At 78.0% G+C, this 43,439-nt stretch carries 45 protein-coding genes and 1 other RNA gene; 40 read left to right on the top strand and 6 right to left on the bottom strand.

Annotation, left to right across the window (positions count from 1 at the left end; genetic code table 11):
• The coding region (locus ACRYR7_RS08480; RefSeq protein WP_432571639.1) for an FtsK/SpoIIIE domain-containing protein at positions 1–2,819 on the bottom strand (2,819 nt) is incomplete at its 3' end.
• Between the two features lie 169 nt (positions 2,820–2,988).
• Here ACRYR7_RS08480 and ACRYR7_RS08475 point away from each other — a divergent pair.
• From ACRYR7_RS08475 to ACRYR7_RS08385, 19 genes are all read left to right on the top strand, one after another.
• Positions 2,989–4,230, top strand: coding sequence for a CpaF family protein (locus ACRYR7_RS08475; RefSeq protein WP_432571638.1), 1,242 nt, complete (start codon positions 2,989–2,991; stop codon positions 4,228–4,230).
• 1 nt (position 4,231) lies between these two features.
• On the top strand, positions 4,232–5,095 hold the full coding sequence (locus tag ACRYR7_RS08470; protein WP_432571637.1) for a type II secretion system F family protein: 864 nt from the start codon (positions 4,232–4,234) through the stop codon (positions 5,093–5,095).
• Entirely contained in the window at positions 5,092–5,982 is an 891-nt protein-coding gene (locus tag ACRYR7_RS08465; RefSeq protein ID WP_432571636.1) for a type II secretion system F family protein, read from the top strand. The genes ACRYR7_RS08470 and ACRYR7_RS08465 overlap by 4 nt, the downstream gene beginning before the upstream one ends.
• A gap of 47 nt (positions 5,983–6,029) precedes the next feature.
• Positions 6,030–6,281, top strand: a complete 252-nt coding sequence (locus tag ACRYR7_RS08460) for a hypothetical protein (RefSeq protein ID WP_432571635.1) — start codon at positions 6,030–6,032, stop codon at positions 6,279–6,281.
• A gap of 10 nt (positions 6,282–6,291) precedes the next feature.
• Complete coding sequence (locus tag ACRYR7_RS08455) at positions 6,292–6,789, top strand: TadE/TadG family type IV pilus assembly protein (RefSeq protein WP_432571634.1); 498 nt, start codon at positions 6,292–6,294, stop codon at positions 6,787–6,789.
• Positions 6,786–7,226, top strand: coding sequence for a pilus assembly protein (locus ACRYR7_RS08450; protein WP_432571633.1), 441 nt, complete (start codon positions 6,786–6,788; stop codon positions 7,224–7,226). The genes ACRYR7_RS08455 and ACRYR7_RS08450 overlap by 4 nt, the downstream gene beginning before the upstream one ends.
• The gene (locus tag ACRYR7_RS08445; RefSeq protein WP_432571632.1) at positions 7,223–7,705 is read left to right on the top strand and encodes a pilus assembly protein TadG-related protein; all 483 of its coding nucleotides are present in this window, start codon (positions 7,223–7,225) and stop codon (positions 7,703–7,705) included. Before ACRYR7_RS08450 ends, ACRYR7_RS08445 begins: the two co-directional genes overlap by 4 nt.
• Before the next feature lie 202 nt (positions 7,706–7,907).
• Positions 7,908–8,810 (top strand): ABC transporter ATP-binding protein, encoded by a 903-nt coding sequence (locus ACRYR7_RS08440; RefSeq protein ID WP_432571631.1) that lies wholly within the window; start codon positions 7,908–7,910, stop codon positions 8,808–8,810.
• Positions 8,807–9,607, top strand: coding sequence for an ABC transporter permease (locus ACRYR7_RS08435; RefSeq protein WP_432571630.1), 801 nt, complete (start codon positions 8,807–8,809; stop codon positions 9,605–9,607). The genes ACRYR7_RS08440 and ACRYR7_RS08435 overlap by 4 nt, the downstream gene beginning before the upstream one ends.
• Before the next feature lie 43 nt (positions 9,608–9,650).
• Entirely contained in the window at positions 9,651–10,340 is a 690-nt protein-coding gene (locus tag ACRYR7_RS08430) for an SDR family NAD(P)-dependent oxidoreductase (protein WP_432571629.1), read from the top strand.
• 56 nt (positions 10,341–10,396) lie between these two features.
• Positions 10,397–11,518 (top strand): peptide chain release factor 2, encoded by a 1,122-nt coding sequence (gene prfB, locus ACRYR7_RS08425; RefSeq protein ID WP_432571628.1) that lies wholly within the window; start codon positions 10,397–10,399, stop codon positions 11,516–11,518.
• A 128-nt stretch (positions 11,519–11,646) separates the two neighbouring features.
• Positions 11,647–12,336 carry a cell division ATP-binding protein FtsE gene (gene ftsE / locus ACRYR7_RS08420; protein ID WP_432571627.1) on the top strand — a complete coding sequence of 230 codons (690 nt, stop codon included), beginning with the start codon at positions 11,647–11,649 and terminating at the stop codon, positions 12,334–12,336.
• The gene (gene ftsX, locus ACRYR7_RS08415; RefSeq protein ID WP_432571626.1) at positions 12,336–13,241 is read left to right on the top strand and encodes a permease-like cell division protein FtsX; all 906 of its coding nucleotides are present in this window, start codon (positions 12,336–12,338) and stop codon (positions 13,239–13,241) included. The genes ftsE and ftsX overlap by 1 nt, the downstream gene beginning before the upstream one ends.
• 104 nt (positions 13,242–13,345) lie before the next feature.
• The gene (gene smpB / locus ACRYR7_RS08410) at positions 13,346–13,819 is read left to right on the top strand and encodes an SsrA-binding protein SmpB (protein ID WP_166610954.1); all 474 of its coding nucleotides are present in this window, start codon (positions 13,346–13,348) and stop codon (positions 13,817–13,819) included.
• A complete protein-coding gene (locus tag ACRYR7_RS08405; protein ID WP_432571625.1) occupies positions 13,816–15,636 on the top strand; it encodes a DUF2207 domain-containing protein in 1,821 nt (606 codons plus the stop codon). Before smpB ends, ACRYR7_RS08405 begins: the two co-directional genes overlap by 4 nt.
• A gap of 98 nt (positions 15,637–15,734) precedes the next feature.
• Positions 15,735–16,100, top strand: a transfer-messenger RNA (tmRNA) gene (gene ssrA, locus ACRYR7_RS08400).
• 153 nt (positions 16,101–16,253) lie between these two features.
• A complete protein-coding gene (locus ACRYR7_RS08395; RefSeq protein ID WP_432571624.1) occupies positions 16,254–17,018 on the top strand; it encodes an ABC transporter ATP-binding protein in 765 nt (254 codons plus the stop codon).
• Complete coding sequence (locus ACRYR7_RS08390) at positions 17,015–18,370, top strand: FtsX-like permease family protein (protein ID WP_432571623.1); 1,356 nt, start codon at positions 17,015–17,017, stop codon at positions 18,368–18,370. The genes ACRYR7_RS08395 and ACRYR7_RS08390 overlap by 4 nt, the downstream gene beginning before the upstream one ends.
• Positions 18,371–18,585: 215 nt before the next feature.
• Positions 18,586–19,425 carry a GGDEF domain-containing protein gene (locus ACRYR7_RS08385; RefSeq protein ID WP_432571622.1) on the top strand — a complete coding sequence of 280 codons (840 nt, stop codon included), beginning with the start codon at positions 18,586–18,588 and terminating at the stop codon, positions 19,423–19,425.
• Between the two features lie 32 nt (positions 19,426–19,457).
• Here ACRYR7_RS08385 and ACRYR7_RS08380 read toward each other — a convergent pair whose 3' ends face one another.
• Complete coding sequence (locus tag ACRYR7_RS08380; RefSeq protein ID WP_432571621.1) at positions 19,458–19,769, bottom strand: hypothetical protein; 312 nt, start codon at positions 19,767–19,769, stop codon at positions 19,458–19,460.
• Between the two features lie 80 nt (positions 19,770–19,849).
• Between ACRYR7_RS08380 and ACRYR7_RS08375 the strand changes: the two genes are divergently transcribed.
• The 8 genes from ACRYR7_RS08375 (at position 19,850) to ACRYR7_RS08340 (ending at position 27,288) form a co-directional block, all read left to right on the top strand.
• Complete coding sequence (locus ACRYR7_RS08375; protein ID WP_432571620.1) at positions 19,850–20,959, top strand: NADH:flavin oxidoreductase/NADH oxidase; 1,110 nt, start codon at positions 19,850–19,852, stop codon at positions 20,957–20,959.
• 152 nt (positions 20,960–21,111) lie between these two features.
• Positions 21,112–21,696, top strand: coding sequence for a YqgE/AlgH family protein (locus ACRYR7_RS08370; protein WP_432571619.1), 585 nt, complete (start codon positions 21,112–21,114; stop codon positions 21,694–21,696).
• Between the two features lie 79 nt (positions 21,697–21,775).
• Positions 21,776–22,090: a DUF3039 domain-containing protein gene (locus ACRYR7_RS08365; RefSeq protein WP_432571618.1), complete on the top strand. Its 315-nt coding sequence runs from the start codon at positions 21,776–21,778 to the stop codon at positions 22,088–22,090.
• A complete protein-coding gene (locus ACRYR7_RS08360) occupies positions 22,090–23,559 on the top strand; it encodes an MFS transporter (RefSeq protein ID WP_432571617.1) in 1,470 nt (489 codons plus the stop codon). The genes ACRYR7_RS08365 and ACRYR7_RS08360 overlap by 1 nt, the downstream gene beginning before the upstream one ends.
• Positions 23,556–25,388, top strand: a complete 1,833-nt coding sequence (locus tag ACRYR7_RS08355) for a DEAD/DEAH box helicase (protein ID WP_432571616.1) — start codon at positions 23,556–23,558, stop codon at positions 25,386–25,388. The genes ACRYR7_RS08360 and ACRYR7_RS08355 overlap by 4 nt, the downstream gene beginning before the upstream one ends.
• Before the next feature lie 86 nt (positions 25,389–25,474).
• On the top strand, positions 25,475–25,933 hold the full coding sequence (locus ACRYR7_RS08350) for an SRPBCC family protein (protein WP_432571615.1): 459 nt from the start codon (positions 25,475–25,477) through the stop codon (positions 25,931–25,933).
• 97 nt (positions 25,934–26,030) lie between these two features.
• Positions 26,031–26,483, top strand: a complete 453-nt coding sequence (locus ACRYR7_RS08345) for a tellurite resistance TerB family protein (protein ID WP_432571614.1) — start codon at positions 26,031–26,033, stop codon at positions 26,481–26,483.
• Between the two features lie 46 nt (positions 26,484–26,529).
• Positions 26,530–27,288 (top strand): RDD family protein, encoded by a 759-nt coding sequence (locus ACRYR7_RS08340; protein ID WP_432571613.1) that lies wholly within the window; start codon positions 26,530–26,532, stop codon positions 27,286–27,288.
• A gap of 82 nt (positions 27,289–27,370) precedes the next feature.
• Here the strand turns inward: ACRYR7_RS08340 and ACRYR7_RS08335 are convergent, their stop codons facing one another.
• The 3 genes from ACRYR7_RS08335 to ACRYR7_RS08325 all read right to left on the bottom strand — a co-directional run bounded on the left by ACRYR7_RS08335 (position 27,371) and on the right by ACRYR7_RS08325 (position 30,035).
• Complete coding sequence (locus ACRYR7_RS08335; protein WP_432571612.1) at positions 27,371–28,039, bottom strand: NADPH-dependent F420 reductase; 669 nt, start codon at positions 28,037–28,039, stop codon at positions 27,371–27,373.
• A 134-nt stretch (positions 28,040–28,173) separates the two neighbouring features.
• Complete coding sequence (locus ACRYR7_RS08330; protein ID WP_432571611.1) at positions 28,174–28,773, bottom strand: nicotinamidase; 600 nt, start codon at positions 28,771–28,773, stop codon at positions 28,174–28,176.
• Positions 28,770–30,035: a nicotinate phosphoribosyltransferase gene (locus tag ACRYR7_RS08325; protein ID WP_432571642.1), complete on the bottom strand. Its 1,266-nt coding sequence runs from the start codon at positions 30,033–30,035 to the stop codon at positions 28,770–28,772. The genes ACRYR7_RS08330 and ACRYR7_RS08325 overlap by 4 nt, the downstream gene beginning before the upstream one ends.
• 213 nt (positions 30,036–30,248) lie before the next feature.
• Between ACRYR7_RS08325 and clpS the strand changes: the two genes are divergently transcribed.
• From clpS to ACRYR7_RS08265, 12 genes are all read left to right on the top strand, one after another.
• Positions 30,249–30,551: an ATP-dependent Clp protease adapter ClpS gene (gene clpS / locus ACRYR7_RS08320; protein WP_323132352.1), complete on the top strand. Its 303-nt coding sequence runs from the start codon at positions 30,249–30,251 to the stop codon at positions 30,549–30,551.
• 26 nt (positions 30,552–30,577) lie between these two features.
• On the top strand, positions 30,578–31,162 hold the full coding sequence (locus ACRYR7_RS08315; RefSeq protein WP_432571610.1) for a DUF2017 domain-containing protein: 585 nt from the start codon (positions 30,578–30,580) through the stop codon (positions 31,160–31,162).
• A 26-nt stretch (positions 31,163–31,188) separates the two neighbouring features.
• Positions 31,189–32,070, top strand: coding sequence for a glutamate racemase (gene murI, locus ACRYR7_RS08310; protein WP_432571609.1), 882 nt, complete (start codon positions 31,189–31,191; stop codon positions 32,068–32,070).
• The gene (rph, locus tag ACRYR7_RS08305) at positions 32,067–32,840 is read left to right on the top strand and encodes a ribonuclease PH (protein WP_432571608.1); all 774 of its coding nucleotides are present in this window, start codon (positions 32,067–32,069) and stop codon (positions 32,838–32,840) included. The genes murI and rph overlap by 4 nt, the downstream gene beginning before the upstream one ends.
• Positions 32,837–33,490 (top strand): RdgB/HAM1 family non-canonical purine NTP pyrophosphatase, encoded by a 654-nt coding sequence (gene rdgB / locus ACRYR7_RS08300; protein WP_432571607.1) that lies wholly within the window; start codon positions 32,837–32,839, stop codon positions 33,488–33,490. Before rph ends, rdgB begins: the two co-directional genes overlap by 4 nt.
• The gene (locus tag ACRYR7_RS08295) at positions 33,487–35,073 is read left to right on the top strand and encodes a molybdopterin-dependent oxidoreductase (RefSeq protein ID WP_432571606.1); all 1,587 of its coding nucleotides are present in this window, start codon (positions 33,487–33,489) and stop codon (positions 35,071–35,073) included. The genes rdgB and ACRYR7_RS08295 overlap by 4 nt, the downstream gene beginning before the upstream one ends.
• A gap of 224 nt (positions 35,074–35,297) precedes the next feature.
• A complete protein-coding gene (locus tag ACRYR7_RS08290; RefSeq protein ID WP_432571605.1) occupies positions 35,298–35,735 on the top strand; it encodes a hypothetical protein in 438 nt (145 codons plus the stop codon).
• A gap of 475 nt (positions 35,736–36,210) precedes the next feature.
• A complete protein-coding gene (locus ACRYR7_RS08285) occupies positions 36,211–36,882 on the top strand; it encodes a fasciclin domain-containing protein (protein ID WP_432571604.1) in 672 nt (223 codons plus the stop codon).
• A 94-nt stretch (positions 36,883–36,976) separates the two neighbouring features.
• Positions 36,977–37,558, top strand: coding sequence for an ECF RNA polymerase sigma factor SigK (sigK, locus tag ACRYR7_RS08280; protein ID WP_432571603.1), 582 nt, complete (start codon positions 36,977–36,979; stop codon positions 37,556–37,558).
• Positions 37,555–38,373, top strand: a complete 819-nt coding sequence (locus ACRYR7_RS08275) for an anti-sigma factor (RefSeq protein ID WP_432571602.1) — start codon at positions 37,555–37,557, stop codon at positions 38,371–38,373. Before sigK ends, ACRYR7_RS08275 begins: the two co-directional genes overlap by 4 nt.
• A 124-nt stretch (positions 38,374–38,497) precedes the next feature.
• Positions 38,498–38,782 (top strand): DUF1490 family protein, encoded by a 285-nt coding sequence (locus ACRYR7_RS08270; protein WP_432571601.1) that lies wholly within the window; start codon positions 38,498–38,500, stop codon positions 38,780–38,782.
• A gap of 43 nt (positions 38,783–38,825) precedes the next feature.
• Entirely contained in the window at positions 38,826–41,021 is a 2,196-nt protein-coding gene (locus ACRYR7_RS08265) for a heavy metal translocating P-type ATPase (protein WP_432571641.1), read from the top strand.
• Here the strand turns inward: ACRYR7_RS08265 and ACRYR7_RS08260 are convergent.
• Complete coding sequence (locus tag ACRYR7_RS08260; RefSeq protein WP_432571600.1) at positions 40,951–42,192, bottom strand: YibE/F family protein; 1,242 nt, start codon at positions 42,190–42,192, stop codon at positions 40,951–40,953. The two genes, ACRYR7_RS08265 and ACRYR7_RS08260, sit on opposite strands and share 71 nt — an antisense overlap.
• A gap of 203 nt (positions 42,193–42,395) precedes the next feature.
• Between ACRYR7_RS08260 and ACRYR7_RS08255 the strand changes: the two genes are divergently transcribed.
• Entirely contained in the window at positions 42,396–43,328 is a 933-nt protein-coding gene (locus ACRYR7_RS08255) for an ATP-grasp domain-containing protein (RefSeq protein WP_432571640.1), read from the top strand.
• Positions 43,329–43,439 lie beyond the last annotated feature (111 nt).

Below are 43,439 nucleotides of genomic sequence, written 5' to 3'. Positions count from 1 at the left end.
GGGCCCCCAGCGCCGCGGGGGCTCCCGGGGGCCCCACGGGCACCCGCGCGGGCCCCCCCGGGGGCCAGCACCCGCACGCCGTCCGCCGCACCGCCCGCGCTGTCGCCCGCGTCGACGCCCTCGAGCACGGCGGTCTGGAAGGTCTCCAGGCCCCGCGAGCCGCGCCGCAGCACCGCCCGGCCGGGGGTGGTGTCGCTGATGGCCGCCGGGGACGCGTCGCCCACGACGTCCTCGGCGTCGGCGCGGTCCTGCACCCGCAGCGCGATGCGGGCGTTGGTGTTCGCGCGGATCTCCGGGCTGACCACGCCGGCGGGGCGCTGGGTGGCCAGCACCAGGTGCAGGCCCAGCGAGCGGCCCACCGCCGCCAGGCGCACCAGGCCGTCGACGAAGCCGGGCAGCTCCTGCGCGAGCACGCGGAACTCGTCGACGACGACCACCAGGCGCGGCACGGCCGCCGCGGCGGGCGAGCCCGCCGGCAGGTGCGCCACGTCCGCCGCGCCCGCGGCGCGCAGGACGCCCTCGCGGCGGCGCACCTCCGCGCGCAGGCTGCGCAGCACCCGCTGCGCCAGGTGCTCGTCGAGGTCGGTGACCAGCCCGTCCACGTGCGGCAGGCCCGCGCAGCCGGCGAACGCCGCACCGCCCTTGTAGTCGACGAGCACGAAGCGCACGGCGTCCGGCGGCGCCTGCAGCGCCAGGCTCAGCACCAGCGCCCGCAGCAGCACCGACTTGCCCGAGCCGGTGGTCCCGGCGACCAGGACGTGCGGGCCGTCCGCGACGAGGTCCAGCCGGCAGGGCCCGGCGGCCGTGGCGCCCAGCACCGCGACCGCGCCCGGGGCGCGGTCGCCCCAGGCGGCCGCCAGCGCCGCCGGCCGCGGTGCGGCCGTCCCCGGCAGGCCCAGCAGCGGCAGCAGCGCCACCCGCGCGGGCACCCCGGCCCCGCCGCCGGCGGGCGCGGCGTCGCGCACCGGCGCCAGCGCCCGCGCCAGCTGCCGCGCCCACCCCGCCGCCGCCCCGTCGGCCGCCACCGCCACCGCCGCGCCCCCGGCGTGCAGCACGGCGTCCCCGGAGCCGTCCGCCGCCAGCTCCAGCACGCTCGCGCACTCCGCGGGCAGCCGCGTGCGGTCGGTGTCCAGGCAGAGCACGTGCACGCCCTCGGCGGTGCCCGAGCGCAGCACGCGCGCCAGGTCCGCGTCGGTGCGCAGGTCGGCCGCGCCGTCGACGAGCAGCACCAGGGCGCGCGGCTCGCCACCGCTCCCACCGCCCCCGGGGCCCCCGGCGGCGCCGCGGGCGCCGCGGGCGCGGGCGCGGCGCTCCACCTCCGCGGCGAGGACGGGCAGCGGCTGCGCCGCGGGCAGGGCGTGCGGCAGCAGCTCCACCCAGCCCCACGCCCCCGCCGGGCCGGTCACCGCCAGGCCCAGCTCCTCGGGGCCGTGCCAGGCGGCCAGCTGCCCGAGCAGCTGGCGCGCCACCGCCGTGACGAGCTCGCGCGGGCCGGCCACGCCCAGCGGGCCGCGGCGCAGGTCGGCGGTCACGGGGACGTCGTCCAGCTCGGAGCCGGGGGCCGGGTCGGCGGCGGCGGGCGCCGAGCCGGACGCGGGGCCGGTCGCCGGGCCGGACGAGGGGCCGGGCGCGGCGTCGGGGTCGTCCTCGCGCACGGTGCTGCCGGTGGCCCGCACCCGCCCCAGGCCCACCCGCACCACGAGGGCGTCGGGGGCGCTGCGGGTGCGCTCGTACAGGCGGCTGCCGCGGCCGGCGGCCTGGGCGAGCACCTCGGCCGGTCCGGGCGCCTCCTCGTGGCGCCGGCGGTGCTCGGCGGCCAGGGCGGCGGCGTGCCGGGCGCCGACCCGCTCGCGGGCCGCGTCGCACGCGGCCCGCGCCCGGAGCCCCTCGGCGGCCGCCCGACGGCGCTGGGACCACCACTGCCCGCCCACGAGCACGGGGGAGGCCAGGCCCAGCAGCAGCGACAGCGGGGACCACACCAGCGCCACCACCACCGACACGGCCAGCGGCACGAGCAGCGCCAGCCACGGCACGCCCGGCACCTCGCGCTCGGGCGCCGGGCGCGGCCAGCGCAGCACCGCCCCCTCGGCGCCGGCGCCCGCCGCGCGCAGGCGGGGCGCGCGGTTGAGCAGCAGGTGCCCGCACCCGTCGGGGCGCGCGTCGGCGGGCTCCACCGGCGGCGGCGCCACCTGCAGGACGCTGGAGCCCACCAGCACCCGGTCACCGGCGCGCAGCTCCACCGCACCGACCACGGGCTCGCGGGCCCCGGCCACCAGCAGCGCCGTGCCGTTGAGGGAGCCGGCGTCGCGCACCGCCACGGACCCGTCGGCCGCGACGTCGAGCACCGCGTGGGTGCGCGAGACGCCCGGGTCCGCCAGGGGCACCGCGCAGCGGTCCGGGCCGCCGGCGCGCCCGACCGCGCAGGCGCCGGCCGGCAGCGCGAACCGCCCGCCCGCGTCCGGGCCGGCCACCACCGCCACGACCACCGCGGCGGCACCCCCGGGCGCACCCCCGTGGGCACCCCCGGGGACGGGGGCGCCCGCCGGCGGGGGAGGACCGGCGGGTGCCCCGGCCCCCGCGCCCCGCGCACCGGCGGGCGCGGCGCCGACGTCTACGACGGCGCCCTGCAGCAGCGGCGGGACCCCCAGCACCGCGTCGGCCACCTCCAGGCCGCCGGCGCGCGGCGGGCCCGGCCAGGGACCAGTCAGCTCCTCCAGGCGGGCGCGCGCCCGCGCCAGCGCGGTGCCCGCGGGTGCCTCCACGAGCACGTCGGTGCCCGCCGGGTCACCGACGCCGACGAGGGTCAACCGCAGGCGCACCCCGGCAGGGTGCCCGCCGCGCGGGCCCCGCGGCGCTCCACCCACAGGCCGCACCGCCCGCGGGGGTTGTCCACATCCCCCGGACGCCCGCGGCGCGCCCCGCCTACGGTGACCGCGCCGCGGAGGGGTTCCGCGCGCTCCGCGGGTACCGGGTGAGGGGGTGGTGGGTGTGGACGCCGTGCGGCTGGTCGAGGACGAGGTGCGCCGGGAACTGCGCCGCCGCATCTCCGCCGGGGGTTTCCGGGCCACGCCCGAGCAGTTGCGCGCCCTCGTCGACGAGGCCGTCACCGGGTACGACCTGCGCTCGCTGGACGGTTCCCTGCCGTTCCTCGCCGACCGCCGGGAGGCGGTGCGCGAGGTCGTCGCCGCGGTGTCCGGGTACGGGCCGCTGCAGCGGTACTTCGACGACCCCGAGGTCGAGGAGATCTGGATCAACGAACCCGGCAAGGTGTTCGTGGCCCGCGGCGGCGTGGCGGAGCTGACCACCACGATCCTGGAGGAGGACGCCGTCGCGGAACTGGTGGAGCGGATGCTCGCCAGCACCGGCCGGCGCGTGGACCTGTCCAGCCCGTTCGTGGACGCCTCGCTGCCGGACGGCTCGCGCCTGCACGTGGTGATCCCGGACATCACCCGCCGGCACTGGGCGGTGAACGTGCGCCGCTTCGTCGCGCGCGCCCACCGGCTGGAGGACCTGGTGGCGCTGGGTTCGCTGTCCGCGCAGGCCGCGCGGTTCCTGGGCGCGGCCGTCGCCTCGGGCCTGAACCTGCTGGTCTCGGGGGCGACGCAGGCGGGGAAGACGACGCTGCTGAACTGCCTGCTCGCCGCCGTCCCGGCGCAGCAGCGCGTCGTCACCTGCGAGGAGGTCTTCGAGCTGCAGGTCGCCGCCCGCGACGTGGTGGCCATGCAGTGCCGCCAGCCGAACCTGGAGGGCCGCGGCGAGGTCCCGCTGCGGCGCCTGGTGAAGGAGGCGCTGCGCATGCGCCCGGACCGCCTCGTCGTCGGCGAGGTGCGCCAGGAGGAGAGCCTGGACCTGCTGGTGGCGCTGAACTCCGGCCTGCCCGGGGCGGCGACGATCCACGCGAACTCCGCCGCCGGTGCGGTGGCGAAGATGTGCACGCTGCCGCTGCTGGCCGGGCAGAACGTCACCAGCGGTTTCGTGGTGCCCGCGGTGGCGTCCTCTATCGACCTGGTCGTGCACACCGCGCTGGGCGCTGACGGCCGCCGGCGGGTGGAGGAGGTCCTGGCCGTCACCGGCCGCGTGGAGGGCGGCGTGGTGGAGACCGCGCCGCTGTTCCGCCGCGCCCCCGGCCCGGACGCGGACCTGGTGCGCGAGCAGGGCTGGCCCCCGCACCGCGAGCGCTTCGCCCGCGCGGGTTTCGACCTGACGGCGCTGCTGTCGGGGCGGGGCTGAGGTGGGCGGTTCGGGCGGGCTGCTGGCGGGTGCGCTGCTGGGGGCCGGGACGTTCTGCGTGTGGTCCTCCTGCTGGGAGCGCGGCCCGCGCGCGCCGCGCGCGCCGCGGCGGGTGCTGCGCCGCCTGCTGGACGCGGCCGGGTTCGCCGACGTGCCGGTGCCGGTGCTGCTGCTGGTGTGCGCGGCCGCCGCCGCGGCGGGGCTGCTGCTGGTGCCGGCGCTGACCGGCGCGGTGGTGCTGGCGGTGCCGGCCGCGGCCGCCGGGGCGCTGTCCCCGTTCGCGGCGCTGCGCGCGCGGGCCCGGCGCCGGCGCGCCGAGCGGTCGCGGGAGTGGCCCGACGTCGTCGACGCCCTGACCGCCTCGGTGCGGGCGGGCGCCGCGCTGCCGGACGCGGTGTGCGCGCTGGCGGTGCGCGGCCCGCAGCGGCTGCGCCCGGCGTTCGCGGGTTTCGCCGCCGGGTACCGCGCCAGCGGCGCGTTCGACGCGGAACTGGCGCACCTGCGCGAGCAGCTCGCCGACCCGGTGTTCGACCGGCTGGCCGCCGTGCTGCGCATGACGCGGCAGGTCGGCGGCAGCGACCTGGGCGGCACGCTGCGCACGCTGTCGGCGTACCTGCGCGAGGACCAGCGCGCCCGCGCGGAACTGCTGGCGCGGCAGAGCTGGACGGTCTCGGCCGCGCGCCTGGCGGCGGCCGCGCCGTGGCTGGTGCTGGCGCTGCTCGCCACCCGGCCCGGTTCCCTGGAGGCGTACGACACCCCCGCCGGCGCGGCCGTGCTGGGCGGCGGGGCGCTGGCCACGGTGCTGTCGTACCGGGTGATGGTGCGCCTGGGCCGGCTGCCCGAACCGCGGCGGGTGCTGCGGTGACGCCGTCGGCGACCGGTGCGCTGCTGGGCCTGGCCGGCGGCACGGGGGTGCTGCTGGTGCTGGCGGGCGCGCCGTGGCGGCGCACCCCGTCGCTGGAGGCACGCATCGCCCCGTACCTCTCGCGCCCGGCGCGGCCCGGCTGGCGCTCCGCGGCGCGCGCGGCGCTGGACGCCGCGGCCGGCGCCTGCGGGGCGCTGCTGGGGTCCTCGGCGGTGGTGCGCTCGCGCCTGGACGTGCTGGACCCGGCCCGCGAGGTCGCCCAGCACCGCGCCGACCAGGTGCTGTGGGCGCTGGCCGGCGCGGGCGCCGGGGCGCTGCTGTGGTGGCTGGCGGTGCTGCGCGGTGCGCCCTCGGCGGTGGGCGCGGTGGCGATGGTCCTCACCGGCGCCCTCGCCGGGGCCCTGCTGCGCGACGCGCTCCTGGCGCGGGCGGTGCAGCGCCGCCGCGAGGAGGTCGCCGAGGACCTGCCGGCCGTGGCCGAGCTGCTGGCGCTGTCGGTGGGCGCCGGCGAGGGCGTGGCCGCGGCCCTGGAGCGGGTGGCCGCCGGCGGTGGCGCGCTGCCGGCGGAGCTGCGCCGGGCGCTGGCCGACGCGGCCGCCGGCGTGCCGCTGCTGGAGGCGCTGGCGGCGACGTCGGACCGCCTGGGCGTGCCGGCGCTGTCCCGCTTCACCGAGGGCCTGGCGGTGGCGGTGGAGACGGGCAGCCCGCTGGCCGGGGTGCTGCGCGCGCAGGCCGCCGACGCCCGCGAGGCCGGCCGGCGCCGGCTGCTGGAGGAGGGCGGGCGCCGCGAGGTGCGGATGCTCGTGCCCGTCGTGTTCGGGGTGCTGCCGGTGACGGTGGTGTTCGCCCTGTTCCCCGGCCTGGCCCAGCTGCGCCTGGGGCCCTGAGGCCCCCGCTGCTCTCGAAACCCCTTCCCGAGGACCTGAGGAGAACCGTGTCCGAGAACCGTTCCCGCCGTCGTGCCCCGCTGCGCGCCTCGCGCCTGCTGCGCCGTGCGCTGCGCCCCGGGTCGCGCCCCGGGTCGCGCCCCGGGTCGCGCACCGGCGACGACCGCGGCGACGTGCCCGGCTGGGTGCTGGTCACCCTGATGACCGCCGGGCTCGTGGTCGCGCTGTGGGCCGTGGCCGGCCCGCGGCTGCAGCAGGTGTTCACGCAGTCGATGGACGCCGTCGTCGGGCAGCTGTGAGCGGGCGCTGGTGAACCGGGCCGCCGTGGACCGGGCCGCCGTGGACCGGGCCGCCGTGGACCGGGCCGCCGTGGACCGGGCCGCCGTGGACCGGGCCGCCGTGGACCGGGCGCTCGCGGGCCCGCCCGCGCGCCGCGGCGACGAGGGCTCGGCCGTCGCGGAGTTCGCGGCGGTGGCCGGGGTGCTGGCGCTGCTGTTCGCCGCGGTGCTGCAGCTGGCGGTGGTGCAGCACGTGCGGGCCACCGCCACCGACTGCGCCGGGGCCGGCGCCCGGTACGGCGCGCTGGCCGGCAGCTCGCCGGAGCTGGGCGCGCAGCGCACCTGCGAGCTGCTGGCGGCCTCGCTGTCCGCCCGGTACGCCGGCGACGTCGCGGCCGCGGTGGTGGGCTCGCCGGCCGGGCCGGTGGTGGAGGTGCGGGTGCGCGCGCCGCTGCCGGTGGCGGGGCTGCTGGGCCCGGCGCGGGTGCTGGTGGTGCGCGGGCACGCCGCGCTGGAGGGGGCCTCGTGAGGCGGGGGAGCGGGCGGCGCGACGAGGGCAGCGCCGCGGTGGAGCTGCTGGCCGTCGGGGTGCTGCTGCTGGTGCCGCTGGCGTACCTGGTGCTGGCGCTGGGCCGGGTGCAGGCGGCCGCGTTCGCCGCGGAGGCCGGCGCGCGCGAGGCCTCGCGGGTGCTGGCCACCACGAGCGGGGACGGGCCGGCCGCGGCGCGCGCGCAGGCGGCGGTCGCGCTGGCGCTGGCCGACCAGGGGTTCGCCGCCGGGCCCGGCGCGCTGGTGCTGGAGTGCGCGGCGCGCCCGTGCCGCACCCCGCAGGCGCCGGTGGCGGCGACGGTGCGGGTGCGCGTGCCGCTGCCGCTGGTGCCCTCCTTCGCGCGCGCGGCGGTGCCGGTGGAGGTGCCGGTGCAGGTGCGCCGCGTCGCGGTGGCCGACCGGTTCGCGCCGACGTGACGGGTCGGCGCGGGGGCCGGTGGCGTCGCAGCGGGGAGCGCGGCGACGAGGGGCGCATCGCGCTGCTGTCGCTGGGGTTCGCGCTGGTGGCGCTGGTGCTGGTGCTGCTCGTGGTGTCGGCCTCGGCGGTGCACCTGCAGCGGGTGCGCCTGTTCGCCCTGGCCGACGCCGCGGCCGCCGACGCCGCCGACGCCCTGGACGAGGGGGCGTACTACGGCGGCGGCGGGGGCCTGGTGGACGGGGCGGTGCCGCTGTCGGACGCCTCGGTGCGCGCGAGCGCACAGCGGTACCTGGGCGCGGCCGGCGCGGACCTGCCGGGGGTGCGGGTGGCGGCGGGCACGGGCAGCCCGGACGGGCGCACGGCGGTGGTGGTGCTCAGCGCGCCGGTGGTGCCGCCGTTCGCGGCGCTGGTGCCGGGGCGCTTCGCCGGCGGGGTGGAGCTGCGGGCGAGCAGCCGGGCGGTGGCGCGGCTGCGCTGAGGCGCCCGGCCGTGCACCGCGGCCGGGCGGAGCAGGTCGGGGCGGAGCAGGGCCGGGCGGAGCAGGTCGGGGCGGAGCGGGCCGGGGCGGGGAACCTCGGCGACGCGCCGCGCGCAGCCTCGTGCCCGGCGGCGCGGGTGGGCACAGTGGGCCCCAGGCCGAGCGCCCCGCCGAACGCCGCCGCCCCACCCTGGAGACCCCCGTGAGCGCACCACCCGTGGTCGAGGTCGACCGCGTCACCCGCACGTTCGGCGACGTCGTCGCCCTCGACGGCGTGAGCCTGACCGTCCGCCCGGGGGAGGCGGTGGGGGTCCTGGGGCCCAACGGCGCGGGCAAGTCCACGCTGCTGTCGCTGCTGGCGGGGCTGCGCCGCCCCGACCGCGGCACCGTGCGCCTGGCCGGCGGCGACCCGCGCGAGGCGCACGTGCGCGCGCGCCTGGGCGTCACCCCGCAGGCCACCGGCCTGCCGCAGACCCTGAAGGTGGGGGAGGTCGTCGACTTCGTCGCCGGGCACCACCGCGACCCGCTGCCGCGCGCGGAGGTGCTGGAGCGCTTCGAGCTGTCCGACCTGCGCGGGCGGCAGTGCGGGGGCCTGTCCGGCGGGCAGCAGCGGCGCCTGGCGGTGGCGCTGGCCTTCGTCGGCCGCCCCGACGTCGTGCTGCTCGACGAGCCGACCACCGGCCTGGACGTGCCCGCGCGGCACGCGCTGTGGGCGGCGGTGCGCGGGTTCGTCGCCGAGGGCGGCACGCTGCTGCTGACCAGCCACTACCTGGAGGAGGTGGAGGCGCTGGCGCAGCGGGTCGTCGTCGTCGACCGCGGCCGGGTGCTGGCCGAGGGCACCGTGGCGGAGGTGCGCGGGCGCACCGCGCTGCGCCGGGTGCGCTTCAGCGCCCCGCCCGGCGCGCTGCCGGCGCCGCTGACCGCCGGGGCCGAAGTCGTCGCCGACGGGCGCGGGGGCCGCTGGGAGCTGCTGGTGCCCGACGCGGACGCGTTCGTGCGCGCCCTGGTCACCTCCGGTGCCGCCTTCCGGGACCTGGAGGTGGCCACCGCCTCCCTGGAGGAGGCCTTCCTGGCCCTGACCGGCGAGCGGGGGGCCGCCGCGTGAGCACCCCCGCCACGACCCCCGCCGCCCGCGGCGGTGGGCGCCGCCCCGCCGGGGCGCTGCGCCTGACGTGGCTGCACACCCGCTACCAGGTGACCGAGACGCTGCGGGTGCCGGTCGTCGTGGTGAGCACCGCGGTCTTCCCCGCGCTGATCCTGGCGGTGTTCGTCGTGCCGCAGGCGGGCGGCGCGGGGCCGGCGGCGGCCACGGGGGCGGTGGCGCAGCTGGCGGTGTTCTCCGCGATGAGCGTGTCGCTGTTCACCCACGGCGCCGGCACCGCCGAGGACCGCGCCCTGCCGTGGGACGCGCACCTGCGCACCCTGCCGGTGGGCGCCGGGCCGCGCTTCGCCGCGCGGGTGCTCACGGGCGCCTTCTTCACCGTCCTGGGGCTGGTGCCGCTGCTGGTGCTGGCTGCGCTGGTCACCGACGCCACCACCACGCCGCTGCGCTTCCTGGCCGGCCTGGGCGGGCTGCTCCTGGCGGGCCTGCCGCTGCTGGCGCTGGGCCTGGCGGTGGGGTACTCGGTGCCGGCCAAGGCGGCGCTGGCGCTGGCGCAGGTGCTGCTGCTGCCGCTCGCCTTCGCCGGCGGGCTGTTCCTACCGCCGGAGGTCATGCCGGGCTGGCTGGCCTCGATCTCCACGTGGACGCCCACGCGCGCCGGGCGCGACGTCGTGGTGGGCGCGGCCACCGGCACCGGCGTGCCGGGCACCGCGCTGCCGGTGCTGCTGGGCTGGACGCTCGTGCTGGGCGCGGTGGCGGTGCGGGCGATCCGCCGCGACCAGGGGCGGCGCTTCCGCTGACGCCCGGGTGCGCGCGCGGCCCGCGCGTGCCACCCTCCGCGCTGTGACGGACCTCGACGGCGCGCGCGTCCTGCTCACCGGTGCCGGCGGCGGCCTGGGCCGCCCGATCGCCGCGCGCCTGGCCGCGGCCGGTGCCCGGCTCGTCGTCAGCGGCCGCGACCGGGCCCGCCTGGAGGGCCTGCCCGGCCACCCGGTGACCGCCGACCTGCGCCTGCCCGACGGCCCCGGCGCCCTGGTGGACGCGGCGGTGGCGCACCTGGGCGGCCTGGACGGCCTGGTGCACGCCGCCGGCGTGGTGGCCTTCGGCCCGCTGGAGGAGGCCGACGACGACCTGCTCGACGAGCTGTTCCTGGCCGACGCCCTGGGGCCGGTGCGGCTGCTGCGCGCGGCCGTGCCGCACCTGCGCTCCGCGGCGCGCGAGCGCCCCGGCGCCTTCGTCGCGGTGGTCTCGGCGGTGGTGGCCGAGCAGCCGGTGGCCGGCATGGCCGCCTACAGCGCCGCCAAGGCAGCGCTGAGCGCCTTCGCCGGCGCCGCGGGCAAGGAGCTGCGCCGCGAGGGGGTGCGGGTGCTGGACGTGCGCCCGCCGCACACCGAGACGGGCCTGGCGGGCCGGCCGGTGGCGGGCACCGCGCCGCGCCTGCCCGCCGGGCTGGACCCCGACGCCGTCGCGGAGCGGGTGGTGCGGGCGATCGTCGACGACGAGCGGGACCTGCCCGCGCGCGCCTTCGGCTGAGCGCGGGGCCCGCGCGCGCACCGCCGCTCCACCGCGCGCGCGTAAGCTCGTCCGTCGTGGCCACCGACTTCCCCGCCGAGATCTCCGCCCTCCGCCAGACGTACGCGTCGATCCGGGAGGTGTCGGACCTCGATGCGCTGCGCAAGGAGCTGGCGGAGCTGAACGACCAGGCCGCCGCCCCCGACCTGTGGGACGACGCCGAGCACGCCCAGTCGGTCACCAGCCGGTTGTCCACCCTGCAGGCGGAGCTGGAGCGCATCGAGCGGATGGGCTCGCGCATCGACGACCTGGAGGTCCTGGTCGAGCTGGCGGAGTCCGAGGACGACGCCGACTCCCTGGCCGAGGCCGAGCGCGAGCTGGTCGCCGTCAAGAAGCAGCTCGACGAGCTGGAGGTGCGCACGCTGCTGTCGGGGGAGTACGACGGGCGCGAGGCGCTGGTGACGATCCGCTCCGAGGCCGGTGGCGTGGACGCCGCGGACTTCGCCGAGATGCTCATGCGCATGTACCTGCGCTGGGCCGAGCGCAAGGGCTACAAGACGGAGGTCTACGACACCTCCTACGCCGAGGAGGCGGGCATCAAGTCCGCCACCTTCAAGGTCGCCGCCCCGTACGCCTACGGCACCCTCAGCGTGGAGCAGGGCACCCACCGCCTGGTGCGCATCTCCCCGTTCGACAACCAGGGCCGGCGCCAGACGTCCTTCGCGGGCGTGGAGGTGCTGCCCGTGGTGGCCGAGACCGACCACATCGAGGTCCCGGAGAACGAGGTGCGCGTGGACGTGTACCGCTCCTCCGGCCCCGGCGGGCAGTCGGTCAACACCACCGACTCCGCGGTGCGCCTGACCCACATCCCCACCGGCATCGTGGTGACCTGCCAGAACGAGAAGTCGCAGCTGCAGAACAAGGCCGCGGCGATGCGCGTGCTGCAGGCGAAGCTGCTGGAGAAGGCCCGCCAGGACCGCCAGGCCGAGCTGGACGCCCTCAAGGGCGACGACTCCGGCTCCTGGGGCAACCAGATGCGCTCCTACGTGCTGCAGCCGTACCGCATGGTCAAGGACCTGCGCACGAACCACGAGGTCGGCAACGCCGACGCCGTCTTCGACGGCGACATCGACGCGTTCCTGGAGTCCGGCATCCGCTGGCGCCGCCAGGGCGAGCGCGCCGCCGGCGCCGCGAGCTGACCGCCCGCGCCGGGCCCGGACCCGCCCGGACGGGGGGCGGCGCTCACCGAGCGTGCCCGCACGTAGAGTGGACGACGGCCGGAGCACGCCCCGCACCACCCCGTCCCCGAGACCGGCCGCCCCCGCGAGTGATCACCTTCGAGCACGTCAGCAAGGTCTACGGCGAGGGGCACCGCCCCGCGCTGGCCGAGGTCACCCTGCAGATCGACAAGGGCGACTTCGTCTTCCTCGTGGGGCCCTCCGGGTCCGGCAAGTCCACCTTCCTGCGGCTGGTGCTCAAGGAGGAGAAGGCGTCCTCGGGCACCGTGCAGGTCGCCGGGCGCGACGTGGGGCGCATGCGCAGCTGGAAGGTGCCGGCCCTGCGCCGCCAGATCGGCGTGGTCTTCCAGGACTTCCGCCTGCTGGCGGACAAGACCGTCTTCGAGAACGTCGCCTTCGCCCTGCAGGTGCTGGGCAAGCCGCGGCACCTCATCGCGCAGTCGGTGCCGGAGACGCTGTCGCTGGTGGGCCTGGGCGGCAAGGAGAAGCGCCGCCCGCACGAGCTCTCCGGCGGTGAGCAGCAGCGGGTGGCGATCGCCCGCGCGTTCGTCAACCGCCCGGCGCTGCTGCTGGCCGACGAGCCCACCGGCAACCTCGACCCGGAGACCAGCGTCGGCATCATGAAGCTGCTGGACCGCATCAACCGCACGGGGACCACCATCGTCATGGCCACGCACGACGACGACATCGTCGACCAGATGCGCAAGCGCGTCGTGGAGCTGCGCGACGGCCGCGTCGTGCGCGACGAGGACCGCGGCGTGTACGGGTCGGCCCGCTGATGCGCGCCGGCTTCGTCCTGCGGGAGATGGGCGCCGGGCTGCGGCGCAACTTCACCATGACCGTCGCGGTGGTCCTGGTGACCATGGTCTCGCTGTTCTTCTTCGGCCTGGGGCTGCTCGTGCAGCAGCAGGTCTCCATCCTCAAGGGCGACTGGTACGACCGCGTGCAGGTCTCGGTCTTCCTGTGCGGGCCGGTGAGCACCCAGGAGGACTGCCCGACGGGGGCGGTCACCGCCGCGCAGCGCGACGCCCTGCGCGGGCAGCTGGAGGCCTCCCCGCTGGTGGACCGGGTGTTCTACGAGTCCCAGCAGGACGCCTACGACAACTTCCTCGAGCAGTTCGACGACGCGATCACCGAGAACGTCACGCCCGACCAGCTGCCGGAGTCCTTCCGCGTGCGCCTGACCGACCCCTCCCGCTACCAGGAGGTCCGCGAGCAGTTCAGCGGGCAGCCCGGCGTGGAGGACGTCCCCGACGACCGGGCCGTGCTGGGGCCGCTGTTCGCCGCGATGGACGGCGCCACCCGCGTCGCGCTCGGCCTGGCGGCGCTGATGCTGGTGTGCTCGGTGCTGCTGGTGTCCACCACGATCCGGCTGACGGCCTTCAGCCGCCGCCGCGAGGTGAGCATCATGCGCCTGGTGGGCGCCTCCCGGGCGCTGATCCAGCTGCCGTTCGTGCTGGAGGGCGTGGTCGCCAGCCTGGTGGGCGCGGTGCTGGCCTCCGGGGCGCTGTACGCGCTGGTGGAGTTCGGCGTGGGGCGCCTGCGCGAGCGCCCCGACTTCACCACCCGCCTGGTGGAGACCTCCGACGTGCTCTTCCCCACCGCGCCGGTGATGCTCGGCGTCGGCGTCGTCTTCGCCGTGGTGGCGTCCCTGCTGAGCCTGCGGCGCTGGCTGAAGGTCTGAGCGCCGCGGGCGCGCCGGTGCGGCTGCGCCCGCGGCGAACGGCCGTGCGCCCCGGTGCCCGGCGCACCTAGAGTGGACGGTCCAGCAGCAGGGGGAGGACGCACGTGCCGCGCGAGACCGGCCGCAAGGTGATCGCCAGCAACCGCAAGGCGCGCCACGACTACCACATCGAGGACACCTACGAGGCGGGCCTGTCCCTGACGGGCACCGAGGTGAAGGCGCTGAGGATGGGGCGCGCCTCCCTGGTCGACGGCTTCGCCCAGATCGACCGCGGGGAGATGTGGCTGGAGCACGTCCACATCCCGGAGTACGTGCAGGGCACCTGGACCAACCACGCCCCCCGCCGTCGCCGCAAGCTCCTGCTGCACCGCGCCGAGATCGACAAGTGGGCCGGCAAGGTCCGCGAGTCCGGCCTGACGATCGTGCCGCTGTCGCTGTACTTCGTCGACGGGCGGGTCAAGGTCGAGATCGGCCTGGCGCGGGGCAAGAAGAACTACGACAAGCGCCACGCGCTGCGCGAGCGGCAGGACCGCCGCGAGGCCGAGCGCGCGATGTCCCTGCGGCGGAACCGGGAGTGAGCCCGGCGCTCGTCCGCCGCGCCGGTGCCGCCCTGGCCCTGGCCGCCGCCGTGCTGGCCGGGCCGGCGGCCGCGGCCGCCGCGGCGGACGAGCCGGGCGCGGACGAGCGGGTGCGCTCCTACGCCGTCGACCTCGCCGTCGGTGCCGACGGCTCGGTGGGCGTGCGCGAGACGCTCGTGTACGACTTCGGCGACGAGGGCCACCACGGCCTGCAGCGCTCGATCCCGGTGCGCGGCCCGCACGACGCCTCCCACGACCGCCTCTTCCCGCTCAGCGGCCTGCGCGTGTCCAGCCCCTCGGGGGCCCCGGCGCGGGTGAGCACCGAGGAGGACGACGGCGTCCTGGACGTGCTCGTGGGCGACCCTGACCGCGAGGACGTGCGCGGGCAGCAGACCTACGTGCTGGAGTACCGCCTGGGCGCGGTCGTCGACGACGTCGACGACGTCGACACCCCCGAGCGGCAGGGCGAGCGGCAGGGCGAGCGGGGCGGGCAGCGGGTCCGCGTGGACGTCGTGGGCACCGGCTGGCGGGTGCCGGTGGAGCGCGTGGAGGCCACCCTCACCGCGCCCGGGCCGCTGTCGGCGCTGGAGTGCTCCAGCGGCCCGCCCGGGTCCACCGACCCGTGCGCGGTGGCGCCGGGCGAGGCGCCCACCACCGCCGTCTTCAGCGCGAGCGACCTGGGGGCGGGGGAGGGCGTCACCGTCGGCGCGCTGCTGCCGCCGGGCACCGTCACCGCGCCCGGGCCGCTGCTCGTGGGCACCTTCAGCCCCGCGCGCGCCTTCACCGCCGACGCGCTGACGCTGCCGGCGAGCGCGGCGGTGCTGGCCGCCGGTGCGGGCGCCGTCCTGCTCTCGCGCCGCCGCCGCGACGGCGACGGCACCGCGACCACCGCCCCGCCCGCCGCCGGCGCTCCGCCGGAGGGTCCGCAGGAGGGCCCGCCCGGTGCGCTGGGCGCCCTGGTGCACGGCGGCGCCACCGGTGAGGACGTCGTGGCGACCCTGCTGGACCTGGCCGAGCGCGGTCACCTCGCCCTCGACCCGCAGGGCGAGGGCGGGCCCGGCGCCGCGGACTGGCGCCTGGAGCGGCGCGCCGGCGCGGACCGCACCGGCCCCGCCGAGGACCGGCTGCTGCACACCCTGTTCAAGGACGGGCCGGTCACGACGCTGTCGGCGCTGCGCAGCCGCTCGCGCGCGGGGGTGCAGCTGACCCAGCAGCTCCTCGACGAGGAGGCGGTGCGCCGCGGCTGGTTCCGCGACCGCCCCTCGCGCCTGGCGCACCGCCGCCTGGGCCGGGCGCTGGCCGGGCTGGCCCTGGCGCTCGCCCTGGCGGTGGCCCTGCTGCTGTGGACGCGCTTCGCGCTGGTCGGGCTGGCCCTGGTCGCGGTGGCGCTGGTGGTGCCCTTCGCCCTCCGGCCCCGCTCGCCGCTGACGGCGCAGGGGCTGCGCGCGCGCCGGGCGGTGGAGGCCTTCGCCGCCGGCCTGCGCCGCGGTGCGGACGCCCCCGGCGCCGCCTCGGCGGGGGGTGCGGCGCTGGCGCGCCACCTGCCGCTCGCGGTCGCCCTGGGCGCGACGGCGCAGTGGGCGGCCGCGGCGCGGGCGCTGCAGGCCTCGCCCGAGCCGGTGCCGCGCCCGGCCTGGTACGGCGGCGGGCGCGGGGCCTTCGACCCGGCCGTCTTCGGCGGCGTGATCGGGATCTTCTCCGCCGAGGCCTCCGGCTCGCTCACCGCCGCCCCCGCGGCGGCGCCGGGCACGTCCTCGACCTCCCCGGCCGGCTCCGTCGGCACCGGCGCGGGCGGCGGGGGCGGCGGCTCCTGGTGACCGGCGGCCCCGACGGCGGGAATGCGCGCGCCGGGCGGGCCGTTGGGACGTATGCTGGTCACCGGTCGCCACGACGGGGCCGGTTCTCAACTGAACACGGGGATGACAGGTTTCGACGTCGGTCGTCGAGCCAGGGGAAGCGGGTCGAGGATGCACGGTCATCTCGTCAACGCTCCGTGCAAACCAATAGGTGCCGATTCCAAGCGCACCGCGTTCGCCCTCGCCGCCTGAGCGAGTGTGACGCTGTCAGCCCGGGTGCGCTCCCGCCCCGGGTCCTGGCATCGACTAGGGAGCTCACCTCTCACCGAGGTCGCGTAGGTGAGAGGGACAACCAACGCGGCTGGGCCCGGCGATGACATGCCTGTGTGAGCATCGGGGCCGAGCAGACCGCTGAACAGGATGCACCCGGAGAAGCCCTGGTACCACGCTGGCGGACGCGGGTTCGATTCCCGCCATCTCCACCTTCCGACGAAGGGCCGCTCCCCGCACGGGGAGCGGCCCTTCGTCGTGCCCGGGGACCTCCACCCGCCCGCTCCCCCCGTGGTCGGACGCGGCCGCGCGCGGTTCCCCCCGTGCTCCGACGCGCTCGCCGGGCCCGCGGCGGCAGCCTCGGGGGCATGGACACCCTCAGCGCCCGCGGTCTCGTGATGGCCTACGGCGACGGCCCCGGGGCGACGCGCGCGCTCGACGGGGTCGACGTCGACCTGCGCCCCGGCGAGTCCGTCGCCGTCACCGGCCCCTCGGGCTCGGGCAAGACGACCCTGCTGCACTGCCTGGCCGGCATCCTGCGCCCCACCTCCGGCGTCGTGGAGCTGGACGGCGCGGACCTGACCGCGATGAGCGACGCGCGCCGCACGCGGTTGCGCCGCAGCGAGTTCGGCTTCGTCTTCCAGTCCGGGCAGCTGCTGCCGGAGCTGCCGGCGCAGGAGAACGCGGCGCTGCCGCTGATGCTCGCCGGCGTGGACCGGCGCACCGCCGTGGCGCGGGCGCGCGAGCTGCTGGGCGCGCTGGGCCTGGCGGGCGCGGAGGAGCGCCGGCCCGGGCAGCTCTCGGGCGGTCAGGCGCAGCGCGTGGCGATCGCCCGGGCCCTGGTGGGCTCGCCGAGGGTCGTCTTCGCCGACGAGCCCACCGGGGCGCTGGACCAGGGCACCGGCGAGGAGGTGCTGGCCACCCTGACCGGCGCGGTGCGCCGCGCGGGCGCCGCGCTCGTGGTGGTCACGCACGACCCGGCGGTGGCGCGCTGGTGCGCTCGGACGCTGGCGATGCGCGACGGGCGGGTGGTGCGCGAGTTCCACGCCCCCGCCCCCGCCGCCAACCCCGCCGGTGCCGGCGCCGCCCCGGCGGCCCCCGCCCGCGCCGCCGGCTCGGGGGTGCCCTCGTGAGCGGCGCGCTGCGCACCTGGCTGCGGCTGCTGCGCCACCGCGACTCCGGCGGGCACCTGCCCACGGTGCTGGCGGTGGTGGCCTTCGCCGCGGCCACCTGGGCGGTGCTCACCGTGGCCGGCGGGGTGCAGGCGTTCACCGAGCGGGCCCGCCTGGCGGGGCCGGGGTCGGACGCGGCGCTCTACCCGCTGCTGGCGGCGGTGTCGGTGGCGCTGCTGGTCGTGCCGACCGCCGCGCTGGGCGGGGCCGCGGCCCGGCTGACCGTGGCCCGGCGCGACGAGCGGCTGGCCCGGCTGCGCCTGGCCGGCGCCACGAGCGCGCAGACGGGGCTGGTGGCGCTGCTGGACGCGGGCCTGCAGGCGGTGGCGGGCGCGGTGGCCGGGGTGGTGCTGAACCTGCTGGCCACGCCGCTGTTGGCGCAGCTGCGCTTCCAGGGCCGCGCGTTCGAGCCGTCCGAGCTGCGGCTGGGGGCGCTGCCGGTGCTGGTGACCGCCGGCGCGGTGCTGCTGGTCTCCCTGGTCTCGTGCGCGGTGAGCCTGCGGCGGGTGGTCGTCACGCCGCTGGGCGTGGCGCAGCGGCTGCCCGCGAAGGCCCTGAGCTGGGTGCGGGTGCTGCCGGTGCTGCTGGTGGGCCTGGCGTTCACGGCGGCGTTCCGGGTGCTGGGGCAGCTGACGGCGGGCGTGGGCCTGGCCGGCGCGGTGCTGGTCCTCGCGGTGCTGCTGGCCGCCACCTTCGCCCTGTACAACCTCGTGGGCCCGTTCCTGCTCTCGGTGCTGGGGCGGGTGCTGGCCGCGCGGGCGCGCAGCGTGCCGACGCTGCTGGCGGCGCGGCGGATCGCCGACGACCCGCGCAGCGCGTGGCGCGGCGTGGGCGGCATCGCCCTGGTGACGTTCGTGGCGGGCTGCCTGAGCGTGGTGCCGGGGATGACCGCCACGGACGGCGGGGACGTGGAGGGGGAGGCGCTGCTGCGCGACGTCGGCACCGGCGCGCTGGTCACCCTGGTCGTCGCGGCGGTGCTGGCGGCGGTGTCCACCGGGGTGACGCAGGCCTCGCGCGTGCTGGACGGCGCCCCGCAGCACCGGGCGCTGCACCTGGCGGGCGCGGACGTGGCCGTGCTGCACGCGGCCCGCTCGCGCGAGACGTGGGTGCCGCTGGCCCTGACCACGGGCGGGGCGGCGCTGACGGCGCTGCTGGTGGTCTCCCCGCTGCTGGCCGTGCTGCGCTCGGCGCCGGTGGGGGTGCTGCTGTTCGCCGCCTGCGCCGCGGGCGGTGCGGGGCTGGTGCTGCTCGCCTCGCGGGCCGCCCGCCCGCTGCTGGCGCAGTCCGTGGACCTGTCCCGCGCCCCGCGGTGACGGGCGGTCGCGGCCCGCTCACGTGTTCACCCGGACACGTGAGCGCCCGAACACGTGTCGGGGCCGACTCGTTGCGTCGCAACCGTTCCGCCGTCCGGGGCGTTTCCCGTGATCCTTTCGGGCGGCGGCGCCCGGCGTGCCTACGGTCGCCCCGGTGGCCGCCCGGCCGCCGAGCGAGGGGGGACGCCGTGCAGGACGCCGACTACCGTCGACTCGTGGAGGAGTCGCCGATCGCCACCCTCGTCGTGCGCGACGGGGACGTGGTGTGGGCCAACCGCGCCGGCCGCCGCGTGCTGGGCTCGGCGGGCGGGGAGGAGCGCTTCGCCCCCGTGGCGCTGGCGGACCTGGTGCACCCCGACGACCGCGCCGCGCTGGCCGGGGCCCTGGCGGCGGCGCTGCGCGCGCGGCCGGGGGAGCCCGTCGCGCTGGCCGAGTGGCGCTTCGCGCGCCCGGGCGCCGCCACCGCCACGGTGGAGGTCCTCGCCTCGCCGGTGGAGTTCGAGGGCGAGGCCGCGCTCGCGCTGGTGTGCTGGGACGTCTCCCAGCACGTCGAGCGCCACCGCGACCTGGCGCACCGCGCCACCCACGACCGGCTGACGGGGCTGCCCAACCGCTCGCTGTTCGAGGACCGCTGGTCGCAGGCCCGCTCCCGCGCCCGCCGCACCGGCGTGGTCCCGCTCATCGCCTTCTGCGACGTCGACGAGCTCAAGCGCGTCAACGACCGCCACGGGCACCTCGTGGGCGACGCCGTGCTCGTCGAGGTGGGCCGGCGCCTGAGCGCGGTCGCGCGCGAGGAGGACACCGTGGCCCGCTACGGCGGCGACGAGTTCGTCCTGCTCGTGGAGGGCCCCGCCGACGTCGAGCCCGCCGCCCTGGAGGCCCGCTTCCGCGCGGCCGTCACCGGGGTCGGGGTGGACCTGCCGGACGGCTCGGACACCGTGCGCCTGACGTGCAGCGTCGGGCTGGTCGTGGACGACCCGGGCTCCCCGCCCGCGGAGGTCCTGGCGCGCGCCGACGCGCGGATGTACCGCGACAAGCGCCGCCGCCGGGACTGAGGACCCGCCCGCCCCCGGCGCCGCCGGTCGGTTCAGCGCGCCGCGCCGGGCGGGGCGGGGGCCGGCTGCGCCCCGGTGCGCCGGTGCGCCAGCGCGCGCACCAGCCCGGCGGGGTCGCCGGCGCGCACGAGCTCCACGGCGCGCTGGACCTCCACCGCGCTCAGCCCGCCGAACCAGGACAGCTCGCCCTCGCGCGCCAGGCCGAGCTGGGCGCCGGGCACCGGCGGGTCCTGCTGCAGGTGCACCAGGACCCCGTCGGCGCCGGCGCGCACCGCCGGGCGCAGGCGGTGCAGCAGGCCGGCCTCGGCGGGGGCGACCAGGTACCAGGTGTGCGTCGTGTCCACCGCACCACTATCGCTACTGAGCATCGTTCTCGCTAGACCCGGGAGGGGACCGGCGCGGCGCCCGACGTACGGTGCGACCCGTGAGTCGACTGCTCGAACCCCTGACCCTGCGCGGCACGACCTTCGCGCACCGGATCTGGGTCTCCCCGATGTGCCAGTACTCCTGCGACCCCGACGCCGCGCCCGGCGTGCCGCACGACTGGCACCTGGTCCACTACGGCTCCCTGGCCGTCGGCGGGGCCGCCCTGGTGCTCACCGAGGCCGCCGCCGTCGTGCCCGAGGGGCGCATCACCCCCCACGACGCCGGCCTGTGGGACGAGGAGCAGGAGCGCGCCTGGGCGCGCGTGGTCTCCTTCGTGCACTCCCAGGGCGCCGCCGCCGGCGTCCAGCTCGCCCACGCCGGCCGCAAGGCCAGCACCCACCGCCCCTGGGCGCCGGTGCAGGGCAGCGTGCCCCTGGAGGAGGGCGGCTGGCCCACCGTCGCCCCCAGCGCGATCGCCCACGGCGACCTGGCCGTGCCCACCGCCCTGGACGAGCGGGGCCTGGCCCGCGTCGTGACCGCCTTCGCCGAGGCCGCCCGCCGCGCCGACCGCGCCGGCTTCGACGTGGTCGAGCTGCACGCCGCCCACGGCTACCTGCTGCACCAGTTCCTCTCCCCGCTGTCCAACACCCGCACCGACGGCTACGGCGGCGACCTCGCCGGGCGCTCGCGCCTGCTGCTGGAGGTCCTGGACGCCGTGCGCGCGGTCTGGCCGCGGGACAAGCCCGTCTTCGTGCGCGTGTCCACCTCCGACTGGGCCGAGGGCGGCTGGGACGTGGAGGAGTGCGTGCAGCTCGCGCGCCTGCTCGCCGAGCACGGCGCCGACCTCGTCGACGCCTCCTCCGGGGGCAACGTGCCCGAGCAGCGCATCCCCGTCGGCCCCGGCTACCAGGTGCCCAACGCCGGCCGCGTCAAGCGCGGCGCCGGCGTGCCCGTGGGCGCCGTCGGGCTCATCCTGGACCCCCTGCAGGCCGAGCAGGTCCTCGTCAGCGGCGACGCCGACGCGGTGCTGCTGGCCCGCCCGCTGCTGGCGGACCCGCGCTGGCCCCAGCGCGCGGCCGCGGCCCTGCACGGCACCCGCGCCGTGGCCTGGCCCGCGCAGTACGTGCGCGCCACCCGCGACGACGTGCCGGTGAGCACCCCGCGCTGACCCCGCGCCCGCCCGCCGCCGGCTCCCCGCCCCGCACCGCGCTGCGCGGGTGCGGCGGCGGGGTTCGGCGGCGGGGTGCGGCGGCGGGCCCCGGCGGCGCGGACGGGCCATGATGGTCGGGTGCCCCCTGCGACCGGAACGGAGCGGCAGCCGTGAGCGCCCCGCCCCCCACCGCCCTGACGGGCCGGCTGCTGCTGGCGACGCCCGCGCTGACCGACCCCAACTTCCGCCGCGCCGTCGTCCTCGTGCTCAACCACGACGAGGACGGTGCGCTGGGGGTGGTGGTCAACCGGCCGCTGGAGGTCGACGTGGACGCCGTGCTGCCCGGCTGGCAGCCCTTCGCCACCGCCCCCGGCAAGCTCTTCCAGGGCGGCCCGGTCGCCCTGGACTCCGCGCTGGGCCTGGTGGCCGTCCCCGGCGACCGGCCCGACCCCCGGGGCGTGCGCCGGGTGTTCGCCTCCGTGGGTCTGGGCTCGGTGGGCCTGGTGGACCTGGACACCCCGCCCGAGAGCGTCGTCGACGAGCTGGCGGGCCTGCGCATCTTCGCCGGCTACGCGGGCTGGGGCGCCGGTCAGCTCGAGGCGGAGATCGCCGAGGACGCCTGGTTCGTGCTGCCCGCCGAGGCGCGCGACGCGTTCTCCGACGCCCCCGAGCGGCTGTGGGCCGACGTGCTGCGCCGGCAGGGCGGCGACCTGGCGCTGGTGGCGAGCTTCCCCGCCGACGTCACGATGAACTGAGCGCCCCGCGCCGCGCCGGCCGGGGGCCCGCGGGCGCGGGAGGCCGGGGTGGCGGCCCCGGCCGACGTACCATCGGCGCATGAGCTCGCCGATCGACGACCCGTTCAGCCCCGCTCCCCAGGTCGCGCCGTCGACGACGCCCTCGCGCACGGCCGTCATCGAGCGCGAGGAGCAGGCCGAGGAGAAGGTCGAGCCCGGCGACCACGAGCGCTTCGCGCACTACGTGAAGAAGGAGAAGATCATGGAGTCCGCCCTCTCGGGCGACCCCGTGATCGCCCTGTGCGGCAAGGTGTGGGTGCCCGGCCGCGACCCCAAGCGCTTCCCGGTGTGCCCCACCTGCAAGGAGATCTACGAGAGCCTGTCCGGCGGCGGCGGGGACGACTCCGGCCGCTGATGACCCGCCCCGCCGAGGGGGGCGGGGCGCCCGCCGCGGCGGCCGGGCCGCTCTCGCGCGCCCACCGCGCCACGACGCTGCCCGTCCTCGCGTTCATCTGCCTCGTGGCCTTCGAGTCGATCGCCGTGGCCACCGCGATGCCGGTGGCCGCGGCCGACCTGGGGGCGGTGCGCTCCTACGGCCTGGCCTTCTCCTCGTTCCTGACCGCCAGCCTGCTGGGCACCGTCCTGGCCGGCGGCTGGGCCGACGCGCGCGGCCCGCGCGGCCCGATGGCCGCCGGGGCGCTGCTGTTCGTGGCCGGGCAGAGCGTGTGCGCCCTGGCCCCCGCCTTCGGCGTGCTGCTGGCCGGGCGGCTGCTGGCCGGCGCGGGCGGCGGCCTGGTCGTGGTCTCCGTCTACGTCGTCGTCGGCTCGGCCTACCCCGACGAGGTGCGCCCGCGGGTGTTCGGCTGGATGTCGGCCTGCTGGGTGCTGCCCGGCGTGGCCGGGCCGGCGCTGGCCGGCTGGATGGCCGACGCCGTCAGCTGGCGGCTCGTCTTCGCCGTCGTGGTGCCCCTGGCCGTCCTGGTGGCGGCGGTGATCCTGCCGCGCGTGGCCGCGGCGGCCGCCGCGCACGCCCCCGCCGCGGGCGCCGAGCCGGCCGGGAGCGGGCCGGGGGCGCGGCAGCGGGCGGTGCGCGGCCTGGTCGTCGCCGCCGGCGCCGGCGCCCTGCAGGCCGGCGCGGAGGGCCTGGGCGCGGGCGGTGCCGGGCCGGTGCTGCTCACCGCCGCGGGGGCGGCGGCGGTCCTGGCCGCGCTGCCGGGTCTGCTGCCGGCCGGGGCGCTGCGCCTGGCGCGCGGGCTGCCCAGCGTCGTCGTCGTGCGCGGGCTGTTCACCGCCGCGTTCTTCGGCACCGAGACGTTCGTGCCGCTGATGCTGCAGTCCGAGCGCGGCTTCAGCGCCTCGCAGGCCGGGCTGGTCCTCACCGGCGGCACCCTGGGCTGGTTCGCCGGCACCACCTCGCAGGCGCGCGCCCTGGACCGCCTGCCGCGCGCGGCGCTGCTCGTCGCCGGCGGCGCGGCGCTGACCTGCGCGATCGCGCTGCTGTCGGTGCTGACGCTGAGCGGCGCCTCGGGCTGGTGGGTGCTGGCCGCCTGGCTGCCCGCCGGGTTCGGCATGGGCCTGGGCGTGGCCACCACCAGCGTCCTGACGCTGCGCCTGGCCTCGCCGGCCGAGCGCGGCCTGGCCTCCTCGGCGCTGCAGCTGTCCGACAACCTCGGCTGCGTGCTCGGCATCGCCGCCGCCGGGGGCGTCTTCGCCGCCCTGCACACCGGCGCCGGCCGCGACCAGGGCGTCTTCGGCGGCCTGTACGCCGGGCTGGCCCTCGTCGCGGTGGCCGCCGCGCTCGCCGGCGCCCGCACCCGCGCGCCGCGCCCGGCCGCGCCCCGCCCGGCTCAGGTGCCGGGCTCGTCTACGGTGGGAGGACCGTGAGCACGACAGCGCAGAACACCTCGCCGGACCTGTTCTCCACCGCACCCGCGCCCGCCGGTGCCCCCGCCGGTGCGCCCGCGCCGCGCGGGCGCGCGCTGCGCGCGTGGCAGCGGGAGGCCGTCGAGCTGTACTTCGACCCCGAGCGCGAGGACCCCGAGGACTTCCTGGTCACCGCGACGCCCGGCGCCGGCAAGACGACCTTCGCCCTGGCGCTGGCGCGCCGGCTGCTGGACGCGCGCAAGGTCGACCGCGTCGTCGTCGTGGCCCCCACCGACCACCTGCGCACCCAGTGGGCCGAGGCCGCCCACCGCGCCGGCATCGAGCTGGACCCGACGATGTCCAACGCGGTGGGCCCGGTGCGCCCCGACGTGCGCGGCTACGTCACCACGTACGCGCAGGTCGCCGGGCACCCGATGCTGCACCGCGCCCGCGCCACGGCCAAGCGCTCGCTGGTGGTGCTCGACGAGATCCACCACGCCGGCGACGGCCTCAGCTGGGGCGAGGCGGTGCAGGAGGCGTTCTCCGACGCGCGCCGCCGGCTGTCCCTGACGGGCACGCCGTTCCGCACCAAGGCCGACGAGCGCATCCCGTTCGTCAAGTACGTCGAGGACGACTCCGCCGAGTCCGAGGGCGGCCTGCGCAGCCTGGCCGACTACACCTACGGCTACCGGCAGGCCCTGGCCGACGGCGTCGTGCGCCCCGTGGTGTTCGCCGCCTACACCGGCACCTCGCGGTGGCGGAACTCCGCGGGGGAGGTGGTGGCCGCCTCCCTCAGCGACACCACCACCACCAGGTCGGTGGAGGCGCTGGCCTGGCGCACCGCGCTGGACCCGCGCGGGGACTGGGTGCCGCACGTCATCGCCGCCATGGACGACCGGCTGAACCACCTGCGCGAGCACGGCATGCACGACGCCGGCGGCCTGGTGCTGGCCTCGGACCAGGACGACGCGCGCGCCTACGCGAAGATCGTGCAGCGGGTCACGGGGGAGAAGCCGGTGCTGATCCTGTCCGACGACCCCAAGGCGTCGCAGAAGATCGCCGACTTCGCCGCCGGCGACCAGCGCTTCGCGGTGTGCGTGCGCATGGTCTCCGAGGGCGTGGACGTGCCGCGCGCGGCGTGCCTGGCGTGGATGACCTCCTACCGCACCCCGCTGTTCTTCGCCCAGGCCGTCGGGCGCGTGGTGCGCGCCCGCTCCCGCGCGGAGTCGGCCACGGTGTTCCTGCCCGCGGTGCGCCCGCTGCTGGCGCTGGCCGCGGAGATGGAGACCGACCGCAACCACGTCGTCCCGCCCCCGCCCAGCGTGAGCTCGGAGCAGGTCGACGAGGGCGGCCTGGACCTGCTGCCGCCGCCGGAGCGCGAGCCGGGGGAGTCCAAGGAGTACGAGGCGCTGGAGGCGCAGGCGGAGTTCGCGCACGTGCTGCACGGCGGCAGGGCGCTGCTGGGCACCGGCCCGGCCCCGCTGGAGGTCACCGCCGAGGACGAGGACTTCCTCGGCCTGCCGGGGCTGCTGTCCCCGGAGCAGACCGCCGCCCTGCTCGCCCAGCGCGACGCGGAGATCCGCCGGCGCACCGCCGCCCCGCGCGCGGCCGAGGAGGGCGCCGAGCAGGCGCCCGCCCCGCGGGAGGAGCCGGAGGAGGCCGTCTGGCACACCGCGGCGCTGCTGCGCAAGGAGATCCACGGCCTCGTGGGGCGGGTGGCGGCCGGGCGGCAGGTGCCGCACGCGACGGTGTACGCCAGGGTGCGCGCCGCCGTGCCCGGGCCGCCGTCGGCGTCCGCGGGCGTGGACGTGCTGCGCCGCCGGCGCGACCACCTGCTCTCGCTGGTCTGAGGACGCCCGGTGCGCCGGGCACGCCCGGCGCACCGGGTTCCCCGGCCCGCGCGTGCTCACCGCCGGTGCTCGGGTAGGTTCGGACGGTGCCCGAGATCGTCCAGCGGACCATGGTCCGCGGAGTCGTCGACGAGGTGTTCGACGTGTCCCTGGACCTCGACGTCGAGCGCGTCGCCGGCCGGCGGTTCGGGGTGCGCGCCCTGGAGGGCTTCGGCCGCACGGCGGGGCGCATCCAGCTCGGCGAGAGCGTGCGCTGGCGGCTGCGGCTGTTCGGGGTGCTGCCCGTGACGCACACCTCGAACATCGTGGAGCTGGAGCGCCCGCGCCGGTTCGTCGACCGCATGGAGGACGGGCTGTTCGCGCGCTTCGAGCACGAGCACGTCTTCGAGCCCGAGGGCCCCCAGATGACGATCATGACCGACCGGATGGCGTGGCGCAGCCCCGCCGGCCCGCTGGGCCGGGTGGCCGACGTGCTGTTCGTGCACCGCACGCTGCGCCGGCTGCTGGCCGACCGGAACTCCGAGATCGTCCGCCGCTTCAGCTGACCCGCCCGGGTGCCGCCGGCCGCGCCGGCGGAACCCGCCCGCGCCCGCGCCCGTTCGCACGGCAGTGGCCGGGAGCGTCCCGGCGAGGGAGGACGACGTGGGTTTTCTGGACAAGCTCAAGGGCAGGGGCCTTCCCGTCGACCAGCTGAAGTCGCGGGTCGCCCAGTTCAAGAGCAAGGACTTCGCCGAGGCGAGCATGGCCGCGTGCGCGCTGATCGCCGCGGCCGACGGGCGCGTCGACCCGGCGGAGCGGCAGAAGACCGCGGCGTTCATCGGCTCGCACGACGTGCTCGCCGCCTTCGACGCCGCCCAGCTGCGCGAGTCCTTCGACCGCTACTGCGGCAAGCTCACCACCGACCACGACTTCGGCCGGATCGAGGCGCTGCAGGCCGTGGGCAAGCTGCGCGCCAAGCCGGACCAGGCCCGCGCCGTCGTGCAGGTCGGCGTGCTCGTCGGCGGCGCCGACGGCGACTTCGACGCCGACGAGCGCCGCGCGGTGCGCGACCTGTGCACCGCCCTGGGCCTGGACCCGGTGGAGTTCGGCGTCTGATGCCCGGCACCCGCGCGGCCCGGCGGGCCTGGCAGGCTCGGCTGCCGTGAGCACTCCCGCCGGCTGGTACCCCGACCCGTCCCACCAGGCGCAGCTGCGCTGGTGGGACGGTCAGCGGTGGACCGAGCACACGCACACCCCGCAGGCGCCGCAGGGCCTGGACCTGCGCAAGGACGAGGCGCGCGCCGGGCAGCACCCGTACGCGCAGCCGGGCCCGCAGGACCCGTACGGACCTCAGGGCCCGTACGGCTCCCCGGGCACGCACGACCCCTACGGCCAGCGGCCCGCGCGGGCGCTGGCCACCCCCGACGGCCAGCGGCTGGGCGGCCTGGGCGCGCGCCTGCTGGCCCGCCTGGTGGACGGGCTCCTCGTCTCCGCCGTCGCCACCGCCGCGGGCTGGTCGCTGGTGCAGCGCATGGTGGCCGCCACGGACGAGACGCTGCGCGCGGCGGCCGCCGGCGACCCGACGGCCTCGCTGCGGCTGCTGGAGGACCCCGGCTTCACCGCCGCCTCCTCCAGCTTCACCTTCGTGCTGCTGGCCGTCAGCGCCGCCTACACGGTGCTGGCGCTGCGCTTCTACGGGGCCACCCCCGGCAAGGCCCTGCTGGGCCTGCGGGTGCGGCACTGGGAGCGGCCGGGCAACCCCTCCTGGGGGCAGGCGGTCCTGCGCTGGCTGACCAGCGACCTCGTCGGCCAGCTCGTGCCGTTCTACACGGTGCTGGACTACCTGTGGCCGACGTGGGACCGGCGCAAGCAGGCCCTGCACGACAAGCTCGGCGGCACGGTCGTGGTGCGCCGGCGCTGAGCGCGGTCCTGGGCGCGCTGCGGCGCCGAGCGCGGCGGGCGCCGGTCCCCGAGGGGGCCGGCGCCCGCCGCCGTCCGGGTCCTCAGCCCCGGAAGCCCTCGGGGCGCTCGCGCGGCGCGGCCTCCAGCGCGCGGGTGATCCCGTCGGCGTCCAGCTCGGCGCCGTACACGGGGGTGCCGGGCTGCTGGCGCCAGGAGTCGGCCAGCGCGCCGGCGTCCACGCCGTCGAAGCCGATCGCGTCGAGCAGGCCGATGACCACCGCCTTGGCGGAGGTGTCGTCGGCGGCCACCGGCAGGCCGCGGCGCTGCGGGTCCCCGGAGGGGCGCCCGGCGCTGAGCAGGTGCTCGGCCTGGATGCCGTTGAACGCCTTCACCCAGCGCAGCCGGCCGGCGGGGTCGAGGTGCTGCGCCACCCACACCGTCTCCGGGGTGCCGTCCTCGATCGCGTCGATGCGCCCGTCGCGCTCGCGCGGGTAGTAGTTGCCGGTGTCGACGACCACGGTGCCGTCGGCGGCGGCGTCGAGCACCCCGGCCAGGCCGGGCACGCTCCTCTGCGGGACCGTGACGACCACCAGGTCCGCGCCGGGCGCGGCCTCGGCCGCGACCACGGCGGTGGCGCCGGTCTCGGCGGCCAGGTCCGCCAGCGTCTCGGGACCGCGGGAGTTGGCCACCCGCACCTCGTGGCCGGCGCGCGTGAACGCCCGGGTGAGGTTGCCGCCGATGTTCCCCGCTCCGATGATGCCGATGCGCACGTGCTGCCCCCGTCGTCGGTGGTCGATCCCGTCGGGCGGGACAACCGCCCGGCGCCCGGGCCTGTTCCGGGCCCGCCGGGCCCCGGGCGACGACGGGGTCGCCGGGCCTCGGGCGACGACGGGGTCCCCGCGCCTCAGGCGACGACGGGGTCCCCGACGAGCGAGACGCCCGCCGCGCGCAGCTGCTCCAGCGCCGCGTCCACCGTGGCCCGCGAGATGCCCGCGGTCAGCCCCAGCAGCACCGTGGTGCGCAGGCCCGCGCGCACCGCGTCCAGCGCGGTGGCGCGCACGCAGTGGTCGGTGGCGATGCCCACCACGTGGACCTCGTCCACGCCGCGCTCGCGCAGCCAGTCCGCCAGGCCCGTGACCAGCTCCCCGCCCTCCGCGGTGAGCGTGGTGGTCGTGCCCTCGAAGCCGGAGTAGGCCGCGGCGTACTGGCCCTTGCGGAAGACCGCCTCCACCCGGGAGGTGTCCAGCGCGTCGTGCAGCAGCGCGCCCCGGCTGCCCGCCCGGCAGTGCGGCGGCCAGGAGTCCACGAAGTCCGGGGTGTCGGAGAAGTGCGCGCCGGGGTCGACGTGGAAGTCCTGCGTGGCCACGACGTGGTCGTACTCGATGCCCCCGCGCGCCAGCAGCTGGCTGGTGGCGGCCGCGACCTCGTCGCCGCCGGCCACCCCCAGCGCGCCGCCGGGGCAGAAGTCGTTCTGCACGTCCACGACGACGAGCGCGCGGGTCACCGGGCCCCCTCCGCGCCCTCGGGCGCCGCCCGCGGCGGCAGGACGGTGGTGGGGATCGCCGGGTCGCCCTTGGACAGCGCCAGGCCGTCCCAGGGCAGCGTCACCAGCACCCGGCGCAGGTGCTCGCGCGACTCCTCCAGCGAGGGCGGGTCGGCCACCGGCTCGCCGTCCACGACGAACGGCACCTGCAGCGGGCGGTCGTTCGGCTCGCGCGGCGGGGTGACCCCCACGCCCAGGACCTCGTCGGTGGCGGTGCCGGTGGGCCGGTGCCGGCGCACCGCGACCTTGCGCCCGCCCTGGGTGACCTTGGAGGTGGAGCGCTTGGCCACCGGCCGGCCCTCGACCTCCACGAGCTTGTAGACCAGCCCGGCGGTGGGGGCGCCCGAGCCGGTCACCAGGGAGGTGCCCACGCCGTAGCCGTCCACCGGCGCGGCGGCCAGCGCCGCCAGCGCGTACTCGTCCAGGTCGCCGGAGACGACGATGCGGGTGCCCGTGGCGCCCAGGGAGTCCAGCTGCTCGCGCGCCTGCACGGCCAGCACCCCCAGGTCGCCGGAGTCGATGCGCACCGCGCCCAGCCCCGGACCGGCCACCGCCACGGCCGTCTCGATGCCGCGGGTGATGTCGTACGTGTCCACCAGCAGCGTCGTGCCCGTGCCCAGGGCGGCGACCTGCGCGCGGAAGGCCTCCTCCTCGGTGTCGTGCAGCAGCGTGAAGGCGTGCGCGCTGGTGCCCGTGGTGGGGATGCCGTAGCGGGCGCCGGCGGCCAGGTTGGAGGTGGCGGAGAAGCCCGCCAGGTACGCCGCGCGCGCGGCGGCGACCGCGGCCTCCTCGTGGGTGCGCCGCGAGCCCATCTCGATCAGCGGGCGCTCGTGCGCGGCGGTGCTCATCCGGGCCGCGGCCGCGGCGATCGCGCAGTCGTGGTTGAGGATGGAGAGCACCACCGTCTCCAGCACCACCGCCTCGGCGAACGTGCCGGTGACCGTGAGCATCGGCGAGCCGGGGAACCACAGCTCGCCCTCGGCGTAGCCCTCGATCGAGCCGCCGAAGCGGTACGCCGCCAGCCAGTCCAGGGTGCGCTCGTCGAGCACCCCGCGCAGCGGCTGCAGCGCGCCGGGCCCGAAGGTGAAGCCGCGCACCGCCTCCAGCACCCGCGGCACGCCCGCGACCACGCCGTAGCGGCGCCCGTCGGGCAGGCGCCGGCCGAACACCTCGAAGGTGCAGGGGCGGTCGGCGGTGCCGTCGGCCAGCGCGGCCTGCAGCATCGTCAGCTCGTAGTGGTCGGTCAGCAGCGCCGTGGAGGGCGCGCCGGTCGCCGTGCTCACGCTCACGCGGTGAACCTAGCGCGCACCGGGGACGCCGGGCGCGCCGGCGAGGCCCGGCCGCACCCGCGCCGCACCCGCACCGCACCCGCACCGGGAGGGTCGAGGGCCCGGCGGCGGGCGGGCCGGGCGCGCGCGGGCTCCTAGACTGGGGCCGTGCCCTCGACCGTCCTGACCGCTCCCGTGGAGCTCGAGCGCCCCGAGGCGGACCTGTCCGCCGCCCCGGACACCCCCTGGGTCACCCTCGTCTGGAACGACCCGGTGAACCTGATGTCCTACGTGTCCTACGTCTTCCGCACCCACTTCGGCTACTCCGAGGCCAAGGCGCAGGCCCTCATGCTCGACGTGCACACCAAGGGCCGCGCCGCCGTGAGCACCGGCAGCCGCGAGCAGATGGAGCGCGACGTGGAAGCCATGCACGGCTACGGCCTGTGGGCCACCCTGCAGAAGGACGACTGAGCCCCCTGAGGATCCGACGACCCGCGATGGCCACCTTCCGCCGCAACCGCCACGGCCTGTTCTCGCTGACCCTGCAGCCCGTCGAGGCCGACGTGCTGGCCTCCGTCACCCGCGAGGTGCTCGAGCTGCTCGACGTGCCCGAGCGGCGCGTCGACCCGCTGGCCGAGCAGCTCGGCCTGGGCGACCTCGCCGGCCTGGAGGAGGCCGCCGCCGGCGGGCTGGGCGGGGACGGGCCCACCGCCGCCCCCGACGACGAGGTGCTGCGCCGGCTGCTGCCCGACGCCTACCCCGAGGACCCCGACGCCGCCGCGGAGTTCCGCCGCTTCACCGAGCGCGGCCTGCGCGAGCGCAAGGCCGCCGCCGCCCGCGCCGTGCTCGCCTCGCTGGCCCCCGTGGAGGGGCAGGGCGGGCGCGTGCAGCTCGACGCCGACGGCGCCCGCACCTGGCTGTCCGCCCTCAACGACGTGCGCCTGGCCCTGGGCACCCGCCTGGGCGTGCGCGACGACTCCGAGCCCGAGCTGCTCGACGAGGACGACCCGCACCGCTACGCGTGGGCCGTGTACGACTTCACGACGCACCTGCAGGAGACGCTGGTGCGCTCCCTGGGCTGAGGGCGCCCGCCGCGTAACCTGCTCCGGTGAGCGCGAGCGTGGACCGGGACGACCCCATCGGCATCTTCGACTCCGGGGTGGGCGGGCTGACCGTCGCGCGCGCCGTGCTCGACCAGCTGCCCCACGAGGCGATCCACTACATCGGCGACACCGCCCACAGCCCCTACGGCCCCAAGCCCATCGCCGAGGTGCGCCGCCACGCCCTCGACGTCCTCGACGACATGGTCGAGTCCGGCGTGAAGATGCTCGTCATCGCCTGCAACTCCGCCTCCGCCGCGATGCTGCGCGACGCCCGCGAGCGCTACGACGTGCCCGTGGTGGAGGTCATCCTCCCCGCGATGCGCCGCGCGGTGCGCGCCACCCGCAACGGCCGCGTCGGCGTCATCGGCACCCGCGCCACGATCTCCTCGCGCGCCTACGAGGACGCCTTCGCCGCCGCCCTGGACGTGGAGCTGACCACGCGGGCGTGCCCGCGGTTCGTGGAGTTCGTCGAGCGCGGCGTCACCAGCGGCCCGGAGCTGCTCGGCGTGGCCCGCGAGTACCTCGAGCCCGTGGTCGCCGCCGGCGTCGACACCCTCGTGCTCGGCTGCACCCACTACCCGCTGCTGACCGGCGTGCTGCGCACCGTCGTCGGCGACGGGGTCACCCTGGTCTCCAGCGCCGAGGAGACCGCCCTGGACGTGTACCGCGAGCTGTCCGCGCGCGACCTGCTGCGCCCCGACGACCGCCCCGCCCCCCGCCACCGCTTCACCGCCACCGGCGACCCCACCCCCTTCCGGGTGCTCGCGCAGCGCTTCCTGGGCCCGCAGGTCGTCTCCGTGGAGGAGACCGGCCCGCTGCACCTGGGCGCCCTGCGCGGCGCCGGGCGCGACGCCGCCCTCGCCGCCGGTGAGAGGGTGGCCCGGTGAGCACCCCCACCCCCACCACCGGGGGCGCGCGCGCCGACGGCCGCGCCCCCGACGAGCTGCGCGACGTGCGCATCACCCGCGGCTGGCTCGACCACGCCGAGGGCAGCGTCCTCGTCGAGTTCGGCCGCACCCGCGTGCTGTGCGCGGCGTCCTTCACCGAGGGCGTGCCGCGCTGGCGCAAGGGCTCCGGGCAGGGCTGGGTCACCGCCGAGTACGCCATGCTGCCGCGCGCGACGAACACCCGCGGCGACCGCGAGTCCGTCAAGGGGAGGATCGGCGGGCGCACCCACGAGATCTCCCGCCTGATCGGCCGCAGCCTGCGCGCCGTCGTGGACACCAGGGCCCTGGGCGAGAACACCGTCGTGCTCGACTGCGACGTGCTGCAGGCCGACGGCGGCACCCGCACCGCCGCGATCACCGGCGCCTACGTCGCCCTCGCCGACGCGGTCGCCTGGGGCAAGGCCAACGGCCTGGTCCGCCAGAGCAGGCAGCCGCTCACCGGCTCCGTCAGCGCCGTCAGCGTCGGCGTCGTCGGCGGCCGCCCCGTGCTGGACCTGCCCTACGTCGAGGACGTCGGGGCCGAGACCGACATGAACGTCGTCGTCACCGGCGACGGGCGCTTCGTGGAGGTCCAGGGCACCGCCGAGGGCGTCCCCTTCGACCGCGCCGAGCTCGACGCCCTGCTCGACCTCGCCGTCGGCGGCTGCGCCCGCCTGGCCGCCCTGCAGGCCGAGGCGCTGGCCGCCCCGCTGCCCGGCGCCCGCGCGTGAGCGCCGCGCGCCGGGTGGTCCTGGCCACCCGCAACGCCCACAAGGTCGGCGAGCTGCGCGCCGTGCTCGCCCCGCTGCTGCCCGGCGTGGAGGTCCTCGGCGTCGACGCCTTCGACGACGTGCCCGAGGTCGCCGAGACCGGCGTCACCTTCGAGGAGAACGCCCTGCTCAAGGCCCGCGCCGTGGCCGCCGCCACCGGCGTGGTCGCCGTCGCCGACGACTCCGGCATCGCCGTGGACGTCCTGGGCGGCTCCCCGGGCGTCTTCTCCGCCCTGTGGGCCGGCCGGCACGGCGACGACGCCGCCAACCTGCACCTGCTGCTCGCCCAGGTCGTCGACGTGCCCGAGCGGCACCGCGGCGCCGCCTTCGTGTGCGCCGCCGCCCTGGCCACCCCCGGCGGCGAGGAGCACGTCGTGCGCGGCACCCTGCGCGGGCGCCTGACCACCGCCCCCGCCGGCGCCGGCGGCTTCGGCTACGACCCGGTCTTCGCGCCCGAGGGCACCGGGCGCACCCTCGCCGAGCACAGCGCCGAGGAGAAGAACGCGATCAGCCACCGCGGCCGCGCCTTCACCGCCCTGGCCCCCGTCCTGGCCGCCGTCCTCGACGGCCGCCCCATCCGCGAGGCCACCGGCTCCGAACCCCGGGAGTGAGGACGAGCAGCGGACGCGCACCGGCACCGGCCCCGGAGGGGAGCGCGGGGCACCGGCCCCGCGCCGCGGCCGCCCTGGCCGCGCTCGCCGGCGTCCTCGCCGCCGGGGTGACCTTCGGCGTCGGTCAGCTCGTGGCGGGCCTGCCGATCGACGGGCTCTCACCCGCGACCGCGCCGCTGGTCGTCGTCGGGGACGCGGTCGTCGACCGCGTCCCCGCCCCGGTGAAGGAGTTCGCGATCTCCACCTTCGGCGCCGCGGACAAGGCGGTGCTGCTGGGCACCATGGCGGTGCTCGTCGCCCTGCTCGCCGCCGCCGCCGGGGTGCTCGCCCGCCGGCGCCTGGCCGCCGGCGTGGCCGTCGTCGCCGCCCTGGGCGTCCTGGGCGTCCTGGCCGCCGCCACCCGCCCCGACGCCACCGCCCTGTCCCCGCTGCCCTCCGCGCTCGGCGCCGCCGCCGGTGCGTACGCCCTGACCCTGCTGACCCGCCGGCTCGCCCCGGGCGGGCGCGCCGAGGGGCCCCGCCGCCGCGCCGTCCTGCTCGGCGGCGTCGCCGCCGCCGGCCTCGTCACCGGCGGGACCGGCCGCGCCCTCACCGGCGCCCGCAGCGCCGAGGAGTCCCGCGCCCGCATCGCCCTGCCCGCCCCGGCCGACCCCGCCCCGCCGCTGCCCACCGGCCTCGACCCGGTCGAGCAGGTCCGCGCCGGGCTCACCCCCTACGCCACCGGGACGAAGGACTTCTACCGCGTCGACACCGCCCTCGTCGTGCCCGACCTGCGCGCCGAGGACTGGACGCTGCGCCTGCACGGCATGGTCGACCAGGAGATCACCCTCACCTACGACGACCTCCTCGCCCTGCCGCTGCGCGAGCGCTGGATCACCCTGACCTGCGTCAGCAACGAGGTCGGCGGCAGCTACGTCGGCAACGCCAGGTGGCTCGGGCACCCGCTGGCCGACCTGCTGCGCCGCGCCGGCGTGCGCGACGGCGCCGACATGCTCTTCGCCACCAGCAGCGACGGCTTCACCCTCTCCGCCCCCCTCGCCGAGGCCACCGACGGGCGCGACGCCATGCTCGTCGTGGGCATGGACGGCGAACCCCTCCCGCGCGAGCACGGCTTCCCCGTGCGCATGGTCATCCCCGGCCTGTACGGGTTCGTCTCCGCCTGCAAGTGGGTCACCGACATCGAGGTCACCCGCTTCGCCGACAGGACGGCCTACTGGACCGAGCGCGGCTGGGCCGAGAAGGCCCCGATCAAGACCGCCTCGCGCATCGACGTGCCCCGCTCCTTCGCCACCGTGCGCGCCGGCCGCGTCCCCGTCGCCGGCGTCGCCTGGGCCCAGCGGCGCGGCGTGCGCGCCGTCGAGGTGCGCGTCGACCGCGGCGAGTGGCAGCAGGCCAAGCTGCTGCCCTCCGCCTCCAGCGACACCTGGTGCCAGTGGGTCTTCGACTGGGACGCCGAACCCGGCGGGCACGTCCTGGAGGTGCGCGCCACCGACGGCACCGGCACCCCGCAGACCGACGAGGTCGTCGCGCCCGTCCCGAACGGCTCCAGCGGGTACGACTCGGTCACCGTGACGGTCGAGTAGTCCTCCGCCCGGCCGGGTCCTCGCCCGGCCGGGCCCTCGCCCGGCCGTCGGGGTGGTGCGGGTGCCGGGCTCTCCGCCCGCTGCTGCTCGCGCACCTCGCCTCCCCGCGCGGGGCGGGCTCCGGACGCCCGGCACCCGCACCACCCCGCCGACCTCCGCACCTCCTCTGCACCTGCTCGGCGCGGAACCCCGCTCGTGCCCGACCCCGGTCCTACGCTGGGACGGTGGAGCGCATCGAGTTCCGGACCGTGCGGCAGGCGTTCGGCGAGGGGACCGTGCTGCCGGCGGTCGTGCCGCACCTCAGCGGCGTCCCGCTGACGGACCTGCTGCGCAAGGTGGAACTGCCGTTCGCGCGCCGCCAGGGCAGCCCCGGCCTCGCCGGCAGCTACCGCGGCCTGCTGGAGGACGCGGTCCGCTGGCCCGCGAAGCACTACCTCGGCGAACCCGTGCTCAGCGCCTTCGAGGGCGACACCGTCCTGCTGGGCTGCGGGTGCGGCGAGTGGAGCTGCTGGCCGTTCTCCGCCCTCGTCACCGTCGACGAGGACACCGTCACCTGGTCCGGCTACCGCCACGGCTTCCGCGACTGGGACTACCGCGAACTGCGGGACTTCACCTTCGACCGCGCGCAGTACGAGGCCGCGGTGCGCGCCACGGCGCGCTGAGGGTTGCCGGTTTCCGGTCGGGTTCTCGCCCAGCCGGTGGCGTGCTGCGGGTGCCGGGCTCTCCGCCCGCTGCTGTGCGCGAACCCCACCGGACCGAGCCGGGCGGGCTCCGGGCGCCCGGCACCCGCAGCACCCCACCGGCCTCTTGACCCACCTCTCGTCCCCCGTTCCTGCGTGCGGCTGCGGAAGCTGTGCGCGAGTCCTGGGGCGGGTGGTGGTCGCCGGGCGTCCGGAGTCCGCGCTGTCCCAGCGGTTCGGTGGTGCACCCGGGTGCCGGCGCGGACGGAGAGCCCGGCGAGCACCACCCACCCCAGGGCCCCTCCCGGCCCCGCGAACCGACCACAGGAGAACTCAGCCCCGTGACCCGAACGGGTGACGTGGAACACCCACCCCATCCACGGGCTCCGGGGTTCCGAACCCCTGCTGAACGACCGACCGGGAACTCCGGCCGGAACCTGAGGAAGGGAACGACCCCGTGAAGCGCACCGGAACCCTGCTGGCCCTCGTGGCGACCACGACCCTGGGGCTGGCCGCCTGCGGCGGGAGCGACACCGCCTCCACCGCGGGCAGCGACACGTCCAGCTCGTCGAGCAGCTCCTCGTCGAGCGCGCCGATGGCGACGCCGTCGGAGTCGGCGGGCGCGTCGACGATGAGCATGCCCGTCGGCCCGGGCTGCGCGGACTACGCCGCGGCGAACGCGTCGGGTCCCGCGTCGGTGTCCGGCATGGCCGCCGACCCGGTGGCCACCGCCGCGTCGAACAACCCGCTGCTGAAGACGCTGACGCAGGCGGTGTCGGGTCAGCTGAACCCGCAGGTGAACCTCGTCAACGACCTCAACGGCGGCGAGTACACGGTGTTCGCGCCGGTCGACGACGCCTTCGCGAAGGTGCCCGCGGCCACGGTCGAGGGCCTGAAGACGGACAGCGCGACGCTGCAGAAGATCCTGACCTACCACGTGGTGCAGGGGCAGCTGACGCCCGAGGAGGTCGTGGGCACCCACACGACGCTGGAGGGCCAGGACCTGGAGGTGTCCGGGACGCCCGAGGCGCTGACGGTGAACGGTTCCACGAACGTGATCTGCGGCGGCGTGCAGACGGCCAACGCGACCGTGTACCTGGTCGACTCGGTGCTGATGCCCCCGGCGTGACGCCGGCGCGGGTCTTCCAGCGGATCTCCTGGAGGGCGGCGCGGTCGCGGCACCGGCTCGGACGACGGGGAGGGGAGGTGGGACAGTGGTGGTGATGACCACCTCCCGTCCCCGCGCCGCCGGCGCCGCGGAGCGGGGCGACGCGGACGCCGCGCTCGCCGCCGCGGCCCGCGGCGACCAGGCCGCGTTCGCCGCGTTCTACGACGCGACGGCGGCGGCCGTGCACGGCACGGTCCTGCGCGTGCTGCGCGACCCGGCGCAGTCGGAGGAGGTGGTGCAGGAGGTGTTCCTGGAGGCGTGGCGCACCGCCGCCCGCTTCGACCCCGGTCGCGGCAGCGCCCGCGGGTGGGTGGTCACGATGGCCCACCGGCGCGCGGTGGACCGGGTGCGGTCCAGCCGGGCGGGCACCGAGCGCGACGAGCGCTACGGGGTCCGGGAGGTTTCCCCCTACGACAGCGTCAGCGAGGAGGTCGAGGTGCTGCTGGAGCACGAGGAGGTGCAGCGCGCCCTCGAGGTCCTCACCCCGGTGCAGCGGCAGGCCGTGGACCTGGCGTACTTCGGCGGGCGCACCCACGTGCAGATCTCGCAGGAGCTGCACGTGCCGCTGGGCACGGTGAAGACGCGGCTGCGCGACGCGCTGGCGCGGCTGCGCGACGCGATGGGGGTGCGCGCGTGAGCGGCGATCGGGACGAGGAGCGCGGGGCGCGCCACCGGCACGACGACGAGGGTCCCCTGGCGGGGGCCTGGGCGCTGGACGCCCTCGACGACGACGAGCGCGCCGCCTACGAGGAGCGGCTGCGCCGCGACCCCGCGGAGCGGCTCGAGGCGGACGCGCTGCGGGAGACGGCGTCCCGGCTGGGGGCCGCCTCGGCGGTGCCGCCGCCGGAGCGGTTGCGCGCCTCGGTGCTGGCGGCGGTGGCCGCGACCGCGCAGGAGCCGCCCGCGGGGGCGGCGCCGGTGGCTGACCTGGCCGTGCGGCGGCGCCGGCGGCGGGGGCCCTCGCGGCTGAGCGCGCTGGTGGCCGCGGCGGGGGTCGTGGTGGCGGCGGCCGGCGCCGGGGTGGCGCTGGACGCGCGCGGCGACGCCGAGCGCGCCCGCGAGGTGGCCGCCGCGCAGGTCCAGCGCGAGCGCGCCGAGGCGGACACCCTGCAGCGGGTCGCGGCGCTGCTGTCCTCGCCGGGCGCGAGCACCGCGACCGTGCCGGTGACCGGGGGCGGCACCGCCACCCTGGTGCGCGCCGGCGGGGAGGCGGCCGTGGTGACCGCGGGCCTGCCCGCGGCCGGTCCGGGCCGCGCCTACCAGCTGTGGCTGGTGCGCGGCGACGACGTCGCCCCCGCGGGGCTGCTGCCGGCGGCCGGCGGCGGGGACCGCGCGGTGGCGCTGCTGCCGGAGCTGGGCGGGGCCACCGGGTTCGGCATCTCGGTGGAGCCCGCGGGCGGCTCGCGGCAGCCCACGACGACGCCGGTGGTGCTCACGACGCTGCCGGCCTGAGGGGGCCCGCGGGGCACCGCACGCCGCGCCCGCTGTCGGGGCGCGGTGTTACGGTTCGGCCCTGCCGGGAACGGTTCTCGACGACCCTGTCGAGGTGCCCGGTCAGGTTCGAACAGGAGGACCCGTGATCTCTCTCGCAGCGCCCCTCGGGCGGCTGGTGCTCACCGCCGCCGCCTCGGCCGGGCTGGTCAAGGCCGTCAGCGACGGGCGCGGCACCGCGGCGCTGCGCCGGATCGCGGTGAGCGGCGCCAAGGCCGGCATCCGCACCTCCCGCGCCGCCGAGTCCGGCGTGGAGCGCGCCCGCCTGGGGCTGGGCGACATCGTCGCGCAGGCCCACGACGAGCTCGGCGAGAGCGCGCCGGTGCCCACCGCGGGGGGCGACACCCACGCGCACGACCACCAGCACTGAGGGCGCCGTGAGCACCGCGGCCCCGGCCGGCGCGGGCGTCGTGATGGCGCCGCTGACGATCGTCTCCGACGCCGGCGGGCGCCTGCGCCTGCAGGCGGACTGGCTGCGCCGCAGCCCGGGCCGCGCCGTGGCCGCCGAGGAGGCCCTGGACACGCAGCCGGGCGTCCTGCTCGTGCGCGCCTACCCCGTCACCGGCAGCGTCGTCGTGCACTACGAGCGCGGGGTCGCCGACGTGGACCGGCTGGTCGCGGTCGTCGCCGCCGTGGCGGCCGTGCCCGCCGACGCCGAGGCGTCCCGCACGCCGCGCTCGGCGGACGTGGGCAACGGCGAGGTCGCCCGCATCGCCGTGGGCGGCGCGGCGCTGGCGCTGCTGGGCCTGCGCCGCTACGCCTTCGGGCGCCCGCCGCTGCTGGGGCCGACCTCGCGGCTGGTGGCCACCGCGGTGACCGTCTTCTCCGGCTACCCGTTCCTCAAGGGCGCGGTGGGCTCCCTCGTCGGCCGGCGCAGCGCGGGCACCGACGCCCTCGTCTCCGCCGCGACCGTGGCCAGCCTGCTGCTGCGCGAGAACGTCGTGGCGCTGACGGTGCTGTGGCTGCTGAACATCGGCGAGTACCTGCAGGACCTCACCCTGCGCCGCACCCGCCGCGCGATCGCGGACCTGCTCACCGGCAGCGAGACCACCGCCTGGGTGCGCCGCACCGTCCTGGACGCCGACGGCGCCGAGCACGTCGTGGAGCAGCAGGTGGACCTGGCCGAGGTCCGGGTGGGCGACGTCGTGGTCGTCTTCGAGCAGTCCACCGTCGCGGTGGACGGCGAGGTCGTCGAGGGCGAGGCCGTGGTGGACCAGGCGGCGCTGACGGGGGAGAACCTGCCCGTGCAGCGCACCGCGGGGGACGTGGTGCTGGCCGGCAGCGTGGTGCTGCGCGGGCGCCTGGTGGTGCGCGCCACCGCCACCGGCCCGGACACCGCGGTGGGCCGCATCGTCTCGCGCGTGGAGCACGCCCAGGCCGACCGCGCGCCCGTGCAGACCGTCGGCGACGCCTTCAGCCGCCGGTTCGTGCCCGCCTCCTTCGGCCTGGCCCTGGCGACCCTGGTGCTCACCCGCGACGTGCGCCGGGCGATGACGATGCTGCTCATCGCCTGCCCCTGCGCGGTGGGGCTGGCCACGCCCACCGCCATCAGCGCGGCCATCGGCAACGGCGCCCGGCGCGGCATCCTCGTCAAGGGCGGCTCGCACCTGGAGGCCGCCGGGCGCGTGGACGCCTTCGTCTTCGACAAGACCGGCACCCTGACCGTCGGGCGCCCCGTGGTGACGAACGTGCTCTCCTTCCGCGAGGACTTCACCCCCGAGCAGGTGCTCTCGGAGGCGGCGAACTCCGAGGTGCACTCCCGGCACCCGCTGGCGCAGGCCGTCATCCGCTCCACCGAGGAGCGGCACCTGGTCATCCCCACCCACGAGGAGTGCGAGGCGCTGCTCGGGCTGGGCATGCGCGTGCTCTCCGACGGGCGGGTGCTGCTGCTGGGCAGCCCCGGCCTGATGGACGCCGAGGGCGTGCAGGTCGACGAGCACGCCCGCACGTGGGTGCGCCGGCTGCAGGGGGCCGCGGAGACGCCGCTGCTGCTGGCGGTGGACGGGGTGCTCACCGGCCTGGTCAGCCTGCGCGACGAGGTGCGCCCGGAGTCGCGCGAGGTGCTGGCCGAGCTGCGCCGCACCGGGGTCGAGCGCATCGTCATGCTCACCGGCGACAACCCCGGCACCGCCGCGGCGGTGGCCGCCGAGCTGGGCGTGGACGAGTGGCGCGCCGAGGTGATGCCCGAGGACAAGCAGGACGTCGTCAAGGAGCTCAAGGACGCCGGGTACACCGTGGCCGTCGTCGGCGACGGCACCAACGACGCCCCGGCGCTGGCGATGGCGGACCTGGGCATCGCGATGGGCCTGTCGGGCACCGACGTGGCGGTGGAGACCGCCGACGTGGCGCTCGTGGGCGACGACCTGCGCCGGCTGCTGCACCTGCGCGACCTGGGCGACCGCACCCTGGGGCTGATCAAGCAGAACTACGGCGCCTCCATCGCCGTCAACGGCGTCGGGCTGGCGCTGGGGGCGGCCGGGGCGCTCTCGCCGGTGCTGGCGGCGATCGCGCACAACGCCTCCTCGGTGTTCGTGGCGGTCAACTCCGCGCGGCTGGTGCGCTACCGGATCCCGGCCGGTCAGCGGCGCCCCCGGACGCCGCGCGGCTGACCAGGGCGGCGGCCAGCGCGGTCGTCGCCGGGACCGTCAGCGCCAGCGCGGCCCCGCCGACCGCGGTGCGCACGACCTCCTCGGCGATGGCCGAGGAGGTCACCCACTGCCCCAGCGGCTGCGCGTACAGGCGCACCAGCAGCAGCGCCGGCAGCGCCGCCCCGGCGTAGGCGAAGGCCACCGTGTAGACGGTGGAGGCCAGGTGGTCGCGCCCCACGCGCATCCCGGCCGCCAGCAGCGCGCCGAACCCGGCGCGCGGGTCCGCGGCCCGCAGCTCCCACACCGCGGCCGCCTGCGTGATCGTCACGTCGTTGAGCAGGCCCAGCGCCGCGACGAGGGTGCCGGCCAGGACGACGCCGCGCAGGTCCACCGCGCCGGTCAGGACGGTGACCGTGTAGGAGCTCTCGTCGTCCAGGCCCTGCAGGCCCGCGGCGTCCACGGCGAGCACCGCGAGCGCGGCGGTGAGCAGCAGCCCGGCGACGGTGCCCAGGAAGGCCACGGTGGTGCGCACCGACACCCCGTGCGTCAGGTAGATCACCACGCCCATGACGGCGGTGGCGGAGCTGAGCCCGACGAGCACCGCGTCCTCCTGCGCCAGCAGCGCCGGCAGCACGTGGAAGGCGATCGCGGCGCCGCCCAGGGCGAGCCCGGCCAGGGCGGCCAGGCCGCGGCGGCCGCCGACGGCGACGGTGAGCAGCACGAACACCGCCGCCGCCACGGCCAGCGCCGCGCGCCGGTCCACGTCCTCCCACACGTGCGTGGCCGGGGCGCCGGCCTCGCCGGGGTAGCGGGTGAGCACCACGCGGTCCCCGGCGCCCAGGCCGCCGTGGAAGACGGCGGCGGGCACGGTCACCACGACCGTGCCGCCGCCGTCGAGCGCCACGGCGGCCTGCGGGCACTCCACGCTCTCCGGCACGCTGCCGTCGGGCAGGCGGTCCTCGGCCAGCCCGCCCCGGCAGGTGCGCGCCTGCGTGGCCGTGACCTCCCCGCGCACCGTCTGCGCCCCGGTGTGGGCGGTGGCCGCCGAGGGCACCCGCTCGGGCCAGGTGGCGGCGACGCCGGCGGCGGCGGCCAGCAGCAGGGCGACGACGAGCGCGGTCAGGGCGCGGCGGACCCGCGGGGCTACCGCGGCGGGCGGGACGTCGCGGCCGGTGTGCGAGTGGTGCTCCACCGGGCCAGTCCACCAGGCGCCGCACCCGCCCGCCGCGCCCGGCGCGGCACCCGGTGCGGCACCCGGTGCGGCACCCGCCCCCGTGCCCGGTGCGCTCGGCGCAGCGGGGCGGTGTCGCCGGCGCCCGGCGCGGCGGGCAGGATCGGCGCGTGAGCGATCCCGGTCAGCCCGCCGTCCACGTCCTGCACGAGAACCCCGAGTGGATGCCGCCCTTCGTGGAGGCCTTCGCCGCCGAGGGCGTCCCGCTGGTGGAGCACGTGCTCACCGGCGGGGAGCTGGACCTCGCCGAGCGCCCCGCGCCGGGCGTGTGGTGGTCGCGCATGTCGGCCTCCTCGCACACCCGCGGGCACGCCGCCTCCACGGCGCACACCCGCGCGGTGCTCTCCTGGCTGGAGGCGGCCGGCGCCCGCACCGTCAACGGCCGCGCGGTGCTGGAGGTCGAGCTCAGCAAGGTCGCCCAGCTCACGGCGCTGGCCGCCGCCGGGATCGAGGTGCCGCGCACCACCGCCGTGGTGGGCGGCGACCTGGACGCGGCGGCGCGGCGCTTCGCGCAGCGGGTCGGCGGGCCGTTCGTCACCAAGCACTCCCAGGGCGGCAAGGGCCTGGGGGTGGCGCGGTTCTCCGGCTACGAGGAGTTCGCCGACACCCTGGCCTCCGGCGCCCTGGAGGAGCCCGTGGACGGGGTGTGGCTGCTGCAGGAGTTCGTCACCTCCGCCGACGACAGCGTCACCCGCGCCGAGTTCGTGGGCGGGGAGTTCCTCTACGCGCTGCGCGCCGACACCGCCAGGGGCGGCTTCCAGCTCTGCCCCGCGGACGCCTGCGCGATCGACCCCGACACCGGCAGGCCCGTGCTGCCCCCGGGGGCCACCGTCGCGCAGGAGCCGGGCGAGACGATCTTCTCGCTGCGCGAGGGTTTCGACCACCCCGTCCTGCAGCGGTACGCGGACTTCGTGCGCCGCAACGGCATCGAGATCGCCGGCGTCGAGTTCATCACCACCGCCGAGGGCCGCGTGCTCACCTACGACGTGAACACCAACACCAACTACAACGCCGCGGTCGACGCCGCCGCACCGCGCTCGGGACCGCGCGAGATCGCCCGCTACACCGGCCGGCTGCTGCGCGGCGCGGCCGGCTGAGCGGCCCGCGCACCGCGGGAGTCCGGGCGGGGGGGGGGGGGGGGGGGGGGGGGGGGGGGGGGGGGGGGGGGGGGGGGGGGGGGGGGGGGGGGGGGGGGGGGGGGGGGGGGG

Origin of the sequence: Kineococcus gurbantunggutensis (assembly GCF_050871925.1) — a bacterium.
GTDB lineage: Bacteria > Actinomycetota > Actinomycetes > Actinomycetales > Kineococcaceae > Kineococcus.
Note: the sequence above shows the minus strand (reverse complement) of the source record. Positions and strands in the feature narration are given on the sequence as shown.

What these genes read in the sequence shown, in the direction of transcription:
- ACRYR7_RS08395 (WP_432571624.1), top strand. Translation starts at nt 16,254, where the DNA reads ATGGACACCCTCAGCGCCCGCGGTCTCGTGATGGCCTACGGCGACGGC.
- ACRYR7_RS08265 (WP_432571641.1), top strand. Translation starts at nt 38,826, where the DNA reads ATGGCGCCGCTGACGATCGTCTCCGACGCCGGCGGGCGCCTGCGCCTG.
- ACRYR7_RS08325 (WP_432571642.1), bottom strand. Translation starts at nt 30,035, where the DNA reads ATGCTGCAGGCCGCGCTGGCCGACGGCACCGCCGACCGCCCCTGCACC.
- sigK (WP_432571603.1), top strand. Translation starts at nt 36,977, where the DNA reads ATGACCACCTCCCGTCCCCGCGCCGCCGGCGCCGCGGAGCGGGGCGAC.
- ftsX (WP_432571626.1), top strand. Translation starts at nt 12,336, where the DNA reads ATGCGCGCCGGCTTCGTCCTGCGGGAGATGGGCGCCGGGCTGCGGCGC.
- ACRYR7_RS08360 (WP_432571617.1), top strand. Translation starts at nt 22,090, where the DNA reads ATGACCCGCCCCGCCGAGGGGGGCGGGGCGCCCGCCGCGGCGGCCGGG.
- ACRYR7_RS08255 (WP_432571640.1), top strand. Translation starts at nt 42,396, where the DNA reads ATGCCGCCCTTCGTGGAGGCCTTCGCCGCCGAGGGCGTCCCGCTGGTG.
- ACRYR7_RS08365 (WP_432571618.1), top strand. Translation starts at nt 21,776, where the DNA reads ATGAGCTCGCCGATCGACGACCCGTTCAGCCCCGCTCCCCAGGTCGCG.
- ACRYR7_RS08315 (WP_432571610.1), top strand. Translation starts at nt 30,578, where the DNA reads ATGGCCACCTTCCGCCGCAACCGCCACGGCCTGTTCTCGCTGACCCTG.